The organism is Microbacterium sp. ACRRU, from assembly GCF_022346945.1.
Classification (GTDB): domain Bacteria; phylum Actinomycetota; class Actinomycetes; order Actinomycetales; family Microbacteriaceae; genus Microbacterium; species Microbacterium mcarthurae.
In genome coordinates this window covers 1-56907 of the sequence record NZ_JAKRNI010000015.1, presented here as the reverse complement: position 1 = coordinate 56907, position 56907 = coordinate 1, and the positions used below count along the sequence as shown (strand labels likewise).

Here is a 56907-nt window from a genome sequence, read left to right as displayed (position 1 = left end):
CGCGCCTGCGTCCGGCACAGACCACAGTCGACGAGACGTTGCGCATCGGCGACCTCGTCGTCGACGTCGCCGCGCACGAGGTTCGTCGCGGAGACACCCCGATCGCGCTGACGCCGCTGGAGTTCGAGCTGCTGGTCGCGCTCGCCGAGAAACCGCAGCAGGTCTTCTCGCGCGAGATGCTGCTCGAGCAGGTGTGGGGGTACCACTACAAGGCCGACACCCGTCTGGTGAACGTGCACGTGCAGCGCCTGCGGGCCAAGATCGAGGCGGACCCCGACAACCCGCGGATCGTGACCACCGTCCGCGGCGTGGGATATCGCGCCGGCGCAGTGGCGTGAGGCCCGCATGACCGGCGCGGTGAGAACGCCCCCGGTCCGACGGGTGCGGTCGACCGACTGGCGTCGCGTCCGCGACCGCGTCACCACGCTGTGGCGCCGTTCGTTGCGGTTCCGCACGATCGTGATCACGGTCGCGCTGACGGCCGCGACGATCCTCGTGACCTGCGTGGCGATGGCCCTGGTGATCCAGAACGAGCTCTTCACCTCGCGCAAAGACCAGGTGCTCCTGGAAGCGCAGCGGGCGACGTCCGCGGCCCAGGCGACGCTGGACGCAGCGGTGGACTCGACCGACCCTGCGGCGGCGCAGACGCTGATGAACGGCATCGCCACACGCCTGTCGCAGCAATCCTCGAGCGACCTCATCGCGCTGTACCGCATCGGCCCGCCGTCGCCGCTGGCACCGCAACCCTTCATCTCGCCCGCGTTCGATTCCGGCATCGTCACCGAGGCGCTGCGCACGCAGGTGCAGTCCAACGCCGAGCTGCAGTGGTGGCAGTCGGTGGCGCTCCCCTCCGAAGACGGCCGCGTGGTGCCCGGCATCCTGGTCGGTCATCAGTTGCGGTTCCCCGCCGAGGACGGGGTCGACTACTACGAGCTCTACATGGGCTACGACCTCGCGAGCGCGTCGCAGACGCTTGCGTTCGTGCAGGTGCTGCTGTGGGTCGTCGGCCTGGTCCTGGTGGTGCTGATCGGGGCGATCGCGTGGGTCGTCCTGCGTTCGGTGACGACGCCGATCGCGGATGCCGCCGAAACCAGCGCCAAACTCGCCTCCGGTGACCTGGGAGTGCGGCTGCCGGTGCGCGGCGAGGACGAGCTGGCGACACTGAACCGCTCCTTCAACGCCATGGCCGACAGCATCGAGTCCCAGATCAAGGAGCTCGCCGATCTGTCACTGGTGCAGCAGCGGTTCGTGTCGGACGTGTCGCACGAGCTGCGCACGCCCCTGACGACCATCCGGCTCGCCGCCGACATGATCAACGACCAGCGCGACGAGTTCGAGCCGACGACGGCCCGCGCCGCCGAGTTGCTGCATGCCCAGGTGGAGCGGTTCGAGGTGCTGCTGACCGACCTCCTGGAGATCAGCCGGTACGACGCCGGTTCGGTGCAGCTCGAGCTCGAGCCCACGAGCATGGCGCACCTCGCCGAGGACGTCATCGCCTCGATGGAACAGCTCGCGCTGCAGCACGGCAGCGACGTGCGACTGGTCGCGCCCGGCGGGTACACGCCCATCGACATGGATGCCCGGCGCGTGCGCCGCATCGTCCGGAACCTCCTCGGCAACGCCATCGAGCACGGCGAGGGCCGCCCGATCGTCGTGTCGGTGGACAGCGACCGGGATGCCGTGGCCCTCAGCGTGCGCGACTTCGGTCTGGGCATGCGGTCCGAGGACGTCGAGCGCGTCTTCGACCGGTTCTGGCGTGCTGACCCCTCACGGGTGCGCACGATCGGGGGGACGGGACTCGGGCTGTCGATCGCCCTGGGCGACGCGCGACTGCACGGGGGAACGCTGTCGGTCTGGTCCGAGCTCGGACGCGGCTCCAACTTCTTGCTCACGCTGCCGCGGGACGGCCGTCCCCTGCAGGGTTCGCCATTGCCCCTCGTCCCCGAGGACGAGCAGGGCGGCGCGCTCGAAGCTCTCGGGCTCACACAGCCCATCTCGCTCGGACGAACCGGGAGGACGACATCGTGAAGCGCGCTCTGGCCGCTGTGGGGCTGCTGCTCGTGCTCGTCCTCACCGCGTGCACGGGTCTGCCCACGACCGGGTACGTCAATCCCGGGCGGGGACCGCAGGGAGACGACGCGCAGGACTTCGCGTTCGTCCCGGACGGCCCGCAAGAAGGTGCCACACCGACCGAGATCGTCGAGGGGTTCCTTCGTGCCGGATCCGGGCCGGCCGACGATTGGGCCACCGCCAAGCTCTTCCTCGCGCCGGGCACCCCGTGGGATCCCCGAGCGCGGGTCACGATCGACCGTCTCGCGGACCGCCGCGCGACCCCCGTGCCGGACGGATCGGCGGTCAGCGTGCAGCTGTCCACCGTGGCGGGGGTGGATGCCGACGGCGCCTACTCTCCCGCGGTGACCGGAGCGACCGAGACGCTGTCCTTCGCCCTGGCCCGCGTCGACGACCAGTGGCGCATCACGTCCGCCCCCGACGGAGTCGTGCTGTACGAGGAGGTTTTCCCCACCGTCTACCAGACGGCATCCGTGGCGTACTTCGACCCCACCTGGAGCTTCATCGTGCCCGACGTCCGGTGGTTCCCGCGGCCGCTGGTGGCCAGCCGGGTGACCACGGCACTCGTCGACGGCGCCCCGAGCGCGTGGCTGGCGGATGCCGTGCGCAACGCGTTCCCCGATGAGCTGTCGCTCGTGGGGCGTTCGGTCACGCTGTCGTCGGGCGGTGTCGCGCAGGTCCAGCTTCCGCGTGCGGCGCTCAGCCTCGATCGCACGACCCTCGATCGCATGCAGACGCAGCTCGCGCGGAGTCTCGCCACGGCGGGCATCAGCGACGTGCAGATGACGGTCGACGGCACGCCCGTCGCCGCGAGCGAGCTCCCGGTCCGCATCACCCGCATCGACCCGTCGCCGGCCGTCCTCACGGCCGATGGACGCTTCGGGGTCCTCAGCGGTGAGGAGCTCGAGACGATCCCCTCCCTTTCGGACGCGGTCCAGTCGCTGGCCCCCACGCACATCGAGCTCGAGGCCGACCGAAGCCTCGCCGCCGTTCTGACCGAGCGGGGCGCCGTCGCCAGCGCGCTCGCCGACGGCGGCACCTTCCTCCTCGATGACCGCCCGGGACTCCTCCCGCCGTCGATCGACTCCGAGGGCGAGATCTGGAGCGTCCCGCGCAACGCGCCGTCGCAGGTGCGCGCATTCTCCGCGGAGGGGGTGCCCCGCGACGTCGGGAACGCCTGGCCGGATGCCTCGGAGGTGGTGTCCTTCCAGATCTCCCGCGACGGCACGCGCATCGCCGCGATCGTGACGGTCGCGGGAGTGCGGGAAGTGTGGCTGGCGGGCATCATTCGTGAGGGCGCGGCGGTCAATCTCGGACCGCCGCACGTGCTGTCGTTCGCGGAGACGGGGGCGTTCGACCTGGCCTGGCTCGACGACACCACGGTGGGCGTCCTCACCACCGTCGACGGTGCGACGAGCCTGGACGAGCTCGGCGTCGGCGGCCGGGGCACCGTGGGCTCGGTACCGGAGAACGCCCGGGCCATCGCGGGCGGCAGCGCGAGCGTGCGCATCCTCGACGACGACGGTCGCCTGTACAGCCGGCGGGGGAGCTCGTGGACGCTCGTCGCCACCGACATCCGCGTGCTGGCGGTGCAGCAGGGCACCACGTCCTGACCCGCTCTCCCCAGCGACGGGAGGCGCTCGCGTGTCCCCGGAACGCGGGGCCGAGGACACGCCGTCGACCGACGAAGCGGCATCCTGCCGTCATGCACGGCCTCATTCCGGAGCCCTTGTGGCCCGCGGCGCGCGCGGCCCTGGCCGAGGCTCTGACGTTCTGGTTCCCCGTCGCGTGCGCGGGCTGCGGAGCCCTCGACGTCGACGTATGCGACGCGTGTCGCGCCGCGGTCAGGCCGTCCCTGCACCACGGTCTCGTCGCCCCGGGTGTCGAGGTGGTCAGCGCCCTCCCGTTCGAGGGACCGGTGGCGCGCATCATCCGCTCGTTCAAGGGCGAGGGGCGCACGGGACTCGTCCGCGTGCTCGCCCCTGCCCTCGCTCACGCGCTCGCCGTGATTCCGCCGGGGGCCACGGTGACGACCGTGCCCGCCTCGCGGTCCGCGGATCGCCGGCGCGGCTATCGCCCCGTCGACCTCCTCGCCCGGCGTGCCGGCGCGCACCCGATCCCGCTGTTGCGCGTGCAGAGAACGGCCGCCGATCAGCGCGGGCTCGACCGGGCCCGCAGGCAGAGCAACATGACGGGGGTGTTCGCGGCGCGGAATCCGCCGAAAGGCCCCGTGGTCGTCGTGGACGACGTCCTCACGACCGGGGCCACGCTGCGCGCGGCGGCGAGCGCCCTTCACGACGCGGGCGCGGACCGGGTGATGGCGGTCACGCTCGCGCACACGCCGCGACACAGTGAACATCCACGTGAATCAGGGGGGATTGGCACGTGACAGGCGGGTGCCGTCCTACTAGCGTGGGGATGACTTAAGGCGACGGCTGTTCCGCCCTTAGACCGGGCGGAACCCGGAACAAGGAGGTCACGGATGGACACCAGCATCGTCGGCGTGGGAGTCGGTATCACCGATCGATTCCGCACGGTGGTCGAAGAGAAGGTCAGCCGGATCGAGCACCTCGCGCCCCGCGCGACCACGCTCGAGGTCAAGGTCACGCACCGCGCCTACCGCAACGGTCGGATGGAGGACGACACCGTCGAGCTCACCCTCGATGGGAAGGGGCCTGTCGTTCGCGCCGAGGCGACCGACACCGACAAGTTCGCCGCCCTCGATCTGGCCGTCGACAAGATCTCGGAGCAGATCCGTCGCGCGAAGCAGAAGCGCGTCGATGCGCGCAACCACCCGCGGGGAGCGAAGTTCGAGAAGGGCACGGGCGAACTCTCCGGCATCGACGTGCAGCCCGCCTCCGTCGACGTGCTGCGGGCGGTCGCCACCGGCGAGGTCCCCGTCGTCGCAGAAGCCGAGTCCGACGAGGACTACTCGCCCGTCGTCATCCGACAGAAGCAGTTCGATGCCGAGTGGATGACGGTCGAGGACGCGGTCGATCGGATGGAGCTGGTCGGCCACGACTTCTTCCTCTTCATCGACGCCCGTTCCGACCACCCGAGTGTGGTGTACCGCCGCAAAGGGTGGGACTACGGCGTCATCGCTCTGGGAACGCAGGCGCCGCCGGAGGCCCGCGTCGCCTCTTGACCGACCCTGACGACAGCGGGGCCCCGTCGAATCGACGGGGCCCCGCTGGTGTTCGTGCGACCGGTCAGCCGTCGAAGATGTCGCCGAGCAGCGAGCCGATGACCAGACCGCCCAGCATGCCGCCGACCATGTTGCCGCCGCCCATGCCGCCGCCGCGACCGTAGCCGCCGCGTCCATAGCCGTTGCCGCCCCAATCGTCGGGACGGGACTGCTCGATGTCTCGCTGAGCCAGCTGGAGGGACTCGGATGCCAGGGCTCCGGCGCGCCGCGCCGTGGCGAGCGTCGTCTCGCGCTGGTCTTCCGCCACGGGTCCGAGGGGGAGGCCCGCCCGGAGCCTCTCGGCTTCGACGAAACGCGTGCGCGCGTCCGCTCCGATCCACCCGCGATGGCCCGTGATGAGGCCGCGCGCGACCGCGAGCTGGCGGTCCGCATCGTCGATCGCGTGGTCGACCTGCTCTTGCGACGGAACCGGGCGTGCGGCGCGCTCGCGCGCGAGGTCGAGGTCGCCGTTGGCTTGACGGAGCGAGGAGAGAGCGCTGAACGGATCGCTTCGCGAGCCCGCGGCGGGAAGCGCGGCGAGTTCGCGTTCCAGTGCGGTCATGGCCTGAAGGACGGCGGGCGTCTGCGGTCCGCGCCGGGCCTCAGCGAGATCGTTGCGGGAGTCGTCGATCACCGCGGCGAGGGTCGACTCGGCGCGGAGGGCCTCGATCTCGAAGGTGTCGACGGCATCCAGGAGCGACTCCGCCCGCCGCACGGCCTCGGTGGATGCCTCGAGGGCGACCGACGCCTGCTCGCGCTGGCCCGCCTCGCGACGCCGCTCGGACACGCCCGCGGTGTGCACGGCGAAGTCGAGAAGCTGTTGGATCTCCTCGGGGTTGCCCGCAACCTGCTGGAGGGCCGACGGGCTGTAGCGCTGCGCGAGGCGCTCGACGACCTCCCGGGCATGCGGCACACGTTCGGCCAGCCGGTCGCGGTCGGCCCGCACGCGGGCGAGCGTCTCGGGGGCGCGTCGGACGGCGTCGATCTTGGGCTGGAGCACGAGAGTGCGCTCCTCGAGAAGGTCTTCGGCCCACTCCGACAGCTGGATGATGCGAGCGTTCCGCGTGCGCAGCTCCTCCTTGGTGTCGGGGATCTCGTCGTGGTTCAGCTGGTGGAGCTGGAACGCCTCCGCCAGATGCACCTTCACCGACGCCAGCGCAGCGGCCAGGTCTTCCGTGGCCTTGTCGCCGAGCTCCGCGCGGGCGAAATCGAGCTCGTCGGAGGTGAGGCGAACCCGTTCGTCGGCGGCGACGATGGCGAGCTCCGCGCGGCGCGCCAGATCGGCATCCGCGGCATCCTGCTCTTCGCGCTTCCTCTTTCCCCAGAAACCGGCCATGGCTCGATCCTAGGCCGGGCGCCCGTACGCGGGCCGGGTGTTCGCTTCAGGCGCGAGGGGTGAAGGCGAATGGCTGCGGACTCGCAGGTCACGAACGGGTAACACGGATAACATGGGCCTGTATGCCTGTGCGCAGGCCGGCGTCCAGGGGGGCGCCGCACCCGACAGATGGAGATGCTTCGTGGCCAATCCGCTCGAGAAACTGCTGCGCGCCGGAGAGGGGCGCATCCTCCGACGATTGCAGGGAGTCGTCAAGGCGACCGGTGCCCTCGAAGAGGACTACGAGCAGCTCACCGACGAAGAGCTGCGTAACGAGACCGTCGAACTGCGAGCCCGGTATGAAGCCGGCGAAACGCTCGACCAGCTCATGCCCGAGGCCTTCGCCGCGGTGCGCGAGGCCGCCAAGCGCACGCTCGGTCAGCGGCCTTACGACGTGCAGATCATGGGTGGCGCGGCTCTGCACCTCGGCAACATCGCCGAGATGAAGACCGGTGAGGGCAAGACGCTGACCGCGGCTCTGCCGGCCTACCTCAACGCGATCGCGGGCAAGGGCGTCCACGTCGTCACGGTCAACGACTTCCTCGCGAGCTACCAGTCCGAGCTCATGGGTCGCGTGTACCGCGCCCTCGGCATGACCACGGGAACCATCGTGTCCGGGCAGACGCCCGAAGTGCGCCGCGAGCAGTACGCCGCCGACATCAGCTACGGCACCAACAACGAGTTCGGCTTCGACTACCTGCGCGACAACATGGCGTGGCGCAAGGAAGACCTCGTGCAGCGCGGTCACTTCTTCGCCATCGTCGACGAGGTCGACTCGATCCTCATCGACGAGGCCCGTACTCCGCTGATCATCTCGGGTCCCGCCTCCGGCGAGGCCAACCGCTGGTTCACCGAGTTCGCGAAGCTCGCGCGCACGCTCGAGCCCGGTGTCGACTACGAGGTCGACGAGAAGAAGCGCACGATCGGTGTGCTCGAGCCCGGTATCGAGAAGGTCGAGGACTACCTCGGCATCGACAACCTGTACGAGTCGGCCAACACCCCGCTCATCTCGTTCCTCAACAACTCGATCAAGGCCATCGCGCTGTTCAAGCGCGACACCGACTACGTCGTGATGAACGACGAGGTCATGATCGTCGACGAGCACACCGGCCGCATCCTCGTGGGGCGCCGCTACAACGAAGGCATCCACCAGGCCATCGAGGCCAAAGAGGGTGTGCCGGTCAAGGCCGAGAACCAGACGCTCGCCACCGTCACCCTCCAGAACTACTTCCGCCTGTACGACAAGCTCTCGGGCATGACGGGTACCGCCGAGACCGAGGCGGCCGAGTTCATGTCGACGTACAAGCTCGGCGTGGTGCCCATCCCGACGAACAAGCCGATGATCCGCAAGGACCAGCCCGACCTCGTCTACAAGAACGAGACGGCCAAGTTCGCGCAGGTGGTGGAAGACATCGCCGAGCGGCACGAGAAGGGCCAGCCGGTCCTCGTCGGCACCACGAGCGTCGAGAAGAGCGAGTACCTCTCGCGGCTGCTGTCGAAGAAGGGCATCCGTCACGAGGTGCTCAACGCCAAGAACCACGCCCGCGAGGCCGAGATCGTCGCCCGTGCCGGGCGCCTGGGTGCCGTCACGGTCGCCACCAACATGGCCGGTCGCGGTACCGACATCATGCTCGGCGGCAACGCCGAGTTCCTGGCCGTGTCCGAGATGAAGGCGAAGGGCCTCGACCCCGTCGAGACGCCCGAAGCGTACGAGGCGGAGTGGGACTCCGTGTACCAGGCCATGCGCGACACCGTCGCCGAGGAGGCCGCGAAGGTCACCGAAGCCGGCGGTCTGTACGTGCTCGGCACCGAGCGTCACGAGTCGCGCCGCATCGACAACCAGCTGCGCGGACGCTCGGGCCGTCAGGGCGACCCCGGGGAGAGCCGCTTCTACCTGTCGCTCACCGACGACCTCATGCGCCTGTTCCAGTCGGGTGCCGCTGAGGCGATCCTCGCGCGCACCAACTTCCCCGACGACGTCGCGATCGAGTCCGGCCTCGTGTCCCGCGCCATCAAGAGCGCGCAGTCCCAGGTCGAAGCCCGCAACGCCGAGATGCGCAAGAACGTCCTGAAGTACGACGACGTCCTCAACCGGCAGCGCGAGGCCATCTACGCCGACCGTCGCCACATGCTCCAGGGCGACGACATCGCCGACCGGGTGCAGCACTTCATCGAGGATGCCATCACGGCGATCATCGACGACCACACCGGCAACGGGCACACCGAGTCGTGGGACTTCGACGCGCTGTGGACCGAGCTGAAGACCCTCTACCCCGTGAGCGTCACCATCGACGAGGTCGTGGCCGAGGCCGGCGGCAACAAGGGACGCATCACCCCCGAGGGGCTCAAGCGCGAGATCATCTCGGACGCGCGGATCGCGTATGAGAACCGCGAGCAGACGCTCGGCGCCCCGGCGTTGCGCGAGCTCGAGCGCCGCGTCGTCCTGCAGGTGCTCGACCGTCGCTGGCGCGAGCACCTGTACGAGATGGACTACCTCAAGGACGGCATCGGCCTGCGGGCCATGGCCCAGCGCGACCCGCTCATCGAGTACCAGCGCGAGGGGTACCAGATGTTCCAGTCGATGATGGGGCAGATCAAGGAAGAGTCGGCCGGCTTCTTGTACAACCTCGAGGTCGAGGTGCGCAAGGGCGAGGGCGAAGACGGTGCCCACGTCGAGGCGAAGGGTCTTGCGCCCGCCGCCGTGGAGTCGCAGCGTCTGGAGTACTCCGCCGCGAACGACGCCGGCGAGGTCGAGGTTCGCAACGAGCGCGGTCAGGTGCAGCAGGCGGCGACGAACCGTCTGCGTCAGGCCGGCGACGCCGCGGCGCCCGCCGCGCAGACGGCGCCGACCGGTCCGCGGGGCGCGTTCGGCCAGCGGACCGAGGTCGCCGAGCCCGTCGCGAACAACCGCGCCGATCGTCGCGCCGCAGGCAAGAAGAAGTAGCTTCGCCCCATGGATGCCGTGCTCCCGCCGCCGCGCGGGGCACGGCATCCGTGCGTCCGGTAAGGCCACGCGTGGTCGATTGGCCGGTTCGACGCGCAGATATCCTGAGGCGATGAGCCCGTTGCGCCCCCTCGATCAGTCGTCGAAGTTGAAGGACGTCCTCTACGAGATCCGCGGGGAGGCCCTCGTCGAGGCCGATCGGCTCGAGGCCGAGGGGCACTCGATCCTGAAGCTCAACACCGGCAACCCGGCGATCTTCGGGTTCGAGGCGCCGCACCAGATCGTGCGCGACATGATCGCGTCGGTGCCGCACGCACACGGCTACAGCGACAGCCGCGGCATCCTGTCGGCCCGGCGCGCGGTCGTCTCACGCTATGAACAGGAGCCGGGGTTCCCGCACGTCGACCCCGATCACGTCTACCTCGGAAACGGCGTCTCCGAGCTGATCACGATGACCATGCAGGCCCTGCTCGACGAGGGCGACGAGGTGCTGATCCCCGCACCCGACTATCCGTTGTGGACGGCCATGACGAGCCTGGGTGGTGGCACGCCCGTGCACTATCTGTGCGACGAGGCGCGCGAGTGGCAGCCCGACCTGGAGGACATCCGGTCCAAGATCACGCCCCGGACCAAGGCGATCGTCGTCATCAACCCCAACAACCCGACGGGGGCGGTGTACTCCCGCGAGGTGCTCGAGGGCATCGCGGCGATCGCACGGGAGCACTCGCTGCTCGTGCTCGCCGACGAGATCTACGACCGGATCGTGTTCGACGACGCGGTGCACATCCCCATGGCCACCGTGGCTCCCGACCTGCTCGTGCTGACCTTCAACGGCCTGTCGAAGACGTACCGTGTCGCGGGCTACCGGTCGGGATGGCTCGTGATCACCGGCCCGAAGGAACACGCCGAAGGGTTCTTGCAGGGCATCAACCTGTTGGCATCCACGCGTCTGTGCCCGAATGTCCCGGCCCAGTTCGCCGTTCAGGCGGCGCTGTCGGGGGTGCAGTCGATCGACGCGCTGATCGCGCCGACCGGCCGTCTGCACGAGCAGCGGGATGCCGCGTGGCAGGGGCTCGAGGCGATCCCGGGCGTCTCGTGCGTGCTGCCGCGGGGTGCCCTCTACGCGTTCCCGCGCTTCGACCCCGAGGTGTACGAGATCCCCGACGATGCCGCGTTCGTGCGCGACTTCCTCGTCGCCGAGCACGTGCTCCTCGTGCAGGGATCGGGGTTCAACTGGCCGGCCACCGACCACGTGCGCATCGTGACGCTCCCCGAGGCCCGGGTGATCTCGGACGCCATCGAGCGGCTGGGCAACTTCCTGGCGTCCTGGCGTCCGTAACGTCGTCACAGCAGCGCGAGCGCGGTCACCCGCCACCGCCCGTCGAGGCCCTCGATACGGAGCGCGATCGCCCGCGTCCGGGTGCGTGCCGAGGCGATCACCGTCGCCTCGATGACGCCGTCGACGGGCGAGAAGAGGTGTACGGACCGGATCTCGTGTACGTCGCGGGGCGCCGGCATCCGTCGCGCACTGCGTGCCCGGGCCGCCAGACCCGCGCGGACCACGACGGCGCGATAGACCTCCTCGGTGGTCCAGCGCGCCAGCTGTTCCGCCTCCCGCACGCCGGCGAACACTTCGAGGACGCCGCGGACCACGTTGCGCGTAAACACCTCGGCGGAGGGGAGCCGCTCCGACGGAGTGCGCTGCGGGGCGAAGAAGGCGTCGGATCGGGCGGCGGCGGAGGCGTGCTCCGACCTGCGGGAGAGGAAAGCGGACATGGGGGGACTTCCGTGTCTCGTGGTGCCGGTGGGACTGTGACACGACGGTAGGACGACGCGGGGCGCCGACGTGAGCACGCCCCGGGTGAGGGCAGTCGTCGCGCGGCGGGTGAAACCCGAGCGGGATCAGTCGGGATGACGGACGTTCCCGCGACCCCACAGCTCGGGGAAGCTCGCCGTCTGCGACTGCTGCCAGAGGGCGACACGTCGCTCGTTTTCCGCCTGATCGTCGAGGTAGTCCTCGACGCTGACGAGATCGACCCGCCACGCGTGATCGCTCGCGATCCGCACACCGCGGATGTGCCCCTCAGCGAGAAGTGCCCGCACGCCCGCACCGTCGATCCCCAGCATTCGGGCGACGGATTCGACGTCCGCGAACCGGTCGCGGGGTGACTGCGCGTCGAGCACGCGATCATTATGTCCCCCGAGTTGCCTATGCGACCGATTCACCCGCGATCTTCACCCGCTCGCGGCGACGGTCCCGAGAGGGCGTCGTGGGCGGCTTAGGGTGAGAGGGTGTCGACACTCAGCGAACTCGTCTACGCCCAGGGCCGCTCCAGCGCGGCCGACGTCGAGTGGCTGCACCGGCTCGCCGGCGACGGTCAGCTGCTGGCCGACCTGGCCTTCGCCGACATCGTGATCTGGGTGCCCACCCCCGACGACTCGTTCGTGGCCGTCGCCCACACCCGACCCGGGGGAGCGGCGACCCTGTTCTACCGCGACATCGTCGGCGACCGCGTGCGTCCCCAGTGGCGGACGCAGGTGCGTGAGGCCTTCCAGAGCGGACGCATCGTCGATTCGGCATCCCCCGACTGGTTCGAAGAGACACCCACGCGCGTCCGCGCGGTCCCGATCGTGCGCGAACTGTCGCGCGAGGGGCACCCCGTGACGACGGTCGGCGTGCTGACGCGCCACACCAATCTCGGGGAGACCCGCACGCCCTCGCGCCAGCAGATCACGTTCAACGACTGCGCCGACGACCTCTTCGGCATGATCGCCTCGGGCGAGTTCCCCGACCTTCAGGCGCCGACCTCGCCGCGACGAGGCGCTCCGCGCGCGTCCGACGGCCTCATCCGCCTCGACGTCGACGGCATCACGACGTTCGCAAGCCCCAACGCGCTCTCGGCGTTCAACCGCATGGGGTTCGACGACGAGCTCGAGGGCGAGTCCCTCGCCGAGGTCACCGAGCGCATCCTGCCCGCCAAGCGTCAGGACGTCGATGAGTCGCTACCCGTGGTCGTCACCGGTCGTGCGCCGTGGCGCGCCGACATCGAGGCGCGCGGGGTGCAGGTGTCGCTGCGGACGATTCCGCTGCGTGACCGGGGCACGCGCATCGGTGCGATCGTCCTGAGTCGCGACGTGACGGAGATCCGCCACCAGGAGCAGGAGCTCATCACCAAGGACGCGACGATCCGCGAGATCCACCACCGCGTCAAGAACAACCTCCAGACCGTGGCATCCCTTCTCCGGATCCAGGCGCGCCGCACGCACTCCGATGAGGCTCGGGATGCCTTGACCCAGGCGATGCGACGCGTGTCCGCGATCGCCGTGGTCCACGACACCCTGTCGGAGGGACTGGCGCAGAACGTGGACTTCGACGACGTGTTCGCGCGCGTGCTCAAGCTCGTCGCCGAGGTCGCCGCCGCGCCGAACACCCGCGCCCGCACACGCAGCACGGGGCGCTTCGGGACGCTTCCGAGCGAGTACGCGACGCCTCTGGCTCTCGCGTTGACCGAGCTGGTGACCAACGCCGTCGAGCACGGTCTGGTGGGGCAGGAGGGAGACGTCGAGATCTCGGCGGAACGCAGCGACGAGACCCTCGAGGTCCGCGTCCGCGATACCGGGGTGGGGCTGCCCGAGGGGCAGGTCGGCCGGGGGCTCGGCACGCAGATCGTGCGGACCCTCATCCAGGGGGAACTCGGCGGCACCATCGACTGGCACACGGTGATGGGCAATGGCACCGAGGTGACCATCGAGATTCCGCTGCGCTACATCGACCGCTCGAACGCCTGACGGCGACCGCAATGACGAAACCCACCCCGAGGGGTGGGTTCCGTGCGGGTGATTCCGCGGTCAGGAGGCGCGGCGGGCGCGCGCGGCGCGGCGCTTGAGAGCGCGGCGCTCGTCTTCCGACAGTCCACCCCAGACACCCGAGTCCTGACCGGACTCGAGGGCGTACTGCAGGCAGACCTCGGTGACCGTGCAGCGCGCGCAGACCGACTTCGCCTTCTCGATCTGGTCGACCGCCGGACCGGTGTTGCCGACGGGGAAGAACAGTTCGGGGTCGACGGTCAGGCAGGCTGCTTTGTCGCGCCAATCCATAGGGGTGCTCCTTGTTGCGGGGAAATTCATTCGTGGCGGGCACCGGGATTCGGGTCCGGTACCCTGGTGGGATACGCGAGCGATCGCTCGCCCCACGTCGCTGTGGGAGCACACGGCTTTTTCCATGCTCCCACAGCGCTTCCGGCCGATCAAGAGGTAACCGGCAGGTTTCCAGGTTGCAACGCCGGGGAAACATGTGTCGGGAAGGACGCGGGTATGCCGGTTCGGCTTCTTGCTGCGCTCGTGGTCGGCCTCGAGGCCGTCGGTGTGCTGGCGCTCGCGGGGTGGCAGGTCGTCGCGCTCGTCGGCGGCGACACGGATTCGGTCGTCAGCTCGATCGCGCTGATCGTCCTCACGGTCATCGGCGCCGTCGCCGTCGCCGCGTTCGCCGTCGCGACGGCCCGTGACGTGTCGGCCGGTCGCTCCGGCGCGATCGTGACGCAACTGCTGATCCTGTCCGTCGCCCTCGGTGCGGTGACGGGGGAGTGGGCGGCGCCCAGCACGGCGCTCCTCATCGCCGCGCCCGCGGTGGTGGGTCTGGTCCTGCTGGTCCTCGCCGTGCGGGCCTCGGCGCCGCGCCGCCGCGACGACGGCTGATCTTCGCGGGCGGGTCGGCGTGCCGGACCGCGCCAGCGTCAGGCCTCAGGCCGCGGTGAGACCCAGGGCCTTGCGCAGGCGCGCCACGTGGCCCGTGGCCTTGACGTTGTACTGCGCCTCGACGATGCGGCCCTCCTCGTCGAGGACGAACGTGGAGCGCAGGACACCGGTCACGGTCTTGCCGTAGTTCTGCTTCTCGCCCCATGCGCCGTAGGCCTCGTGCACCGCGTGGTCGGGGTCGCTCAGCAGGGGGAACGTCAGGCCGTCGCTCTCGCGGAACGCGCGCAGCTTCTCGGGGGTGTCGCGGGAGACACCGAGGACGGTGTACCCCGCGCCCTGCAGCGACGCGAGGCTGTCGCGGAAGTCGCACGCCTGCGTCGTGCAGCCGGGCGTCTGCGCCGCGGGGTAGAAGTACACGATCACGCGGCGACCACGGAAGTCGCTGAGCGAAACGGGGTGCTCGTCCTGGTCGAGCAGGGTGAAATCGGGGGCGGCCTGGCCGGCTTCGAGGATCGTCACCCCTCCAGCCTAGAACGCTGGATCGACTGGAACGTCGTGAGCAGACGCTGCAGGGAGTCCACGCGGGCGATGGCGCCCGGGCCGAGCCGACCGGATTCCACGGCCTCGATGATGGCGCAATCGGGGGCGTCGGGAAGGTGTGTGCATCCCCGCGGGCATTCCTCGGCGACCTCGGCGAGGTCCGTGAAGGCGGCGAGGACGTTCGCGGGGTCGACGTGCCCGAGTCCGAAGGACCGCACGCCGGGGGTGTCGATGACCCAGCCCGAACCGGCCGGACCGCGATAGCGGAGGGAGACCGCCGACGACGAGGTGTGGCGTCCTCGGCCGGTCACCTCGTTGACGTGTCCCGTCGCGCGCTCCGATCCGGTCAGGGCGTTCACCAGCGTCGACTTGCCGACACCCGAGTGCCCCACGAACACCGTCGAGTGACCCGCCAGAGCCTCGCCGATCCGGTCCAGGGGCATCTCGTCTCTGCCGCTGGTGAAGACGCGCAGGTCGACACCGTCGAAATGCGACAGGAACTCCGCGGGGTCTGCCAGGTCGGTCTTGGTCACGACGAGCAGCGGACGGATGCCGGCATCCAGGGCGGCGACGAGGTAACGGTCGACCAGCCTCTCGCGCGGCTCGGGATCGGCCGCGGCGACCACGATGAGCATCTGATCGGCGTTGGCCACGATGACCCGCTCGACCTGGTCGGTGTCATCGGCGCTGCGGCGGAGCAGCGATGTGCGCTCCTCGATGCCGACGATGCGCCCGAGCGTTCCCTCGGCGCCGGACAGATCTCCGACCACGCGCGCCCGATCACCGTTGACGATGGGCTGCTTGCGCAGTTCGCGCGCCCGCGTGGCGAGCACGCGGCGTTCGTCCGGCCCGTCCTCGTCGACGAGCACGGTGTAGCGTCCGCGGTCGACCCCCAGGACGCGGGCGATCCGCGCGTCGGCATGCGCGGGGCGGCGCTTGGTCCGCGGCCGGTTCGCTTTCGGGTTGGGGCGTACCCGGACGGACGACTCGTCGAACTCGAGGTCGTCGTCGTCGGCTGCGTCGTCGAGCCAGCTCACGCGTCAGTCCGCGGCATCCGAGCCCAGCATCCGCTCCCAGAGGGCGGCGAATTGCGGCAGGGTCTTGGCCGTCGTGCCGATGTCGTCGATGACGACGCCCGGGACACGCAGACCGATCAGAGCCCCGGTCGTGGCCATGCGGTGGTCGTGATGCGCCTTCCACCCGCCACCGCGCAGCGGTGCCGGGACGATGCGGATCCCGTCCTCGAGTTCGTGAGCCTCCCCGCCGATGCCCCGGAGGTTGCCTACCAGTGCCGCGATGCGGTCCGTCTCGTGCCCGCGGATGTGACCGATGCCGTGGAGGGTCGTCGGGCCGTCCGCGAACGCGGCGAGACCGAAGATCGTCGGCGCCAGCTCTCCCGCGGCGGACAGGTCGAGCTCCGCGCCCACGATCGCGTCGCCCGCGGCGACGGTGAGAGTGCCGTGGCGACGGTGCACGTGCGCACCCATCTCGGCCAGGATCTCGGGGAGGAGCGCCCCGGGCTGGGTGCTGTGCGCCGGCCAGCCGGTGACCGACACGGATCCGCCGGTCACCATGGCGGCGGCCAGGAACGGGGCGGCATTGGAGAGATCGGGCTCGATCGCCACGTCCTTCGCGCGCACGGGTCCGGCGGGGACGACCCATTCTCCGGGGGCGGGACGCTCGACGTGCACGCTCCGATGGGCCAGGGCCTCGACGGTCATGTCGATGTGAGGGATGCTCGGCAGACGGGCGCCCACGTGGCGCAAGTGCAGCCCGACGTCGAAACGGGCGGCGGCCAGCAGCAACCCCGAGACGAACTGGCTGGACTGGCTCGCATCGATCTCGACTTCGCCGCCGCGGACGTGCCCGTGTCCGCGCACGGTGAACGGCAGCGTCCAACTGCCGCCGTCGTCGATGTCGACCCCGACGTCGCGCAGGGCCGAGACCATCGCACCCATCGGGCGGTGCAGGGCGCTCTCGTGCGCGGTGACGAAGACATCGCCGCGCGCGAGACCCGCGACGGGGCTGACGAAGCGCATGACCGTACCGGCCTGGCCGCAGTCGACCGTCACGCCGCCCCCGAACGCCGCCGGCGGAGTCACCCGCAGGTCGGGGCCGAAGGGAGAGCCCTCGTCGATCTCGTCGATGCCGACGCCCAGAGCGCGCAGGGCGTCGATCATGCGCGCCGAGTCGTCCGAGTGAAGGGGAGCGTGCAGCACCCCCGGTCCGTCGGCGAGGGCCGCGAGCACGAGTTCGCGGTTGGTCAGCGACTTCGACCCCGGCACGGTGACCGTGGCATCCACGGGTTCGGTCGCGACGGGCGCGACCCATTCGCCGCGCGGCGCGGCGGTCGGGGAAAGGGGGGAATACCCGTGGGCGCTCATCGGTTCCTACCCTACTGAAAGGGGGACGACACGTGACCGCACTTCTCGAGCGCACGGTTCCGCGAGGGGCCGATCTCATGCCCGACGTAGACTTGCGCCTGATGGACGACACGGCAGATGCGACGGAGCCTCGCGCGCAGTTCGAAGAGCAGGCGCTGCCCTTCATGGACCAGCTCTACGCGGCGGCGATGCGCATGACGCGCAACCCCGCCGATGCGGCCGACCTCGTGCAGGAGACCTTCGTGAAGGCATTCGGCTCGTGGTCGACCTTCACGCAGGGGACCAAGCTCAAGGCGTGGCTGTACCGCATCCTGACCAACACGTACATCAACACGTACCGCAAGAAGCAGCGCGAGCCGTACCAGAGCGCCATCGACGATCTCGAGGACTGGCAACTCGGCGGGGCCGAGTCGACCACGGCCACGAGTGCCCGCTCGGCCGAGGCCGAAGCGATCGACCGCATGCCCGCATCCGTCGTCAAGGACGCGCTGCAGTCGATCCCCGAGGATTTCCGGATGGCGGTGTACCTCGCCGACGTCGAGGGCTTCGCCTACCAGGAGATCGCCGACATCATGAAGACCCCGATCGGCACGGTCATGAGCCGCCTGCACCGCGGCCGGCGGCTGCTGCGTGACCTGCTGACGGACTACGCGAAGGAGCGCGGCATCCAGGCCGCGACGGGAGTGAAGAAATGAGCGACTGCGGCTGCGACAAGGCGCGACGCGACCTCGAGGAGTACCTCCGCAACGAGGTGTGCAAGACCGAGGCGAGCGATATCCGCGAGCATCTCGAGAACTGCCCCGGATGCCAGGACGAAGCGCTCGTAGCGCGCACCCTCACCGAGGTCGTGGCGCGGGCGTGCAAGGAGACCGCGCCGGACGAACTGCGCGACCAGGTGCTCGCGCGTCTGCGTTCCATCCAGGCGACGCACTGACCCATCGGGGCGCCGGGTCGGGAGCCTCCGTAGGCTGAGGCCATGGGTACCTCTTCGACCTCGCACTTCCCGCTCGACCCCGCATCGGCGTCCGCTCTCGCGGCCACCGGCCTGGAGTACGCGCTCGTCGATCCCGACGGCGACGGATTCGACCCGTTCCTTCGGTCGGTCGCGCGAGGATTCCTCGATGAAGAGCCGTCAGCGGACCAGGTCGAGAGTGCACGCGAGTCCCTGCGCGCGCGTCGCCTGACGGGTGTCTTCGATCGCGCGGGCGTCGCCCCCGACGCGCCGGTGGCGACCGTGGACTCGTGGTCCAGCGAGCTCACGGTGTCGCCGGGCCGGTCGTTGCCCCTGTGGGCCATCAGCGCCGTCACCGTTGCTCCCACCCACCGACGCCGGGGCATCGCGACCGCGCTGCTGACGGGAGAGCTGCGCACGGCGGCGTCTGCCGGTTACGCGCTCGCGGGTCTCACGGTGACGGAGGCCACGATCTACGGCCGGTGGGGCTTCTCGCCCGCCGCGTGGGCGTCCGATGTCGTGGTCGACACGCGTCGCGCGCGCTGGACCGGGCCGCAGGCGCCGGGGCGCCTGGACTTCGTCTCTCCCGCGAGCCTTCCCGAACGGCTCTCGGAGGTGCACGAACGGATCCGTGTCCGCCGGCCCGGGGCCGTCCCCGGCTGGGAAGGGCGCTGGCGCGGCCTCGCCGGGCTCCTGCCCGATGCGAAGGACGGCAAGAAGGTCCGCGCCGTGGCCTATCGCGACACGAACGGCGTCGAACGCGGCATCCTCGTCTACACGCTGGAAGAGGGGGAGCAGTATGTCGCGCACGAGCTGCAGGTGCGCGCGCTCTTCGCCGACGGCGACGAGGCGCTCGCCGCGTTGTGGCGCTTCGCGCTTGAGCACGACCTCGTGGGGCGCGTGAAGGCGGAGCTGCAGCCGGCGGTGCCGCCCGTGCAGTGGATGGTCGCGGACCGGCGGGCGGTGGCCGCCACCCTCACCGACCACCATTGGCTGCGCGTGCTCGATGTGCCCGGCGCCTTGGCATCCCGCGAGTACTCGGCGCCGCTCGACGTGGTCATCGGCGTCGACGATCCCCTCGGATTCGCGGACGGCGTGTGGTCGCTCCGCATCGGTGAGGACCGAACGGCCGTCGTGGAGCGCACGGATGCCGAGCCCGAGGTGCGCATGAGCGTCAACGCGCTGGCGTCCCTGTTGCTCGGCGGGGTGCGCGCCACCGAACTCGCGGTGGCCGGTCTGATCGCGGGGGAGCCGGCGACGCTCGGCGCGATCGACGGTGCCTTCGCGCCGGCCGCCGCGCCGCTGCTGGACATCTGGTATTGAGTGCTGCCGCATAGGGTCGCCTCGTAGCATCCCGCCGTGTCCGATGTGTCCGCCGTCCTTGACTCTCCGCGGCACGCGAGGCGTGTGCGGGAACGGGCCCGGGTTCTCGCGCGGGCAACGCAGCAATTCGTGACGAGGCATCCGGTCACGGTGGCGTTCGTCGTGATGATCGTCTCGGCGGCTGCTTTGACCGGCAGCCTGTGGGGGGCGGATGCCTCGAGCTGGGGCGCGGGCCCGCTCGCGACGTTCGCGGCGGGTCGTTGGTGGACGGTGGTCTCGGCGCTGGTGATCCCCGACTCTCCGACCGACACCGTCATCTCGGTGGTGTTGGCGATGACGGTGCTGGCGTACGCGGAACGCCTCCTCGGCTCGCGTCGGGTCGCACTCCTGCTCGCGGCCGTGGGGATCGCGGGGCTCATGACAGGAATCGGTCTTCATGCTCTCGCGTGGACGGTGACCGATCTGCGGCCGGTGGTCGCCGCCGAGGTGCCGGTGCTCGACCCGACGACCGCGATCGCGGGGGTCGTCATGGCCGCATCCGCGTACGCCTCGACGCTGTGGCGGCGGCGCATGCGCCTGGTCGGGTTCGCCGCCCTGGGGTTGTTCGCGCTGTACGCCGGCGACGCCGACTCCTGGTACCGCGTGAGTGCCGCGGTCATCGGACTCGCCGTCGGCGAGCGACTGGCCCGTGGGCGCGAGCGCAGGACCTGGCATCGCAGCTCCACGCGGGAGACGCGCACCCTCCTGGCGTTGCTGGTGGCGGTGGTGGGGAGCGGACCGCTCGTCGCCCTCATCAGCGGGGGTGGGCGCGGCCCTTTGTCCCTCGTGGTCGACGCGTACACGCAGTACGACGACGAGCTGATCGAGCGCTGCAACCGGGTGTCGGCCGCCGTGTGCGACGAGCAGCTGGCGTTGCTGATGACGCGCGGACTCGGGCCCGCCCTGCTGGCGGTGACGCCGCTGATCCTCATGCTCGTGGCGGCGTGGGGTCTCCGGCTCGGACGCCGCGCGGCGCTGATCCTGGCCGTCCTCACCCTCGTGGCATCCGCCGTCATCCCCCTCCTCTCGCTCGTGGACGGACGTCTGCGCATCACGCCGTGGGTGGACGGCAGCGGCGCCGAGTACGTCCTGTGGGCGGTGGCGACCGTCGCGATCCCCGTGACGCTGGCCATGGTCCTGTTCGTCGCGCGGGGTCGGTTCCCCGTCCGGGCTACCCGGCGCGCCGCCGCGACGGTCACCGGGGTGGTCGGGGTCGCGTTCCTGACGTGCGCGTCGACCTTCTTCGCGATCGAGGCGCTCGGGCGTCGGTCCTTCGACCGAGACCCGTCGGTGCTCGACCTCGTCCTCCTCACGCTCCGGCGGTTCCTCCCGCCGTCATACACGAATCCCGTCGGTGCCGCGACCTTCCCACACCACGGTCCGGCGCTGTTCGCGTACCAGTGGGTGGGGGTGGTGTTCTGGGCCGTCGTGATCGCCGCGCTCCTGTGGCTCTTCCGCCGCGTGCAGCGTCCCGATGCCGGTGACGGTCGTCTGTACCGCGAGCTGCTGGAGCGGGGGAGCGACACCCTCGGATTCCTCGGCACGTGGGCGGGGAACCGGCACTGGTACTCCGACGACCGTGCATGCGCCGTCGCCTACCGACTCGTGGGCGATGTGGCCCTCGCCATCGCCGACCCGCTGGCCCCGAAGGATCGGCGTGGCGAGACGCTCCGGTCGTTCTCGGACTTCTGCGTCGAGCACGGCTGGATCCCCGCCTTCTACAGCGTGCACGACGACACCGTCGCCGACCTCTCGGCACTGGGGTGGCGGCACATCCCCGTCGGCGTGGAGACGGTGATGGATCTGCCGGGGCTGACCTTCGCGGGGAAAGCGTGGCAGAAGGTGCGCCAACCACTTGTTCGCGCCGAGCGTGAGGGCTACACGGCCGTGTGGACCCACTGGCACGAGCTCACCGTCACACAGGCATCGCAGGTCGTCGCCATCGACGAGGAGTGGGTCGCGGACCGCGCGCTCCCCGAGATGGGTTTCACCCTCGGGTCTCTCGCCGAACTGAACGACCGCGACGTGCGTCTGCTGTTGGCGGTCGGCCCGGACGGTCGGATCGAAGCCGTCACGAGTTGGATGCCGAGCTGGACGGCGGGCTCCCTCACCGGGTGGACGCTCGATTTCATGCGACGCCGCAGCGACGGCCCCAACGGGATGATGGAGTTCCTGATCGCCAAGGCCGCGTTGCAGCTGCAAGACGAGGGTGCGGCGGTGCTGAGCCTGTCCGGCGCTCCTCTCGCCGAAGCACCGGACACCCCGGCCGATGAGGACCCGGCGCCGCTGCGCGCGCTGCTGCGGTGGTTGGCGGACGTGCTGGAGCCGGCGTACGGCTTCGCCTCACTGTTCCGCTTCAAGGGCAAATTCCGTCCGCGCTACCGCGGACTCTCCCTCGCGTACCGTGACCCCCTGCACCTGCCGGCCATCGGTGCCGCCGTGGGACGGGCCTACCTCCCCGACGCCTCCCGGCGCGAGATCGTAGCCCTGGCCAGAACCGCGTGGGAGGGCCGACGGTGAACCGTTTCGTGCTGTCGTTCGAGCTCATCGACTCGCCACTGCTCGGTGTGTGCGTCGTCGTCGCGGTTCTCGGCGTCGTGGCGGTGCTCGTGTGGGCGCCGCGTCGGCCGGTTCGCACGCTCGTCGTCGGGGTGGCGGCCGGCGTGAGCCTGTACGTCGTCGCTGTGGTGCTCGAGCCTTTGGGCGTGTTCGAGGGGCCGCTGCCCTGGGGCGCTGCCCTCTGGGGTGCCGGCGGTGTCGCTGCGGCAACGGTAGGGGCCGTGGGCGTGTGCCGTCCTCCGTGGGGGCGCCGGCTCATCGGCGCGGCGACCGTGGTGGCCGCGCTGCTCGCCGGGGCGCTCGGGGTGAACGCGTCGTACGGGGTGACGCACACCCTCGCGGCCATCCTCGGGGTGCAAGCGCTCGATCCGGCCACGCTGCCCCCACAGGACGACGTGGCCGATTCGGATCCGGCTCTGCTGTATCAGCGGTGGCAGCCGCCGGCCGGGATGCCGAGCCGGGGGACGGTGAGCGCGCTCACCGGGGACACGCGCATCCCCACCGGCTCGTTCGCCGCGAGGGACGCTTCGCTGTACCTGCCGCCGGCGGCTCTCGTGCCGAATCCGCCGGCTCTGCCCCTCCTGGTGTTCATGATGGGGCAGCCGGGCTCGCCGGACCCCACCGCGCTGGCGAAGTCGCTCGACGCCTTTGCGGCCGCGAACCACGGGCTCGCCCCGATCGCGATCGTCGTCGATCAACTCTCCGCGCCGGAGAAGGACCCCGTGTGCGTCGATTCTGCGCTGTACGGGGCCGTCTCGACCTACGTCACGCAGTTGGTGCCGCAGTGGGCAGCGCACCACCTCAACGTGACGCAGGACCACCGGTTCTGGACGATCGGCGGGTTCTCCAACGGGGGCGCGTGCGCGGCTCTCTACGGTGCACAGCATCCGACCGTGTGGGGACAGATCCTGGACGTCTCGGGCAACGAGTTCCCCGGGTCGGAGCACGTCGATGAGACCGTGAAGGACGTCTACGGAGGGGATGCCACGGCTTTCGCCGCGGCCAAGCCCGCGTCGGTCATGGCCGCCGCCCCGCCGGGTACCTACGCGGGTCACACGGCGATCTTCACGTGGGGTGGGGAGGACACCACGTACGGTCCGGGTCAGCAGTCGAACGCGACGGCGGCGCAGGCCGCCGGATTCACGACGCTGACGCACGTCGTCGACGGAACCGGCCACACGGGTGAGGCGCTCGATGGAGGCCTGACGTTCGGGATCGCCGCCCTGGGCCCGGTTCTCGGCCTCGCGCCCCCGGCATCCTGAACCCAGGAACGACGAGGGGCCCGGTCGGTGACCGGGCCCCTCGTCTTCGTCGATCAGCCGGCGAGCGCCGCCTTCATGATCTCGGCGTGCTCGGTGGCGTGCACCTTGGGCGAACCCGTCGCCGTGGAAGCGGCGGCTGCGCGCGAGATGACCCGGATGCCGCGTCCGTCGAGCTTGTCCGCCAGCTCGAGGGCGACGAAAGGCCAGGCGCCCTGGTTCTCGGGCTCGTCCTGCACCCACACCAGCTCGGCGTTGGGGTACTGCGCGAGGACGGCGTTCAGCTCGTCGACCGGAGCCGGGTAGTACTGCTCCAGACGCACCAGGGCGATCTCGGGGTGGGGGTTCTTGTCGAGCTCCGCCCGAAGGTCCCAATGGATCTTTCCGGCGTGCAGGAGAACGCGCGTGACGGCGCCGCGGTCGATGCCGCGATCGTCGTCGAGCACGGGCTCGAAACGACCCTCGAGGAAGTCCTCGACGGGGCTGGTCGCACCGCGCAGACGCAGCATCGCCTTCGGGGTGAAGACGACGAGCGGGCGGCGCGGACGCTGGTAGGCCTGACGACGCAGCAGGTGGAAGTAGGACGCGGGTGTCGAGGGACGCGCCACGATCATGTTGTCCTGTGCGCACATCTGCAGGTAGCGCTCGATGCGTGCAGACGAGTGGTCGGGGCCCTGACCTTCGTAGCCGTGGGGGAGCAGCAGAACGACGCTCGACTGCTGCGCCCACTTCTGGTCGGCCGACGAGATGAACTCGTCCACGACGGACTGCGCGCCGTTGGCGAAGTCGCCGAACTGCGCCTCCCACAGGACGAGGGCGTCCGCCCGCTCGACCGAGTAGCCGTACTCGAACGCCATGGCGGCGTACTCGCTGAGCAGCGAGTCGTAGATCCAGAAGCGGCCCTGGTTCTCGCTGAGGTTGGCCAGCGGCAGCCATTCCTGCCCGTTGTTGCGGTCGTGGAGCACCGCGTGACGCTGCACGAACGTGCCGCGGCGCGAGTCCTGGCCGGCCAGACGCACGGGCGTGCCCTCCATCAGGACCGAACCGAAAGCGAGGAGTTCGCCGAAGGCCCAGTCGATGTTGCCGTTGCGGCTCATGTCGAGACGCTTATCGAGCAGCTGCTGGAGCTTGTTGTGCACCGTGAAGCCGTCGGGCTTGTTCACGAACGCGTCGCCGATGTGATGCACCACCTCGCGCGACACTCCCGTGGTCTCGGGTGCGCCCACGACGACGTCGTCGGCCGCGTCGGTGGAGACGACCGGCGTCGAGCCGGTCTCGGCGGCGTGCGTGTCGGCGAACGCGACCTCGAGGCGATTCTGGAAGTCCTGCTTCGCCTGCTCGTACTCGTCTTCGGTGATGTCTCCGCGGCCGACGAGCGACTCGGTGTACAGGCGCCGCACCGAGCGCTTCGCCTCGATGAGGTTGGTCATCAGCGGCTGCGTCATCGACGGGTCGTCGCCCTCGTTGTGACCGCGACGGCGGTAGCAGACGAGGTCGATCACGATGTCGCGGTGGAATTCCTCGCGGTAGAGGAATGCCAGATCCGCGGCGCGGACGACGGCTTCGGGGTCGTCGCCGTTGACGTGCAGGATCGGGGCCTGGATCGTCTTGGCGACGTCGGTGGCGTACACCGAGGTGCGCGCGTCGGTCGGGGTGGTGGTGAAACCGACCTGGTTGTTGACCACGACGTGGATCGTGCCGCCGGTCCGGTAGCCGCGCAGCTGCGACATCTGCAGCGTCTCGACGACCACGCCCTGACCGGCGAAGGCCGCGTCGCCGTGCACGAGAATCGGGAGCCACGAGAAGGTGCCGATGGGCTTGCGATCCTGCTTCGCACGGACGATGCCCTCGAGCACACCGTCGACGGTCTCCAGGTGCGACGGGTTCGCGGCGAGGTACACCGGCAGTTCGTCGCCCGAGTCGCCCACGAAGGTTCCCTCGGTGCCGAGGTGGTACTTCACGTCGCCCGAACCGCGCTTGCTTCCCACGGCGACAGCGCCTTCGAACTCGCGGAACACCTGGCCGTAGGTCTTCCCGGCGATGTTCGTCAGCACGTTGAGGCGCCCACGGTGGGCCATACCGATCGCGGCGCCGTCGAGTCCGGCGGAGGCGGCACCCTGGAGGATCTGGTCGAGCAGCGGGATGAGCGACTCGCCGCCCTCGAGGCTGAAGCGCTTCTGTCCGACGAACTTCGTCTGAAGGAAGGTCTCGAACGCCTCGGCCTGGTTGAGCTTCGACAGGATGCGCAGCTGCTCGTCGTGGCCGGGCTTGGTGTACTTGACCTCGACGTTGCGCTGGAACCACTGACGCTGCGCGGGGTCTTGGATGTGCATGTACTCGACGCCGAGCGTGCGGCAGTACGAGTCGCGCAGCACTCCGAGGATGTCGCGGAGCTTGGCGACGCGCTTGGCGCCCAGGCCGCCCGTGACGAACTCGCGGTCGAGGTCCCAGAAGGTCAGACCGTGGGACTCGATCTCGAGGTCGGGGTGGGTGCGCTGAACGTACTCGAGCGGGTCGATGTCGGCCATGAGGTGGCCGCGCACGCGGAACGAGTTGATGAGCTCCTGCACGCGGGCGCTCTTGTCGATGCGCTCCGAGACGTCGACGCTGATGTCGGCGGCCCAATGGATCGGGGCGTAGGGGATGCGAAGGGCGGCGAAGATGTCGTCGTAGAAGCCGCGCTGGCCGATGAGCAGCTCGTGCACCTTCTTGAGGAATTCACCCGACCCGGCGCCTTGGATGACGCGGTGGTCGTACGTGCTGGTGAGCGTGATCGTCTTGCCGATCGCGAGCTCGTTGAGCGTCTTCTCGCTCGCGCCCTGGAACTCCGCGGGGTACTCCAGTGCACCGGCGCCGATGATGGCACCCTGACCGCGCATGAGACGGGGGACCGAGTGGACGGTGCCGATGCCGCCGGGGTTGGTCAGCGAGATCGTGGTGCCCTGGAAGTCGCCGGGCGTGAGCTTGTTCGACCGTGCACGGCGGACGAGGTCTTCGTACGAGGCGAGGAACTCCCCGAACGTCAGAGTGTCGGCGCGCTTGATGCTGGGCACGAGGAGGGCGCGGGACCCGTCGGGCTTGGGCATGTCGATCGCGATGCCCAGGTTGACGTGTGCGGGGGCCACCACCGAGGGCTTGCCGTCGATCTCGGCGTAGTAGACGTTCTGGCTCGGGAACTCCTTCAGCGCCTGGATGAGCGCCCAGCCGATGAGGTGCGTGAAGCTGACCTTGCCGCCGCGCGTGCGGGACATGTGGTTGTTGATGACGATGCGGTTGTCGATCATGAGCTTGGCCGGGATCGTCCGCACGCTCGTCGCGGTAGGCACCGTCAGCGAGTCGTCCATGTTGCTCGCGAGCGCCTTCGGCATGCCCTTGAGGACGGTGACCCGGTCTTCTTCCGTGCTCTCGGCGCTGGCCGAGGGCACCGCGTTCGGGGCCTGCGCGGGGATCGGCTGCGGCGCGGCGGGCTTCGCTGTCGTGCGGGCGACCGGGGCCTGACCGACGACCGGGATCGGTGCGGTCACGGGCTTGGGCTCGGACGCCGTGGTCGCAGACGCGGACTGCGGCTCGGACGGCGGAGCCGCGGCGCCGGCGGATCCGTCGACGACCGGGTGGTACGCCTCCAGAATCGGCCACCAGGCCTTGTCTACGGAGTGCTTGTCGGCCTTGAACTGTTCGTAGAGCTCGTCTACGAGCCACTCGTTCGCGCCGAACTCGCCCTCGCTCGAAGTACCGACGCCCGTCACCTGGCTCGACACAGTCGATCGCCTGCTTTCCTCGATGAAGATTCGTGTGGATGCACGCAGACCGTCTTCGTTGCGCACTCTCTCCAGCCTAGCCGAGGATCCTGGGCACACTCCGGGGTCTTGCCATCCGGCGGATGTGGTGGAGTGGATGCCATGGAGTTCTCCGGTGCACAGCCCGATGTCGATCTGACCTACTCCGACGTCTTCCTGGTTCCGCGTCATTCCGATGTGGGGAGCCGCCTGAGCGTCGACCTCGCCCCCGGCGACGGAAGCGGGGCCACGCTGCCGCTGGTGTCGGCCAACATGAACTCCGTCACCGGCCCGCGCCTGGCCGCGACCCTGGCGCGCCGCGGGGGCCTCGGCGTCCTTCCGCAGGACATGCCGTTGCCGAACCTGGTGGAGGCGGTGCGGTGGGTCAAGTCGCAGCCGGTCGCGTGGGATGCGGCGTTGGTGTTTCCCCCGTCGGCGACCGTGGCCGATGCCCGGCTGGTCCTGCCCGCGGTGTCCGGGCGGGGGATCGTCGTCGCCGAGCAGCGCGAAGACGGCACGGTCGCTCTCGACGGATACCGCGGCATCGTGCCTGCGCCGCGCCTGGCCACCGCGCTCCCGGATGCCACCCTGGGCGACATCGCCCGCGCCGACGCTCCCCTGGTAGAGGTCGAGCGCATCGGTGACCCGCACGAGGTGTTCGAGCTCGTGGGGTCTGCCGACATCGTGGCGGTGGTCGACGGCGACCGCATCGTCGGCAGTCTGTCCGCCCGGAGCGCGCTGCGCGACTCGGTGTACCGGCCGGGTGTCGACGCGGACGGCCGACTCATCGTCGCCGCCGCCGTCGGCATCAACGGGGATGTCGCGGGGAAGGCGCGCGCGCTCGCCGCTGCCGGTGTCGACGTTCTCGTGGTCGACACCGCGCACGGCCACCAGGAGCAGATGCTGCGCGCCCTGCGTGAAGTGGCAGGGCTCGGTCTCGGCATCCCGATCGCCGCTGGCAACATCGTCACCGCTGAAGGCGCGCGCGATCTCACGGCGGCGGGTGCCTCGATCCTCAAGGTGGGGGTGGGCCCCGGTGCCATGTGCACCACGCGCATGATGACCGCGGTCGGGCGGCCGCAGTTCTCCGCCGTGCTCGAGACCGCCGAAGCAGCTCGCGCGGCGGGGGCCCACGTGTGGGCGGACGGTGGCGTGCGATACCCGCGCGACGTTGCGCTCGCGCTCGCCGCCGGCGCGGCATCCGTGATGGTCGGGTCGTGGTTCGCCGGAACGATCGAGTCGCCCGGGCTGCTGCGCGCCGACGACAGTGGTCGGATCTACAAGGAGTCGTGGGGGATGGCCTCGACCAAGGCGGTGCAGGGACGGTTCCAGGGGCTGGACGCGTTCGAGCGGGCCCGCAAGGAGCTCTTCGCCGAGGGCATTTCGTCCTCGCGCATCTACTTGGACCCGCAGCGTCCCGGCATCGAGGATCTGCTCGACATGATCACCTCGGGTGTCCGGTCCTCCTTCACCTACGCGGGGGCGGCGACCGTGGCGCAGTTCCACGAGCGCGCGCGCGTCGGCCTGCAGTCGGCCGCCGGATACGAGGAGGGGAAGGCGCTGCCGGTCAGCTGGTGAGGGCTCGTGTCGCCTCGACGTCGGCCTCGAGCGTGATCCACGCGCCCAGCTGCACCGACAGATCGAGGTCGTCCCCGTCGTCCCGCGCCGTGCGGCGGGGGTCCGCCGGGAAGCGCCCGCCGCGCGCGCCCGCCCACAGCGCGTCGGCGTTCTGACGGATCAGCTGCGCCGCGCGGGCGGCATCCTCGCGGGGAAGCAGGCGCGCCGCCACCGCGAGGTAGCGTGCCAGGATGCCGGCGAACAGCCCTCCGTCCCCGCCCCCTGCCGCGGGGAACAGGCCATCGTCGGCGGAGCACCAACGGTCGACGGCGCGAACGACGGCCGCCGCGCGGTCCCCGTCGCCGAGCGAGAGCGCGGCCCCGATCGCCACCCCCTGGTTGTAGGTCCACAGCTCGTGACGAACGGCACCCTCCTCGATCCCATCGCGGATGAGGCCGGTGGCGGGGTCGTCGAGCGTCGCGGCCATCCACCGGTTGAGCTGCTCCGCGCGGGGGCGATGGCGGCTGGGCGCCAGCACCATCGCGGCGGGACCGTTCGCCGGAGCGTTGAAGAGGGCGCTGCCGACGCGCCACGGCAGAGCTCCGACGCCCGGGTCGATCGCGCGTTCCAGGATCCGCGCGATCCGAGCGCGCGCCCGACCGCGGGGGCGCACCTCCGCGAGCGCGAGGGCCATCCACGCGATGTCGTCGTAGAACGGCGTGACCCAGCTTCCCGCGGTACGGACGGTGACTCCGCGCAGCACCTCTCCGATGAGTCGTCGTCGCCCGCGCTCGGGGCGATGATGCTCCGCCTCTCCGAGGGCGTGGATCAGATGCGCGTGCCACCAGTAGTGCCAGGTGCGAGCGCCCTCGCCGCCCGTGGCCGCGTGCGCCCACGCGACCGGACCGTAGCGGCGGAGGTAGCTCGTGCGCACCGCGGCCTCCGCGGCCGCCGCCCGCTGTTGCGCCGAGGCGATGGCATCCATCTCTCCATCCTGGGGGAGGGGGATCGGATGCCGACATGCCGGCGACGGTGTCGGCATCCTGCCCTAGAATCGGGGGCACGATGGACGACCCTCCCAGTTGTAGACCCAAGCCCCGACGCCCCTTTGCCGCCGTGAGCGGGGGTGACGCGTGATGGACTACGTCATGCTGGGCGTGGGGCTGCTTCTCACGGTGGGGACCGGATTGTTCGTCGCCAGCGAGTTCGCGCTGGTCAACCTCGACCGGGCCGACCTGGAATCCCGGCGGGCGGCCGGCGAATCGCGGCTGTCGCTGACCATTGACGCGCTGCGCATCACCTCGACGCACCTCTCCAGCGCGCAGCTGGGCATCACGCTGACGACGCTCCTCACCGGTTACACGATGGAGCCGGCGATCTCGAATCTCCTGCGCCCGGTGTTCCTGAGCTGGTCGCTGCCGGAGGCGATCGTCGCGCCCGTCGCGGCCGTCGTCGGTATCGGCGTCGCGACGGTGCTGTCGATGATCCTCGGTGAACTGGTCCCGAAGAACTTCGCCCTGGCGATCCCGCGCCAGACCGCCAAGCTCGTCATGCCCTTCCAGGTGGCGTTCACCGCGGTCTTCCGCCCCGCGGTCGCCGTTCTCAACGGCAGTGCGAACGGTGTCCTCCGGGCGATGGGCGTCGAGCCGAAGGAGGAGCTCTCCGGGGCGCGCACCGCGGAAGAGCTGTCGAGCCTTGTTCGGCGGTCGGCCAGCGCCGGCATGCTCGAGGAAGACACCGCCTCCCTCCTCGACCGCAGTCTCACGTTCGCCCGGCTGAGCGCCGCCGACGTCATGACCCCGCGCCCGAGCGTGCACGCGCTCGCCGCGGGCGAGTCCACCGACGCGGTCATTCAGCTCGCACGTCGCACCGGCCACAGCCGTTTCCCGGTCTACGACGACTCGATGGACGACATCGTCGGCGTCGTCCATTTGAAGGCGGCCGTCGCGGTCCCGCGCGACCGACGCGCCGACGTCCCGGTCGCGGCGCTGGCCACCGAGCCGCTGCGCGTTCCCGAGACGGTTCACCTGGACACCCTCGTCGCGGAGCTCCGCTCGCGCGGCTACCAGATGGCGATTGTCGTCGACGAGTACGGGGGCACCGCGGGCGTCGTGACGCTCGAGGACCTCGTGGAAGAGATCGTCGGCGAGGTGCTCGACGAACACGATCGCTCCCGGGCGGGCGTCGTGCGCACCGCGGCATCCCTGACCTTCCCGGGCGACCTTCGTCCCGATGAGCTCCTCGACCGCGCCGGGGTGCGTGTGCCCGAGGGCGAGGTCTACGACACCGTGGGAGGCTTCCTCATGGCGGCGCTGGAACGGATCCCCGCGGTGGGGGATGAGGTCGCCATCGAGGACGGCGTGCTCACCGTGCACCGCATGGACGGACGCCGGGTCGACCGGGTGCAGTTCACGCCCTCCCCGGTCGAGGAGGGGGTCGACGACCTCGTGCGGGCGGCCCGAGGGGGTGACCAGCGATGAGCGATTGGGCGGGAATCGCGTGGCTGGTCGTGCTGCTGGTCGCCAATGCCTTCTTCGTCGGGTCGGAGTTCGCCGTCATCTCGGCGCGACGCTCGCAGATCGAGCCCCTGGCCGAGCGCGGCTCGCGGGCGGCGAAGACGGCGCTGTACGCGATGGAGCACGCCACGCTCATGCTCGCGACGTGCCAGCTCGGCATCACGATCTGCTCGCTGCTGATCCTCAACGTCTCCGAGCCGGCGATCCATCACCTGATCGCCGAGCCGCTCGGACTCACCGGTCTGTCCGAGACGGTGGTCGACGTCGTCGGGTTCGCGGTGGCCCTGCTGCTGGTGTCGTACCTGCACGTGGTCTTCGGCGAGATGGTTCCCAAGAACCTCGCGTTCTCGCTGCCCGACCGCGCGGTGCTGATGCTCGCACCGCCGCTCGTGGCGGTGTCGAAGGCGTTCTACCCGATCATCGTCGCGCTGAACTGGATCGCCAACCACGTGGTGCGCCTGTTCCGTGTCGAGCCGAAGGACGAGGCCACCTCCACCTACACGCTCGACGAGGTGGCGACCATCGTCAACCAGTCCCGCCGCGAGGGCGTGCTCGACGACGTCGCCGGAACCGTGACGGCGGTGGTCGAGTTCACCGAGAAGAAGGCCGCCGACATCGCCGTGCCGGTGGCCGACCTCGTGACCCTCCCCGAGACGACGACGCCCGCCGAGATCGAGCGTGCCGTGGCGGTCCACGGCTACTCCCGGTACGTGATCGTCGACGGGCACGGACACCCGACCGGCTACGTCCACCTCAAGGATGTGCTCCGCGTCGCCGACGGACCCGACGACGCCGCCGACATGGCCCGCCCCATTCCGAGCAAGCGCATTCACCACATGGTGTCCGTGCGCGAATCGACCGACCTCGAGGACGCTCTCGCGCTCATGCGGCGCTCCGGCCGTCACCTCGCGCAGGTGCGCGACGACGCGGGAGAGGTGCGGGCGGTGCTGTTCCTGGAGGACGTCATCGAAGAGCTCGTGGGCGAAGTGCAGGATGCCACGGCGCGCCGCCGCTTCGCCTGACGGCCGCGCCGCCGAGGGTGCTCCCCTCGGCGGCGGCGTCCGTCAGTAGGCGCGCGCGTACTGCGGGGGAGCGGGGACGGTGACGCCGAGCTCGACCGCGGCGCGCAATGCGTAGTGCGGATCGCGAAGCCACTCCCGCGCGGCGAGCACCGCGTCGGCGCGGCCCTCGGCGACGACCGCCTCGGCGAGCCGAGCGTCGTCGATCATGCCGACGGCGGCGACGGGGATGCCGGTCTCGCGCCGGACCGTCTCGGCCAACGGAACCTGGTACCCCGGGCTCGCCGAGATCTTCTGGTGCGGCACGAGCCCGCCGCTGGAGACGTCGATCAGATCGGCGCCCGCCGCCGCCACGCGCCTCGCGGCGCGGACGGTGTCGTCGATGTCCCACCCGCCGTCGGCGGCGTCGGTGCCGGAGAAGCGGACGAACACCGCGGCATCCGGGGCGGCGTCCCGCACCGCCGCGGTGACGCGCTCGAGCAGACGCACGCGCCCGTCGAACGACCCGCCGTACTCGTCGTCGCGGTGGTTGCTGAGCGGCGAGAGGAACTGGTGCAGGAGGTACCCGTGGGCGGCGTGCACCTCGAGGACCGCGAAGCCGGCCGCGACGGCGCGGCGGGCGGCATCCGCGAAGTCGTCGACGACCTTCTCGATGCCCGCGGCGTCGAGTGCGCGCGGCTCCGCGAAGCCGGGGTAGGCCACGGCGGAGGGGGCGACGGTGGTCCAGCCGCCATCCGCGATCGCGACCGAGCCGCGGCCGCCCGTCAGGGGCGACGTGGTCGACGCTTTGCGGCCCGCGTGGCCGAGCTGCACGCCGGCTACGGCGCCGCGCGCGCGGATGGCCGCGACCACGGGTGCCCAGGCCTCGAGCTGCGCGTCGTTCCACAGGCCCACGTCGTCCGGCGAGATGCGCCCCTCCGGCGAGACCGCGGTCGCCTCGGCGATGACGAGTCCCGCACCGCCCGCGGCGAACTGCGCGAGGTGCACGTGATGCCAGTCGTTCGGGATGCCGTCGACCGCGCTGTACTGGCACATCGGCGAGACCCAGAGGCGATTCCGCATCTCGATACCGCGGATCGTCAGGGGAGTGAAGAGGGTGCTCACAGAGGGCTCCTGCGTTCTAGGGTGACGCCATGACGGCGAAGGACTGGACCGGGCGCGATGCGGCCCGCACACTGCGGGAGCCAACCGCCGACGACGACAAGTATTCCCGCGGCGTCGTGGGCATGCGGACGGGGTCGGCACGCTACCCGGGCGCGGCGGTCCTCGGGGTCGAGGCGGCCTGGCGGACAGGGACCGGGATGGTCCGCTACATCGGTCCGTCCCGCGCGCAGGATCTCGTGCTGCAGCGGCGGCCCGAGACGGTGACCGCCGACGGTCGCGTGCAGGCGTGGGTCATCGGGTCGGGAACGGATGCCACGGAACGCGATGCGGCCGAGACCGCGGCGCTCCGCGGCATCCTGTTAGGGGATGTTCCCGTCGTCTCGGATGCGGGCGCGCTCGACCTGGTTCCGGCGGCTTCCGCCTCCGTGATCGTCACGCCCCACGCGCGCGAGCTCGCGCGGCTCCGCGAGACGCTCGAGCTCGCCCCCGAAACGCCGGAGGACCATGACGCGCGCGAGCGCATCGCCCGCGAGACGGCGGACCGTCTGGGCGGTGTGGTGCTGTCGAAGGGGGCAGTGACGATCGTCGCGGCCCCCGAGGGGTGGGCGCGACGGGTCGACACCGGTACGCCGTGGCTCGCGACCGCGGGAACCGGCGACGTCCTCGGCGGTGTGCTCGGTGCCCTCGTCGCCGCCGCCGGCGCGGAGGGGCGGACGTCGCTTCACGACCTCGCGGCCTGTGCCGCGACGGCTGCGTGGGTGCACGGGGCGGCGGGATCCGCCGCGGCCGCCGCGCACGGCGGATCCGGCGGCCCGATCACCGCGCTCGATGTCGCCGACGCCGTACCCGACGTTGTCGCGACGCTGCTCCACGGCAGGTGAGCGACTCGATCGCAGAACGGGTGACACCCGGTGCCTCCGCAGGCCGCGGTCGCGCGGTCATCGGCATCCGCGGGGGTCGGGGAGCCCGAGAGTGCCCGCTTAGGATGATCCGGTGGTGAGGCGTGTCGTCGTTCTGTTGCTGGCGTTCGTCGCCGTTCACGTCACCGTGGGGATCCTGGGCTATCAGCAGCCCAACGAACCCATGGGCGACGTGTATCTGGTGTACGAGCCGTGGTCGCGGTGCGCCCTCTTCGGCGGGGTGGACGTGTCCTCGTGCACGCGCTCGGTCGGCTGGGAGTGGCCGGGCATCACCGAGAAGTGGATCTACCCGCAGCTGGCCTTCCTGCCGATGACGTTCGCGTGGCTCTTCGCCTGGGCCATCACGTACACCCCGGCCTGGGCCGTCACGGTGTCGCTGGCCAACCTGGTCGCCTTCGTCGTCCTGGTCGGATCGGGCCGCTCCCGCGGTCGCGTCCTCGCGGCCTGGTTCTGGCTCGCCGGGATCCTGCTCATCGGCCCGGTCGGCATCTACCGCATCGACGGGATCACGGTGCCGTTCGCGATCCTCGGTGCGATCTGGCTCGTCCGGCGGCCGTTCGTGGCATCCGTTCTGCTGTCGATCGCAGTGTGGATGAAGGTGTGGCCCGCGGCGATTCTCGCCGCCGGTTTCGTGGCGATCCGCCGGCGGCTCGCGCTGGTATGGGGAGCGGTGGCGGTGTCGCTCGCGACGATCATTCCGGTCGTCGCGCTGGGCGGGGCTCCCTACGTCTTCGGGTTCGTCGGCGACCAGACCTCGCGAGGCATCCAGATGGAGGCGCCCGTCGGCGGCCTCTACATGTTCCTGGCCGCGTTCTACGTGCCCGGCTCCGAGGTCTACTACGACGGCGACGTGCTGACCTTCCAGGTCACCGGACCGGGTGCGGACGCCGTCATCGCCGCGATGACGCCCCTCATGCTGCTGGTGATGGTGGGCGTCGCACTCGTCGGCGCACGCAAGATGTGGCTCGGCGCGACGTTCCTCAGCCTGTTCCCGCCGCTGTCGCTCGCGCTGGTGACCGCCTTCATCGCGCTCAACAAGGTCGGCTCCCCGCAGTACTACGTGTGGCTCTTCCCGCCCGTCGTGCTCGGCCTCATGCTCGATCGCCGCCGCTGGTACGGCTTCGCCGCGCTGACACTCGCGATCGCCGGAGTGACGCAGTGGGTGTACCCGCTCGTCTACGACGGACTGATGGCTACGCACCCCGCGCCGTTCCCGGTCGTTCTGCTCGAACTGCGCAACCTCCTCGCTGTCGTGCTCATGGTGTGGGCGATCGTGCGTGTCGTGCGGGTCTCCACGCACCGGGTGGCGCGGCCGAAGGACCTGCGCGAATGGGTGCTCGGGCGCCACTCGGTTCCCTCGCGGGTGACGGCGACCTAGGCTCGGATCATGCTCATCGCCTTCTCGGTCGCCCCCTCCGGAGTTGGAACCGCCTCGGCGGAGAACGCGGACGGGTCGGTGCACGACGCCGTCGCGGCCGCGGTCGCCGTCGTCCGGGCCTCGGCATTGCCCCACCGCACCACCTCGATGTTCACCGAGATCGAGGGGGAGTGGGACGAGGTGTTCGATGTGGTCAAACGCGCCACCGATGCCGTGCTGCCCTACGGGTCGCGCGTATCGCTCGTGCTCAAGGCCGATATCCGGCCGGGGCGCACGGGAGAGATCGACGGGAAGATCGAGCGTCTCGAGCGCGCGATCGACGACGCGTCCTGAGGGAGACGGCGGCGCCCGGCATCCGCGTCGCCGCCCCGGCATCCGCGCTGGGCGCCTGGCATCCGCGCTGGGCGGCCTGGCATCCGGGCTGGGCGCCCCGGCATCCGCGCTGGGCGGCCTGGCATCCGCGCTGGGCGGCCTGGCATCCCGCATAAACGCGATCCACTCGCATAAACGCGCTCTCCCGCCGTTTCTGTGCGCGGATCGCGTTTATGCGGCCGAGAGGAGCCTCGACACGCGGGCCGCCGAATCGATTCGACAGCGCGCGCTGCGGGCCGCTAGCATCGGCGAGTGATCTCTTCGACGACCTCGAAGGGTGCGGCGATGCGGGCGCTCCTTTCTCTCGCCATCGGCAGTTTCGGCATCGGCATGACGGAGTTCGTCGTCATGGGGCTGCTGCCCAACATCGCGCGCGATCTCGCTCCCGCCGCGTGGGCGGCGTCACCTGACGACGCGATCGCGCAGGCGGGCTGGCTGGTGTCGCTGTACGCCCTGGGCGTCGTCGTGGGAGCCCCGACCATCGCCGGTTCGGTCGCGCGGTTCCCGCGGCACCGCGTCATGATCGTCCTCGCCGCCGCGCTGACGTTCTTCACGCTGCTGACCGTCATCGCTCCCACGTTCGAGCTGGTCGCGGCATCCCGGTTCCTGGCGGGACTCCCGCACGGCGCGTACTTCGGCATCGGTGCTCTTGTCGCCGCCGACGCCCTCGGCCCCGGAAATCGCGCGAAGGGCGTCGCCTTCGTCCTGACGGGCCTCACGATCGCGAACGTCGTCGGTGTCCCGCTCGGAACACTGCTCGGGCAGCAGGTGGGCTGGCGCGCCGCGTTCGCCGTCGTCGCCGGGATCTTCCTGCTCGCGACCGTGAGCATCGCGTTCTTCGTCCCCGCCCACCCCGGGATGCCGGGACGCCGGCTGCGCGATGAGCTGCGCGTCTTCCGCCTGGGCCAGGTGTGGTTCGCGCTCGGCATCGGCGCGATCGGATTCGGCGGTTTCTTCGCGATGTACAGCTACATCGCCCCCATGATCACCGACGTCGCGGGTCAGCCCGAGTGGGTCGTGTCGCTCGTGCTCGTGCTCGTGGGCATCGGGATGACGGTCGGCAACGTGGTCGGCGGCACGTTGGCCGACAAAGACCTGCGCTTCTGGCTGCGGGTCGGGCTGATCGCCCTCGCTCTGGCATCCGTCGGTCTCGCCCTCGCCGCCGGCTGGATCGTCAGCCTCGCGTTCTTCGCGTTCCTCGTGGCGTTCTGCGGAGCGGCCCTGAGCCCGGCGATCCAAACGCGGCTCATGGATGTGGCCGAAGACAACCAGTCGATCGCCGCCGCCCTCAACCACTCCGCTCTGAACATCGGCAACAGCCTGGGGGCGTTCCTCGGTGGTCTCGTGATCGCTGCGGGTCTCGGGCTGGTCGCTCCCGCCTGGGTGGGCGCGGTGCTGGCGCTCGCGGGACTCGTCGTGGCGATCGTCTCCTACCGCGTCGAGGACCGCACCGGCCGCCACCCGGCCCACCGGATGCCGGCATCCGAGGCCGCGCGCACGGCGATCACGGGCTCGATCCCCACGCAGGGCTGAGTCCCGCCGCCGCTGCGGGAAGTGTCGTGCGGCGGTTCGGTGCGGTGCCGCGGGTTCGGTGTCGTGCCGCGGGTTCGGTGTCGTGTCCTGCCGCGTTCAGTGTCCAGGACACGCGGACGCCGGGGGCTCGTGTCGGCGTGTTGTGGACACTGAACGGCGGGGCGGGTGCGCGGGGTGTCGTGCCGCGTTCGGTGTCCAGGACACGCGGATGTCGGGGGCTCGTGTCCGCGTGTTGTGGACACTGAATGGCGGGGCGGGTGCGCGGGGTGTCGTGCCGGGTTCGGTGTCCAGGACACGCGGATGGCGTTGGCTCGTGTCCGCGTGTTGTGGACACTGAACGGTGGGGGCTGAAGCACCGCCCCGGGGCGGCGGCATCCGGTCAGGCCGCGAAGAGGCGCCGGAGGTGGTGAGCCACGGCGGCGGTCTCGATGAGGAAGCCGTCGTGACCGAAGTCGCTCGTCAGGACCACTGCCTCGTCGCCGTCGAGGGTGTTCCGGATGCCGCGGGCGATGCGATGCTGCCCGTCCACCGGGAACAGCCGGTCGGTGTCGACCCCGAGCACGAGGGTCGTGGCGGTGACGCGACCCAGGGCGTCCTCGACGCCGTCGCGGTCGCGGCCGACGTCGTGAGAGTTCATCGCCTCGACGAGCGTCAGGTAGCTGTTGGCGTCGAAACGTCGCGTGAACTTGTTGCCGTGGAAGTCGAGGTACGACTCCACCGCGAAGCGGCCGCCGTGTCCCAGGGGACTCACACCGGACTGCCACGACCGCTGGAAGCGCTGGTTCAGCTCTGTGGGGCTGCGGTAGTTCAGCAGCGCCATGCGACGCGCGAGAGCAAGACCGCGATGCGGGCCGTCTCCGTCGGCGGCGTCGTAGAAAGCTCCCGACGCGAACCGCGGATCCATGCGAATCGTGTCGGCCTGCACGGTGTTCAACGCGATCTGGTCGGCCGTCGTGATCGGAGGCGCCGACAGGATGGCCGCTCGCTCGACCCGGTCGGGGCGGCCCACCGCCCATTCCAGTGCGTGCATGCCCCCCATGGAACCGCCGATCACCGCGGCCCAGCGGTCCACGCCGAGCGCGTCCGCGAGGGCCGCCTGTGCGCCGACCTGGTCGCGGATCGTGAGGTACGGGAAGCGCGCGGCCCACTCGTACCCGTCGGGCGCGATACTCGCCGGTCCCGTCGAGCCCTGGCATCCGCCCAGCATGTTGGGCGCCACGACGAACCAGCGATCCGTGTCGATCGCGGCCCCCGGCCCCACGAGGTCGCCCCACCAACCGGCGGTGGGGTGGCCGGGTCCGGCAGCCCCGCGCACGTGGCTGTCGCCGGTGAGCGCGTGCAGCACGAGGACGGCGTTGTCGCGCGCGGGGGAGAGTTCGCCCCACGTCTCGTAGGCCAGGCGGAAGCCGGGAAGGTGCTCACCGTTCTCGGTGCGGAATTCGCCGAACGCGGCGAACAGGCGCTCCCCGACCGGGTCTCCGTCCCGCCAGGCTCCGGTCGCCGGCGGACGGCCGAGGAGGGACCGCGCGTCGGCCTCCGTGATCGGCGCAGAGGGCACCGTGTCTTCGGAGATCTGCCAGTCCATGGCATCCATTCTCCCGGGTCGCGTCGCGCCCGGAGCGACTGTTACGCGCTTGTCCAGCCCCCGATTGCGCGCCGCTGTCCTGAGCATGATCGGGGCATGGCGAACTATCTCCTCATCGCAGCCTCGAGCGACATCGGCGGGGCGACGGCACGGCTTCTGCGCGACGGCGGACACCACGTGATCACGACGGCGCGCGACGCTTCGGTGATCGACCCCGACGTGGTGCTGGATGCCACCGACTTCGACGCCGTCGACAGGGTCGTCGCCGAGGCGGGTGACCTCGACGGCATCGCGGTCTTCGCGGGCTCGATGCTGCTGAAGCCCGCGCACCTGATCTCGCGGGCGCAGTACGACGAGACGATCGCGGCGTCGCTCACGACGTCCTTCGCGGTGGTGCGGGCGGCGGGTAAGCACCTCCGCAACGGGGGCTCGGTCGTGCTGTCGTCGTCCGCGGCGGCCCTGGCGGGGCTTTCCAACCATGACGCGATCGCCGCGGCAAAGGCCGGGGTGATCGGGCTGGCGCTGTCCGCGGCGGCGAGCTACGCGAGCCACGGGCTCCGCGTGAACGCGGTGGCGCCGGGTCTCGTGCAGACGCGCTTGACCGAGGGGCTGACCTCGAGCGACATGTCGCGCAAGGTGTCGGAGGCGATGCACCCGCTGGGCCGCCTCGGCGAGCCGGAGGACATCGCGCGCGCCGTGGAGTTCCTCCTCGACCCGGCGAACGACTGGATCACGGGCCAGGTGCTCGGCGTCGACGGCGGCCTCGGCGCCCTCCGTCCTCGTCAGCGCGTCTAACGCCCCCGGCCCCCCGCCCCCCCGGGCGTGATTCGCCAGGATTTGTCGCCTCGGGCGCAGCCCGGGCGACAAATCCTGGCGACTCACGCAGCACCACGGGGGGCCACACGCGACGACGCCCCGACCCGGGGACCGGGGCGGGGCGTCGAGAGACCGCTTACGCGCGGGCGGCCTCGGACAGGCGCCGCGCGGCGGCGAGGGCCTGGTCGAGGTCGGCCTTGAGGTCGTCGATGTTCTCCAGACCCACCGACAGGCGCACGAGGCCCGGGGTGACGCCCGAGGTCAGCTGCTGCTCGGGGGTGAGCTGCGAGTGCGTCGTGGAGGCGGGGTGGATCACGAGCGAGCGGACGTCGCCGATGTTGGCGAGGTGGCTGAACAGAGTGAGCGAGTTGACGAACTCGCGCCCGGCCTCGACACCGCCCTTGAGCTCGAACGACAGCACGGCGCCGACACCCTTCGGGGCGTAGTTGTTGGCGGCGGCATACCAGGGCGACGTGGGGAGGCCGGAGTAGTTCACGCTCGCGACGTCGTCGTGCGCCTCGAGCCACTCGGCGATCTCCTGCGCGTTCTGCACGTGGCGCTCGATCCGCAGGGACAGGGTCTCCAGGCCCTGGATCAGCAGCCACGCGCTCTGCGGCGAGATGGCGGCACCCAGGTCGCGCAGCAGCTGCACGCGCGCCTTGATGATGTACGCCAGGCCGTCGCCGACGGCCGTCGTGTACGAAGCGCCGTGGTAGGACGGGTCGGGCTCGGTGAGGCCGGGGAATTTCTCGACGTTCTCCGACCAGGCGAACGTCCCGCCGTCGACAATCACGCCGCCGATGGTGGTGCCGTGGCCGCCGATGAACTTCGTCGCCGAGTGGATGACGATGTCGGCGCCGTGCTCGAACGGGCGGATGAGGTACGGCGTCGCGATGGTGTTGTCGACGATGAGCGGCACGCCGCTCTCGTGCGCGACGTCGGCGACCGTACGGATGTCGAGCACGTTGATCTTCGGGTTGCCGATGGTCTCGGCGAAGAACAGCTTCGTGTTCGGGCGGACCGCCGCGCGCCAGGCCTCGGGGTCGTCCTGGTTCTCGACGAACGTCGTCTCGATGCCGAGCTTGGCGAGGGTGTACTTGAACAGGTTGTACGTCCCGCCGTAGATCGAGCTCGACGAGACGATGTGGTCGCCCGCCTGCGCGATGTTCAGCACCGCGAACGTCTCGGCGGCCTGGCCACTGGCGACGAGGAGGGCGCCGGTGCCCCCCTCCAGTGCGGCGATGCGCTGCTCGACGACGTCCTGCGTGGGGTTCTGGATGCGGGTGTAGATGTTGCCGAACTCCGCGAGCGCGAAGAGGTTCGCGGCGTGGTCGGCGTTGTCGAACACGTACGACGTGGTCTGGTAGATGGGCGTCGCGCGCGCCTTGGTCACCGGGTCGGGCTGCGCGCCGGTGTGGATCTGCTTGGTCTCGAAACGCCAGTTCTCGGGTGCCGACACGGCTGCTCCTCACGTCTTCGGAGACCGCGACGGATGCCACGGCCTTCTGCGAGCGTAGGGACGTCCGGCCGCGTCGACAACAGGGCGGACACGCACCGTAATCTGCGCCGGGCGCTGCTGTCCGCGCGCCCGACGGTAGCGTGGGGGCCATGGCGAGACGTGCGGTGGTGACCGGGGCGAGTTCGGGAATCGGTGAGGCGGCCGCACGGGCGCTGCGCGCCCGCGGATGGGACGTCGTGGGGGTCGCCCGCCGCGCGGAGCGGCTCGCCGCGCTCGAGGCCGAGACGGGCGTCGTCGCCCACGCCGCCGACCTCACCGACGGTGACGCCGTCGCCGGTCTCGCCGCGTGGCTCGACGACACGGGCGGCGTCGATGCCCTCATCCACGTCGCCGGGGGTGCGCGCGGCGCCGACCGCGTCGAAGACGGCCATCCGGACGACTGGCGCTGGATGTTCGAGGCCAATGTGCTGTCGTCGCAGCGGCTCGTGGCATCCCTCCTTCCGCTCTTGCGTCGCGCCGCGGCGCGCGCGGGATACGCCGACCTGCTGTTCGTCACGTCGACCGCCGCGCAGGTGGCCTACCCCGGCGGTGCCGGGTACAACGCGGCCAAGGCGGGGGAGTCGATGCTCGTGCACGCGCTCCGGCAGGAACTGAACGGCGAACCGGTGCGGGTCATCGAGATCGCCCCCGGGATGGTGCGCACGGAGGAGTTCACGCTCAACCGCCTCGGCGGGGATCAGGCGGGTGTCGACAAGCTGTACGAGGGCGTCCAGGCGCCGCTCCTGGCCGAGGACGTCGCCGACGTGATCGTCTACGCCGTTGATGCCCCCGGGCACGTCAACCTCGACCTGGTCACGGTGCGCCCGGTGGCGCAGTCCGCTCAGCACCTGCTCGCGCGAGGGCCCCTCCGCGTGCGCGGCGCGGAGGACTGACCGCCGCGAGCCCGGGGCGCGCGTCAGACCACGTCGCCGCGCGCGGCGTGGGCGGAGGCCTCGGCCTCGGCGGTGTCGGCGAAGGCGACCTTCGGAACGAACAGCAACAGCACGGCCGCGACGAAGCCCCCGGCCGCGCAGATCGCCCACACCGTGATGTATCCCGCGAGCGGTGCGGCCGTGGCGGCCACCGCGGCACCCGCTCCGCCCGCGAGCACCACGCCGAACACCGCCGACGACATCGTGCCGCCGATCGTCTTGGTCGTGTTGGTGAGGGCGGATGCCACACCCGTCTGTCCGCGCGGGGCGGCGGCCGCCGCGGCCGCGGGCATCGCCGCCACCAGGGCGCCCGAGCCGAGCCCGGCGATCGCCAGGCACACGAGCACCTCCCACAGTTCGGTGTGGAGCGGAATCAGCAGGACATACCCCGTCCCGACGAGCGCCGCCGCGCCGATGAGGACGGCCCGCGGGCTCGCGCGCCGTGACGTGACGGCGAAGAGCACCGCGCCGACGATGAGCGACACCAGGTACACCCCGATCACGTTGGAGCGGTCGGTGGCATCGAGTCCGAGCCCGTAGCCGAGGGAACGATCGGTCCCCGCGTACGTGGCGAGCGGCCCCTGCGCGCCGAGCAGACTGATGCCCACGAGGAACGCCGTCACCTGGACCGGCCACATCTCGGGGCGTCGGAGCACACGGATATCGACGGCGGGGTCGGGGCGTCCGAGTTCGTATCGGGCGAACACCACCAGCAGGATCGCACCGAGCACGAGCAGGGAGACGATGACGGCGGGGCCGGGCCCGGCGGGCAGTCGCACGAACGACAGTGCGCCGGTCACGCACAGGAGCGCCGCGGCGAGCAGCACGAACCCGCCGATGTCGAGTCGCCGGGCGCCCGGCATCCGCTCGGATTCGGGGACACCGAACCAGATCACCACGCACACCAACGTCACGGCGATCGCGGGGACGGTCAGCGCGAGCCGTAGATCCCCGCCGACGGCGGCGAAGAGGCGACCCGCCGCCAACGCCCCCAGGATCGCGCCGGCCTGCAGCCCCACGACCAGGAGCCCCGCGGCGCGGCGGGTCTGCGAGACCCCGCGGCTCTGGCGGCGTCCGCGGTCGAAGATCAGGGCGATCTCCAGGGGCAGCCACACGACGTAGAAACCCTGGAGCGCCCACGCGATGAGGAAGGTCGGGAAGGTGTCGGCGAACACCAACCACCAGCTCGCGGCGGCCGTCGCGAGGGCGGAAGCGAGGAGGATGCGCTTGTGCCCGAACATGTCGCCGAGCTTGGCGAGAACGGGCAGCACGAGGGCCGAGAGCAGCAGCTGCGCCGCCTCGAACCAGTTGACGTCGGCGTCACGGATGCCGAGATGAACGACGATGTCGGGCAGCAGCGGCACGTAGTACCCCTGCAGGATGCCGCTGGCGAGCTCCACCAGCACGAACCACCCGATGAGTCCCGCGGTCACCCCGAGCGCGGACCCGCGCACCCGGCCGACCGCGCCCGAGACGCGCGACATGGCGTGAGGCTAGCACCGGGCCCGGCGGCATCCGGGAGACACCCTAGGGTGAGAGACACACGATGAGAGGCGATGGGCGTGGCGAAGACGACGGATGACCGCGAACGACTGACCTGGGACGACTTCGGCACCGCCACGCGGGACATCTCGCGGGCGATCGTCGCCGACGGGTTCATCCCCGAGGTGGTCGTCGCGATCGCGCGCGGAGGGCTGCTCCCGGGCGGTGCGATCGCGTACGGCCTCGGCGTGAAGAACTGCGGTGCCTTGAACGTGGAGTTCTATACCGGCGTCGGAACGGTGCTCGATGCGCCCGAAGTGCTGCCGCCCGCGCTCGACCTGTCGTACCTGGAGGGACGGCGCGTCCTGCTCGTCGACGACGTGGCCGACAGCGGTCGCACTCTCGACCTCGCGGTGAAGCTGCTCGACCGCCACGGTGCCGAGGCCCGTTCGGCGGTCATCTACACCAAGCCGACCACCGTGATCGTCCCGGACTATTCGTGGAAGGACACGTCGCTCTGGATCGACTTCCCCTGGTCGCACCAGGGGTCGGTGCGAGACGAAGACGCCGCGTGACCGGGAAGTCCCTTGCGCAGCTCGCCGACGCCGGACTCATCCACGCCTCCTGGGTCGAGCCGTTGGCTCCCGTCGCGGCCGATATCGCCGACATCGGGGAACGCTTGCGCGCCGAGGGCGCCCCATACCTTCCCAGTGGCGAGCTCGTGCTGCGGGCGTTCCGCACGCCGCTGGACGCGGTCCGCGTGCTCATCGTCGGTCAAGACCCCTATCCGACGCCGGGGCATCCGATCGGCCTGTCGTTCGCGGTGGATCCGCACGTCCGGCCTCTGCCGCGCAGCTTGACCAACATCTATCGCGAGATGTCGGACGACCTGGGCATCGCGCCGGCGGCCCACGGCGACCTCTCCGCCTGGGCCGACCAGGGTGTCATGCTCCTCAACCGCGTCCTGACCGTCGCCCCCGGGGCGCCGGGCTCGCACCGCGGCTGGGGGTGGGAGCGGGTCACCGAGCACGCCATCCGCAGCCTCGCCTCGCGCGAGCAGCCGCTCGTGGCTCTCCTGTGGGGCCGGGATGCCGCGAACCTCACCGGTCTGCTCGGTGACACCGCGATCGTGGCATCCGCGCACCCGTCGCCGCTGTCGGCCCGTCGCGGCTTCTTCGGTTCGCGACCGTTCTCGCGTGTCAACGCGCTCCTGGAGGAGCAGGGCGCTGCTCCCGTGGACTGGCGGCTCCCCGGCTGAGGACGGACAACGCCCGAGCGGGCGGGTCTTCGCCCTCGCCTCCCGTGGCCGCGGTCACACGGCCGAAACGGGCGGCGCCGTAAAGTGGGCTCGTGCTGGAAGAGGAGTACGAGAAGAGCCGACGCCGGCTGCCGCTGCACCTGCGACGTGCGCCCGAGCCGGAGCGGCCGTTCTCGTACGAGATCAGACCCGCCACGGAAGGCGACATCCCCGACATCCGTGAGATCTACAACTACTACGTGCGCAACTCGGTCGTGACTTTCGATGAGAAGGCGTGGTCGATCGCGAAATGGCGCGAGAAGTTCGACACGCTGCAGCGCCTGGGCCTGCCCTTCCTGGTCGCCGAGTCTCCCGGGGGGCAGATCCTCGGCTATGCACTCGTGCAGCCGTGGCAGTCGAAGTCGGCTTACCGCTATACCGTCGAGAACTCGATCTACCTCGGGCAGGCGGCATCGGGCAAGGGCCTCGGGCGCGCGCTCCTGGAGGCGCTCATCGAGGCGTGCTCCGAGAAGGGCATCCGCGAGATGGTCGCGGCCATCAGCGACAAGGGCGCAGATGCCTCGATCGCGCTGCACCACAAGCTCGGGTTCACCGAGGTAGGGCGCATGGGCCGGGTCGGCTTCAAGTTCGGCCGGTGGCTCGGCGTCGTGTACCTGCAGAAGAGCATCCCGTCGAAGAAGAAGCGGCGGAAGCTGTTCGGCTGAGCACCCCGCCCCGGCACCTCCCGACCGCCCCGGCCAGGGGAGATCAGGTCCGGTGCGCTCCGGCCGCACGGCGAACTTCGTCGATCAACGCGCGCCACGGGCCCTCGACCTGTGTGTCGGCGAGGCGCGCGTGATGCACGGCGGTCCCGCCCTCCTCGACATCGATGCGCCACTGGAAGCGGTCGGCCCCGCTCGACGGCGGGGGAGGCGCATCCCACGGGCAGCGGTCGATCAGTGAGCGCCAACGCGAAGCCCCCTCGGGGTCGGGTTCGGCACGCCACCGTCGCGACATGCCGGCGATCCCGCCCGAGCGCACGACGACGACGGCGAACGTCGGTCCGGGCGTGGCCTCAGGTCGTGGCATCCTTCTGCGCTTCGACGCCCACCTCGGCCCATGCGGCGCGGACGGCGTCGACCTCCTCCGACTCCTCACCGTACTCCGCCACCGCGGCGGCGCGGGTGGCGGCGGCGAACGCGGCGAAGTCGGCGGTCACCGACAGCGACCCCGATGTGAGGGTGTGGTACCAGATGAGACCCGCCCGCTCCCACGCGAAGCCGCCCAAGCGGGTGGCGACGAGGAAGAATGCCCGGTTGGGGATGCCGGAGTTGATGTGCACGCCGCCGTTGTCGTCCTCGGTGTCGACGTAGTCGCGCATGTGCCCGGGCTGCGGATCGACGCCGAGGACGTCGTCGTCGTACGCCGTTCCCGGCGCCGACATCGAGCGCAACGCGACGCCCTCGACGGCGTCGGTGAAGATGCCTTCGCCGATCAGCCACGACGCCTCGTCGGCACGCTGTCCGCGCGCGTGCTGCTCGGCGAGAGCGCCGAAGACGTCGGAGAAGGATTCGTTCAGCGCTCCCGACTGTCCCTGATACTCGAGGCCGCCGGACGCCTCGGTGACGCCGTGACCGAGTTCGTGCGCGATCACGCTGAGCGAGCGGGTGAAGCCGACGAACACCTCGCCGTCGCCGTCTCCGAAGACCATGCGCTCGCCGTTCCAGAACGCGTTGTCGTAGTCGACGCCGAAGTGCACCGTCGCCAGGAGCGACCCGCCCGCGGCGTCGATGCCGTCACGGGCGAAGGCATCCCAGAAGAAGTCGTAGCTCGCGCCGAGGCCGTCGTAGGCCTCGTCGACGGAGCGATCGCCGGTGGGGCCGTCGTCCTCCGTGCGCACGCGCCGACCAGGAAGCCGTTCGGTGTTGCCCGCGTCCGAGATGACGCGGTCGGGCGCGGGCGCGGCCTCGGCCACGAGCGTTCCGGCGTCGACCGACAGTCGCAGCCGCGTGCGCGCGGGGCGCTCGGGACGCGGGATGGCGAGGGTCTTCCGGGCCGCCGCGGCGGCGCGCGCCAGGCGCGGGTCATCGACGGACGCGAGCCGATCGAGCAGGAACGGGGGAACGATGCCGGGGGTCATGGGGCCGAGGCTAGCGCCGGTCACCGACATCGTGGCATCCGTTGCGCCCAGAACAGGAGGCGCCTTTCGAACAGGGCGATCCGGCCCGAATCGGCCTGTGCCGGACGCGGAGCCTGTTCTCGGCCGCGGTCGGGGGCGGAGGCGAACCGGTCAGGCCGGCAGAGTCGGGACCGACGCGAGCAGCTGCCGCGTGTAGGCGGCCTGAGGCTGCAGCAGGACCTTCTCGGTCGGGCCCTGTTCGACGACGCGGCCGTCCTTCATCACCACGACCTCGTCGCACACGTTCTGCACGACCCCGATGTCGTGCGAGACCAGCACGAGCGTCAGCTGCTCCTCGGTGCGCAGACGGGCGAGGAGGCGCAGGATCTGCGCGCGCATCGTCACGTCCAGCGCCGACAGGGGCTCGTCGCCGACGAGGATCCGGGGACGGTGGACGAGGGCGCGGGCCAGGGCGATGCGCTGCCGCTGCCCGCCCGAGAACTCGTGCGGGAATCTCTCCGCCGCCCCGGAGTCGAGGCCGACCTGCTCCAGCACCTCGCGGACGCGGGCCCGGCGATCTCCGTCGATCCCGAGCGCCCACAGGGGTTCCCCGACGATCCGGCCGACGCTCATGCGCGGGTCCAGCGACGCGTAAGGGTCTTGAAGCACGATCCCCGTGGCCCGACGGAGCCAGTGCAGTGACCGGGCCGAACCGCGCGCGTCGACGGTGCGCCCCTCCACCTCGACGCTCCCGGCGGAGGGGACGTCCAGCCCCAGCAGCAGGCGCACGAGCGTGGACTTGCCCGACCCCGACTCGCCGATGATGCCCACCGACCGGCCCGCGCGCACCGAGACGTCCACGTCCACCAGGCCCGCGGTGCGTTCGGTGCGGCGCCATCCCTTCGTGCGGGGCGCGACGTACGTGCGGGAGAGGCCGCGGGCGTGCAGGATCGTCTCACTCATGGCGCTGCCCGCCCTCCCGCTCGGTTCGGTGGCGATCGATCTCGGGATGCCACAGGGTCGCCGTCGCGTCCCGCAGCAGGGCCTGCGTCACCGGGGAGGCGGGCGCCCGCAGCAGGTCGGGCACCGCCGCCTGTTCGACGATCCGGCCGCGCTCGAGGACCACCGCGTGCGTGGCGACCTGCGCGAGCACGGCGAGGTCGTGCGTGATGAAGACCAGCGACATGTCGGCATCCTGAACCAGCGATCGCAGGAGCGACAGGATGCCGGCCTGAATCGTCACGTCCAGCGCGGTCGTCGGTTCATCGGCGATGAGCAGACGCGGTCGGCAGGCGAGCGCCATCGCGATGGCCGCGCGCTGACGTTGACCGCCGGAGAGCTGATGCGGATAGCGCGAGACGATGCGCTCCGGGTCGGGGAGCGCCACGCGCTCGGCCTCGGTGACCGCTCGGCGCAGCGCCTCGCGCCGCGAGACCCGCTCGTGGATGCGGACCGATTCGCCGATCTGGCGCCCGATCGTCCGGATCGGGTTCAGGGCCGTGCGCGGCTCCTGGAAGACCATCCCGATGTCGTCGCCCCGCAGCCGCGCGAGCTCGCGATCGGGGAGCCCGAGGATCTCGCGTCCGTTCCAGCGCACGCTGCCCGACGCGGTCGCGCCGTCGGGGAGCAGGCCGAGCACGGCCAGGGCGGTGAGGGACTTGCCGGAGCCCGACTCCCCGATGAGCCCCATCCGCGCCCCCTCGGCCACCGTGAAGCTCACTCCGTCCACCACGGTTCGGCCGCCGATGTCGATGCGCAGGTCCTCGACCTGGAGAGTCATGCGACCACCCCCGGGACGTGCGTCCGCGCTTGCGGGGTGCGCTCTGCGAGCGTGGGGTCCGCGGCATCCCGCAGCGCATCCCCGAGGAGGTTCAGTCCCAGGACCGTGACGGTGATCGCCAGTCCCGGCCAGACGACGGCGAGGGGATGCACCGCGATGTAGGCCTGGAGGTCGCTGAGGAGCACCCCCCACGACGGCTGGGTCAGCGGGGCGCCGAAGCCCAGGTACGACAGCCCCGCCTCCGCCAGCACCGCCACGGCCATTCCCCACGACAGCTGAACGATGAACACCGGTGCGACGTTCGGCAGGAGATGACGGAGGAGATTCTGGGCCGGGGTGAGTCCACTCGCGCGCCCCGCCAGCACGAAGTCGCTGTGCAGCACGCGCCTCAACTCGGGCCGTGTCACACGGGCGATGGTGACACCGAACCCGATGCCCACCGACCAGATGACGACGGCCAGCGACCCGCCCCACACCGCCGTGATCATCATCGCGATGATGAGGACCGGGAAGGCGACGAGGATGTCGACCAGCACGGCGATGCTCTCCCGCACCCACCGGGCCGTCAAGGCGCCCAGGGTGGCGAGGGCGATCCCGAGGAGCGAGGCGACCACGCCGGCTCCGACGGCCACCACGACGGTCGTCTGTGCCCCCGCCATCAGCAGGCTGAGGATGTCCCGGCCGTTGCCGTCCGTGCCGAGGAGGTGGGGCCACGACGGACCGAACCACCGGGAGCGGGCGTCCACACTCGCGGGGTCGAATGGCGTCCACACCAGCGAGACCAGCGCGGCGAGGGCGATGAGGCCGACCACGAGGATGCCGAACCGCCCCGTGCCGCTCCTCCACAGCCGGCGTAGCGTGCTCACGACGCCTCCCTCTGCCGCGGGTCGATCAGTCGGTGCACGAGATCGACGAGGAAGCCGACGATCAGGACGAAGCCGGTGAGCACGAGGAGTTCTCCCTGCACCTTGGGGAGGTCGCGGGCGGCGACGTCGGCGACGAGCATCCGGCCCACGCCCGGCAGGGTGAACAGCTGCTCGATGACGACAGAGCCGACGATGATGCCGGCGATCTGCAGTCCGAGGACGGTGATCACGGACAGGCCGACGTTGGGAAGACCGTGACTGAGCAACGCCCGCGTGCGCGTGAGGCCCTTCGCCGCGGCCGTGCGCACGTAGTCCTGCCCCTCCGCCTGGAGCGTCGCGCTGCGGACGAACCGCAACAACATCGCGCCTTCGACGACGCCGATCGTGATCGCGGGGAGGAGGAGGGCTCGGAAGGCCGCTGCCGGCTCGTTCCATCCCGCGCGCGGGAATCCCTGGGGAGGCAGCCACCCGAGCCACACGGCGAAGACGACAACGAGCATCATCCCCGCCCACACCACCGGCACCGCCGCGAGCGCCTGCGCGCCGACGCCGAGAGCCGTACCGTCCGGGCGTCCGCGGCGCAGGGCCGACAGCACCCCGAACGGCAGGCCCACGGCGAGCGCGACCGTGAGCGACATCGCCGCCAGCGGCACGGTCACCTGGGCCTTGTCGATCAGCTCGGCGGTGACCGGGGTGCCCGTGATCAGCGACGTGCCCAGGTCGCCGCGCGGGATCCCGCCGATCCAGTCGAGGTACTGCTGCCACAGCGGCTGCGTCAGTCCGAGACTCTCCCGCAGGGCTCCGACCTGCTCGGGCGTGGCTTGCGTTCCGGCGATGAGGAGGGCGACGTCGCCGGGCAGCACGCGCAGGGAGAGGAAGATCAGCGCGCTCGACACGGCCAGGCCCAGGACGAGCAGGCCCAACCGTGTCAGCGCATACCGGATCACTCCGACGAGACCGTCACACCCGCCAGCGGCAGGCGCACGTTGAGGGAGTTCTGCGGGAAGTCCGCGACGTTCGTGGCGACCGCGGTGAGCGGCGTCGACAGGAAGAGCCAATCGGCGGCGTCCTCCTCGGCGACGATACGGGCGGCCTCGGCCAGCAGGTCCGAGGACTGCTGTTCATCGGTCGTCGCGAGGGCTCGCGTGTACAGGCTCTGCACCTCGGGGTTGTCGTACCCGAAGTAGTACGACGGGTTCGCCCAGTTGCCGAAGTCGCGCGCCTCGACGTGACGGACGAAGCTCAGGTCGTAGTCCCGGTTGGTGTACACGTTCTGCAACCACGTCGGGAAGTCCACCGACTCCACCTTCAGCGTCACGCCGACGTCGGCGAACGAGGACACGAGGAACGTCGGGATCGAGGTCGGGTAGACGCTCGGAATCGTCAGGGTGAGGGTGAGGTCCTCGGCGCCGGCCTCGGCCAGCAGCTCGCGCGCGCGGTCGGGGTCGTACGCGATGTCGCCGGACAGGTCCTCGTAGCCGGGGTCGAGCGGGGGGATGGGGCCGGAGAGGGTTTGACCGGCCCCGAGCGTGTCGATGAGCGCCTGGTGGTCGATCGACAGGCGCAACGCCTCGCGCACACGCTGGTCGTCCAAGGGTGCGCGCGTGTTGTTGAAGGCGAGAGTGCCCTTGTCGGTCGTCAGCCCCGACTCGATCCGGAAGTCCCCGGTGCCGTCGAGCTGCCCCTGCAGTTCGGGGTCGATCTCGAGGGCGACATCCACGTCGCCGCTGAGGGCGGCGTTGATCGCGGCGCTCTGATCGGGGATGTAATCGAGCACGACCTCAGCGACGCCCGCCGGGTCGCCCCAGTAGGCGTCGTTGCGCGAGAGGACCAGGCTCTGGCCCGTGTTCCACGACGAGACCGTGAACGGCCCGGTGCCGTTGGTCGAGGTCTGGAAGTTCGTCGCGTCGTTGTTCTTGAAGATGAGGCCCGCTCGACCGGTCAGAGCGAACAGGAAATCGATGTTCGGCTGCGCGAGCGTGATGACGACGGTGGTCGGGTCGGGCGACGTGACCGAGGACACACCGGCGAGGTCGGCGCTGTTCTGGATCGTGGCGTCGTCCTTGGCGGTCTGCAGCGAGGACACGACGTCATCCGCGGTGAGGGCGCTGCCGTCGTGGAAGGTCACCCCCTGGCGGAGGGTGAAGGTGTACGTGAGCCCGTCCGACGAAACCGTCCAGTCGGTGGCGAGGGCGGGGACGATGGTGTTGTCGTCGTCGCCGTCGCGCGTGACCAGGCCCTGATAGACGTTGTCGACGAGCGCCTGCTCGAGCGCGGCTCCGCTCGTGCGACGGATGTCGAGGTTCGACGGCTCGAGCGAGAGGCGCACCGTGAGGGTGGCGTTCGGGTCCGGCTCGCCCGTCGCGGTCGGCGTCGTCGACGTGGCGGTGCACGAGGTGAACAGGAGAGCTCCGATCAGGAGCGCGCTCGTGGCGAGGGCGGTACGGCGCAGCATTGCGGGGAGTGTCCTTTCGCAGGCCGACGGCATCCGAGTGCTGTGGTGCCGAGGAGTGGGGTGAAGACAGCCTACTTTCACCCGCCGCGCCGCTGTCCCCGTGTGACACCGCGCGACACGGCCCGGCCGCTGCCGTCACCCCGCGTCGATGCGGTGCCGGATCAGCGTGGCGAGTCCGGCGGGATCCTCCTCCTGCACGTTGTGTCCGGTCGGGACGACGACGACCTCGGCTTCCGGAGCGCGACGCCGCAGCTCATCGGCGTCGGCGGCGGTCACGAACCCGCGACCTGCGCGCACCAGGGTCAGCGCCGCGGTCACCGCGCCGACATCGTCCCATCCCGTCGAGGCCAGCACCGCGCGCACGGCATCCGGCGTTGCGGTGTCGGAGCCGGCGGCAGCGGCCGCGGCGGCGAGATGGGCGAAGTGATGCTTCCATTCCACACGGCCGTCGGGGCGGACGCGCGTGTTGAGGAACACCCCGCGCGTGGCTGCCTCTCGGGATCCGCCTAGGCCGAACGACAGGGCCTTCTCGACCAGCTCGTCTCGCGTCGCCCAGTCGGTGGGCCCGGCGAAGAACTCCCGCAGCTGCGCCGGTCCGCCGCTCGGGTCGATCCCCGGAGTGATGTCGACGAGCACGACCCGCGCGACGAGGTCCGGACGGGATGCCGCGACCGCGGCCGCGGTGAGCCCACCCAGGGAGTGTCCGACGAGCACCTGTGGCCGGTCGGTCCAGGTCTCGAGCGCGCGCACGACGTCCGGGGCCAGGACCCGGGCGACGTAGGCCGCGTCGTCGCGCCAGGACGAGTCACCGTGACCGGCGAGGTCGATGGCCAGGGCCGGTGCGTCCAGATGCAGCAGCGTGGTGTCCCACGTGTGCGCGTTCAAACCCGCTCCGTGCAGGAACGTCACACGCGGAGCCTCCTCGCCCCACCGCAGACCGCTGATCACCCGCCCGTCGGGGAGCGTGAGGCGCACGCGCGCGACCGGTGGCACATCGACACCCGCGCCAGCCGCCTGCGCGGGCAGGAAGGAGAACTCGTCGGTCTCGGGCATGGAGCCAGCCTGGCAGCGCGCGCAGACGGCCGCCAGTCGGTGATGACACCGCCGTAGGCTGTCGGCATGGTCGAGGAACGACGCGTGCATCTGTCGAAGAAGGCTCCCGAGGCATACGCGGCGCTGAGGTCGTTCTCCAAGACCGTCGGGGGTCTCGCCGCGTCAGCGGGGATCGACGCCCGGCTGCGCGAGATCGTCCAGATCCACGCCTCGCAACTGAACGGGTGCGCCTACTGCGTCCGTGTCCACGTCGATGCCGCCGTCGCGGCGGGTCTCGACGCCGACACCATCGCCCAGATCGCGACCTGGCGGGAGTCCGGCGTCTTCGATGAGCGGGAACGGGCGGCCCTCGAACTGACGGAGTCGTTCACGTTCATCCACGACGACGGCATCCCCGACGAGGTCTACGACCGGGCGGGCGGCATCCTGAGCGAGCAGGAGTACGTGGCGCTCAGCTGGGTTCTCGTCGCCATCAACGCCTTCAACCGCGTGGCCATCGCGGGCCGGTACCCGGTGCCTCCGCGCCCCACCGCCGCGGCGACTCTCACCGACGGGGCGCTCCCGCCGGCCACCACCGCACCCCGCGCGCCGCACGACCACGGGGGTGCCGCGTGAGCTCCCTCGTCTCGGGGGCGACGAACTTCCGCGACGTCGGCGGTCTGCCCGCCGGCTCCACGCGCACACGCGACGGCGTGCTCTTCCGGTCGGGCAATCTCGTGCACGTCGATGACGCGGGCCTGCAGACCCTGGCCGCGCTGGGGCTGCGTCGCATCGTCGACCTCCGCGACGACGACGAGGTGCGCTACGCCCCGAGCCGGCTCGAGGGTCTGCCGGTCGAGGTCGAGCGGATCCCGTTGTTCCTCGGATCGGTCGAGTCCTTCTTCGAGCGCGACGTCAGCCTCGGTGAGCTGTACGACGAGCTCGTCGAAGGCTCCGCCGACCGCATCGTCGCGGCCGTCCGCGCGATCGGCGGTGCGGCGCCCGTGCTGGTCCACTGCACCGTGGGGAAGGATCGCACGGGAGTGACCGTCGCAATCGCGCTCGCCGCCGCCGGCGTCGATCGTAATGCGGTCGTCGACGATTACGCCCTCACCGAGCACCTCTTGCCCGCCGAGCGCAATCGCCGGGTCATCGCCGGGATCCGTGCCCTGCATCCCGGGAACCGCCACGCGGAAGAGCTCGCCACGCGCTCTCCGGCCGGCGTGATGCGCGCGTTCCTCGAGCGTCTGGACGCTCGCTACGGGTCGCCCGCCGACTTCCTGCGGGCCCACGGCATGGGCGACGAGGAGCTCGCCGGCCTGCGCTCGACCCTCCTTCACGAGGCGGTTCTTCGGTAAGGATGGGGCAGCAACACAGGTTAGGCAACCCTTCATTGCGGGTATAGTGGATGCCATCATGTCCATCTCCGCCGAGCACAACGACGCCGCCTGCCGATCGTCGCGCCACACCCGCGTGCAGCACCTCATCACGGCCGATGAGACCTCGCTCGCCGAGATGGACGCGCTTCTGTCGACGCTGCCGATCTGCTCGACCGGCCGGATCTTCGTCGAGGTGCCCGACGCGTCGTGGATCACCGCGATCGCGGCACCCGCGCGTATGACGGTGACGTGGCTCGACCGCTCTCGTCGGGGCGGTGCTCCCGGCACGGGTCGCGCGTGCGCCCCCGGCCAGGCGCTCGTCCGCGCGGTGACGGGCTGGGCCGGCGAGATGCTCTGCTGCGATGACGACGCCACCCGCATCTTCCTGCTCGGCGGCTACTTGGGCACCGCAGAGATCGTCGAAGAGCTGACGAACCGCCACGGGGTCGAGGCCGCAGCCATCCACACGCCCGCGCGTTTCGGTCTCGAAACCGCACGCTGAGGTCGGCCGGCGCGGGGCTCAGGCGCCGCGGGGAACGTAGTTCCCCTCGACCAAGCCCGCCTCGATCTCGAAACGGTTGCGCAGCGGATCGCGTCCCGCGAAGAAGTACAGCACCGGCATGAGGAACCCGTAGCGGCGCCACTGGGCGGCATGGACGGCTTCGTGTCCCAGCACCGTGTCGCTCGGGTCGACGTCTCCGGTGAGGAAGCAGTCGCCGACGCAGACCCCTCCGCGCGGAAACGCCCAGGCGGGGAGCCCCCGGAAGACCCACAGGCCGTTTCGCCGTTCGATGCGCCCCGTGCTCCAGAGCGAGCCCCACACCCACCCGACGGTGCGGCCGTAGAGGAAGCCCCAATGGCTGACGCGGGAGTCGAGCAGCACGCGCGGAAGGACGCGGTCGATCCGGCGCCCCCGCGCGACCGCGCGGTCGGCACGCTCGCGCCATCCGGCCGGAGGGCGGGGGATCGGGCTCACGCGAGGGCTCCCACCAGGCGCAGGATGGTGCCCAGGTCGTCGACCGCGGCCGCGGGGGATGCCGGCGAGAATTCCGTGATCGTCGCCCCCGCGAGGGGGACCCGCTCCCGCACGCGTCGAATGGCCGCGGCGACGTCCGCCGCGCGGGCTCCGAATGGCTCCGCGAACGCGACGCCGCTGATCTCGGCGGGGTCCAGCACATCGAGGTCGAGGTGGATGTACACGCGTGTCGCACCCGTGGCGGCGACGGCCTCGGCGAGGATCTCCGGGTCGGACAGCTCATCCGCGGAGATCGAGCGGATGCCGTGTTCGTCGATGAAGCGTTGCTCCTCGGCATCCCGAGCGCGTGTTCCCGCCAGGACCACGCGGGCCGGAGCAATGCCGGGGGACAGACGCAACGGCTCGATGCCCTCACCCAGGATGGCGCGGAGCACCATGCCGTGGAAGGCGCCGCTCGGCGACGACGCGGGCGTGTTCAGGTCGGCATGCGCGTCGATCCAGACGATCGCGAGATCCTCGTCGGCGACGGCCGAGACGGCACCGAGGGCGACACCGCAGTCCCCGCCGATGGTGACGCTGTGATCGTCTGCGCCCGCGGAGACGGCGTCGCGGATGCGCTCGCGCATACGCACGAGGGCGCTGGCCCGCAGGACCGGTGTGCCCTGCGCGTCACCGGCCTCCGGCAGCGGCTCGAGCGCGGTCGTCGCGGCGCGCGGCAGATCTCCGGCGATCGCCTCGGCGCCGTCGATGAGCTGCATCGCGCGGGAGGACGAAGATCCCTGCCACTGCGGGGCGATGACGAAACGCGTCATGACACACCTGTCGGAAGAGGGGAGCGCACCGCCGCGAGAACGGTGCGCTCCCGGGCGATCACAGGTCGGGGCTCGGTGCGTCGATCGCCGCCCGCTGAGGGCCGCCCGTCTTCAGGGCGGCCAGGCGCGCCTCGACCTCGGTGAGCTCGCCGACGTCTTCGAGGGCGTTGAACTGCGCGTCGATGCTCGACGCTGCCAGCTCCTGCTTGCCCGCGGCGAGAGCCTCTTCGCGGCGGATCTTGTCTTCGAAGCGGCCGAGCTCGCTCGTGGGGTCGAGGACGTCGATCGACTTGACGGCGTCGTGCACCTTGTTCTGCGCTTCGGCGACCTTCGCCCGCGCGAGCAGTTCGCTGCGCTTGGACTTCAGCTGCTCGAGCTTCGTCTTCATGCCGTTGAGGCCGTCCTTGAGCTTGTCGACGACCTCGGTCTGCGAGGCGAT

Annotated in this window: 53 protein-coding genes (1 of these 53 only partly in view); 29 read left to right on the top strand and 24 right to left on the bottom strand. The window is 70.7% G+C overall.

Annotation, left to right across the window (positions count from 1 at the left end; translation table 11 throughout):
- From mtrA to hpf, 5 genes are all read left to right on the top strand, one after another.
- Positions 1-338, top strand: partial view of an MtrAB system response regulator MtrA gene (gene mtrA, locus MHY30_RS09140; protein ID WP_239276574.1) — the final stretch only. It extends 343 nt beyond the left edge of the window; only the last 338 of its 681 coding nucleotides appear in the window; its start codon lies beyond the left edge, outside the window; its stop codon occupies positions 336-338.
- 7 nt (positions 339-345) lie between these two features.
- Positions 346-2028, top strand: coding sequence for an MtrAB system histidine kinase MtrB (mtrB, locus tag MHY30_RS09135; RefSeq protein WP_239276573.1), 1683 nt, complete (start codon positions 346-348; stop codon positions 2026-2028).
- Complete coding sequence (locus MHY30_RS09130; RefSeq protein WP_239276572.1) at positions 2025-3683, top strand: LpqB family beta-propeller domain-containing protein; 1659 nt, start codon at positions 2025-2027, stop codon at positions 3681-3683. Before mtrB ends, MHY30_RS09130 begins: the two co-directional genes overlap by 4 nt.
- A 92-nt stretch (positions 3684-3775) precedes the next feature.
- Positions 3776-4459, top strand: a complete 684-nt coding sequence (locus MHY30_RS09125) for a ComF family protein (protein WP_239276571.1) — start codon at positions 3776-3778, stop codon at positions 4457-4459.
- 93 nt (positions 4460-4552) lie between these two features.
- Positions 4553-5215 carry a ribosome hibernation-promoting factor, HPF/YfiA family gene (gene hpf / locus MHY30_RS09120; RefSeq protein WP_239276570.1) on the top strand — a complete coding sequence of 221 codons (663 nt, stop codon included), beginning with the start codon at positions 4553-4555 and terminating at the stop codon, positions 5213-5215.
- Between the two features lie 64 nt (positions 5216-5279).
- Here the strand turns inward: hpf and MHY30_RS09115 are convergent, their stop codons facing one another.
- Positions 5280-6590 (bottom strand): hypothetical protein, encoded by a 1311-nt coding sequence (locus MHY30_RS09115; protein ID WP_239276569.1) that lies wholly within the window; start codon positions 6588-6590, stop codon positions 5280-5282.
- 181 nt (positions 6591-6771) lie between these two features.
- Here MHY30_RS09115 and secA point away from each other — a divergent pair, with 181 nt between their 5' ends.
- Positions 6772-9573, top strand: coding sequence for a preprotein translocase subunit SecA (gene secA / locus MHY30_RS09110; RefSeq protein ID WP_239276568.1), 2802 nt, complete (start codon positions 6772-6774; stop codon positions 9571-9573).
- Between the two features lie 112 nt (positions 9574-9685).
- Positions 9686-10912: a pyridoxal phosphate-dependent aminotransferase gene (locus MHY30_RS09105; RefSeq protein WP_275438260.1), complete on the top strand. Its 1227-nt coding sequence runs from the start codon at positions 9686-9688 to the stop codon at positions 10910-10912.
- Positions 10913-10917: 5 nt separating this feature from the next.
- Here MHY30_RS09105 and MHY30_RS09100 read toward each other — a convergent pair whose 3' ends face one another.
- A complete protein-coding gene (locus tag MHY30_RS09100; protein WP_239276567.1) occupies positions 10918-11349 on the bottom strand; it encodes an Rv3235 family protein in 432 nt (143 codons plus the stop codon).
- Positions 11350-11475: 126 nt separating this feature from the next.
- The gene (locus MHY30_RS09095) at positions 11476-11757 is read right to left on the bottom strand and encodes a helix-turn-helix domain-containing protein (RefSeq protein WP_239276566.1); all 282 of its coding nucleotides are present in this window, start codon (positions 11755-11757) and stop codon (positions 11476-11478) included.
- A 108-nt stretch (positions 11758-11865) separates the two neighbouring features.
- Here MHY30_RS09095 and MHY30_RS09090 point away from each other — a divergent pair, with 108 nt between their 5' ends.
- On the top strand, positions 11866-13362 hold the full coding sequence (locus MHY30_RS09090) for a sensor histidine kinase (RefSeq protein WP_239276565.1): 1497 nt from the start codon (positions 11866-11868) through the stop codon (positions 13360-13362).
- A gap of 60 nt (positions 13363-13422) precedes the next feature.
- Here the strand turns inward: MHY30_RS09090 and MHY30_RS09085 are convergent, their stop codons facing one another.
- Complete coding sequence (locus tag MHY30_RS09085) at positions 13423-13671, bottom strand: WhiB family transcriptional regulator (RefSeq protein ID WP_013583608.1); 249 nt, start codon at positions 13669-13671, stop codon at positions 13423-13425.
- A gap of 216 nt (positions 13672-13887) precedes the next feature.
- Between MHY30_RS09085 and MHY30_RS09080 the strand changes: the two genes are divergently transcribed.
- Positions 13888-14268, top strand: coding sequence for a histidine kinase (locus MHY30_RS09080; RefSeq protein WP_239276564.1), 381 nt, complete (start codon positions 13888-13890; stop codon positions 14266-14268).
- A 45-nt stretch (positions 14269-14313) separates the two neighbouring features.
- Here the strand turns inward: MHY30_RS09080 and bcp are convergent, their stop codons facing one another.
- The 3 genes from bcp to aroA are packed head-to-tail and all read right to left on the bottom strand — an operon-like array spanning position 14314 to position 17192.
- Positions 14314-14787: a thioredoxin-dependent thiol peroxidase gene (bcp, locus tag MHY30_RS09075; protein WP_239276563.1), complete on the bottom strand. Its 474-nt coding sequence runs from the start codon at positions 14785-14787 to the stop codon at positions 14314-14316.
- On the bottom strand, positions 14784-15845 hold the full coding sequence (gene rsgA / locus MHY30_RS09070) for a ribosome small subunit-dependent GTPase A (RefSeq protein ID WP_239276562.1): 1062 nt from the start codon (positions 15843-15845) through the stop codon (positions 14784-14786). Before rsgA ends, bcp begins: the two co-directional genes overlap by 4 nt.
- Before the next feature lie 3 nt (positions 15846-15848).
- Positions 15849-17192, bottom strand: coding sequence for a 3-phosphoshikimate 1-carboxyvinyltransferase (gene aroA, locus MHY30_RS09065; RefSeq protein WP_239276561.1), 1344 nt, complete (start codon positions 17190-17192; stop codon positions 15849-15851).
- A gap of 77 nt (positions 17193-17269) precedes the next feature.
- Between aroA and MHY30_RS09060 the strand changes: the two genes are divergently transcribed.
- The 5 genes from MHY30_RS09060 (at position 17270) to MHY30_RS09040 (ending at position 23327) form a co-directional block, all read left to right on the top strand.
- Positions 17270-17887, top strand: coding sequence for a sigma-70 family RNA polymerase sigma factor (locus MHY30_RS09060; RefSeq protein ID WP_239276560.1), 618 nt, complete (start codon positions 17270-17272; stop codon positions 17885-17887).
- Complete coding sequence (locus tag MHY30_RS09055; protein ID WP_228163216.1) at positions 17884-18126, top strand: zf-HC2 domain-containing protein; 243 nt, start codon at positions 17884-17886, stop codon at positions 18124-18126. The genes MHY30_RS09060 and MHY30_RS09055 overlap by 4 nt, the downstream gene beginning before the upstream one ends.
- 42 nt (positions 18127-18168) lie before the next feature.
- The gene (locus MHY30_RS09050) at positions 18169-19467 is read left to right on the top strand and encodes a GNAT family N-acetyltransferase (RefSeq protein ID WP_239276559.1); all 1299 of its coding nucleotides are present in this window, start codon (positions 18169-18171) and stop codon (positions 19465-19467) included.
- A 129-nt stretch (positions 19468-19596) separates the two neighbouring features.
- Positions 19597-22026: a bifunctional lysylphosphatidylglycerol flippase/synthetase MprF gene (locus MHY30_RS15350; RefSeq protein ID WP_239276558.1), complete on the top strand. Its 2430-nt coding sequence runs from the start codon at positions 19597-19599 to the stop codon at positions 22024-22026.
- Entirely contained in the window at positions 22023-23327 is a 1305-nt protein-coding gene (locus tag MHY30_RS09040) for an esterase family protein (protein ID WP_239276557.1), read from the top strand. The genes MHY30_RS15350 and MHY30_RS09040 overlap by 4 nt, the downstream gene beginning before the upstream one ends.
- A gap of 53 nt (positions 23328-23380) precedes the next feature.
- Here MHY30_RS09040 and MHY30_RS09035 read toward each other — a convergent pair whose 3' ends face one another.
- Positions 23381-27082, bottom strand: a complete 3702-nt coding sequence (locus tag MHY30_RS09035; RefSeq protein WP_239276583.1) for a multifunctional oxoglutarate decarboxylase/oxoglutarate dehydrogenase thiamine pyrophosphate-binding subunit/dihydrolipoyllysine-residue succinyltransferase subunit — start codon at positions 27080-27082, stop codon at positions 23381-23383.
- A 141-nt stretch (positions 27083-27223) separates the two neighbouring features.
- On the opposite strand from MHY30_RS09035, the gene MHY30_RS09030 reads away from it, so the two are divergent.
- Complete coding sequence (locus MHY30_RS09030; RefSeq protein WP_239276582.1) at positions 27224-28678, top strand: GuaB1 family IMP dehydrogenase-related protein; 1455 nt, start codon at positions 27224-27226, stop codon at positions 28676-28678.
- On the opposite strand, the gene MHY30_RS09025 is transcribed toward MHY30_RS09030, so the two are convergent.
- Entirely contained in the window at positions 28668-29642 is a 975-nt protein-coding gene (locus MHY30_RS09025; RefSeq protein ID WP_239276556.1) for a glycoside hydrolase family 76 protein, read from the bottom strand. The two genes, MHY30_RS09030 and MHY30_RS09025, sit on opposite strands and share 11 nt — an antisense overlap.
- A gap of 151 nt (positions 29643-29793) precedes the next feature.
- Here MHY30_RS09025 and MHY30_RS09020 point away from each other — a divergent pair, with 151 nt between their 5' ends.
- Positions 29794-31137, top strand: coding sequence for a hemolysin family protein (locus MHY30_RS09020; RefSeq protein WP_239276581.1), 1344 nt, complete (start codon positions 29794-29796; stop codon positions 31135-31137).
- Entirely contained in the window at positions 31134-32195 is a 1062-nt protein-coding gene (locus tag MHY30_RS09015) for a hemolysin family protein (protein WP_239276555.1), read from the top strand. Before MHY30_RS09020 ends, MHY30_RS09015 begins: the two co-directional genes overlap by 4 nt.
- A 42-nt stretch (positions 32196-32237) precedes the next feature.
- Here MHY30_RS09015 and MHY30_RS09010 read toward each other — a convergent pair whose 3' ends face one another.
- Positions 32238-33296 carry an NADH:flavin oxidoreductase/NADH oxidase gene (locus MHY30_RS09010; RefSeq protein WP_239276554.1) on the bottom strand — a complete coding sequence of 353 codons (1059 nt, stop codon included), beginning with the start codon at positions 33294-33296 and terminating at the stop codon, positions 32238-32240.
- 29 nt (positions 33297-33325) lie between these two features.
- Between MHY30_RS09010 and MHY30_RS09005 the strand changes: the two genes are divergently transcribed.
- From MHY30_RS09005 to MHY30_RS08990, 4 genes are all read left to right on the top strand, one after another.
- Positions 33326-34177 (top strand): ADP/ATP-dependent (S)-NAD(P)H-hydrate dehydratase, encoded by an 852-nt coding sequence (locus MHY30_RS09005; RefSeq protein WP_239276553.1) that lies wholly within the window; start codon positions 33326-33328, stop codon positions 34175-34177.
- A gap of 112 nt (positions 34178-34289) precedes the next feature.
- Positions 34290-35594 (top strand): glycosyltransferase family 87 protein, encoded by a 1305-nt coding sequence (locus MHY30_RS09000; protein ID WP_239276552.1) that lies wholly within the window; start codon positions 34290-34292, stop codon positions 35592-35594.
- A 9-nt stretch (positions 35595-35603) separates the two neighbouring features.
- Positions 35604-35927: a thiamine-binding protein gene (locus MHY30_RS08995; RefSeq protein WP_239276551.1), complete on the top strand. Its 324-nt coding sequence runs from the start codon at positions 35604-35606 to the stop codon at positions 35925-35927.
- A gap of 324 nt (positions 35928-36251) precedes the next feature.
- Entirely contained in the window at positions 36252-37499 is a 1248-nt protein-coding gene (locus tag MHY30_RS08990; protein ID WP_275438266.1) for an MFS transporter, read from the top strand.
- Positions 37500-37878: 379 nt separating this feature from the next.
- Here the strand turns inward: MHY30_RS08990 and MHY30_RS08985 are convergent, their stop codons facing one another.
- Positions 37879-39084, bottom strand: a complete 1206-nt coding sequence (locus MHY30_RS08985) for a homoserine O-acetyltransferase (protein WP_239276549.1) — start codon at positions 39082-39084, stop codon at positions 37879-37881.
- Between the two features lie 96 nt (positions 39085-39180).
- Here MHY30_RS08985 and MHY30_RS08980 point away from each other — a divergent pair, with 96 nt between their 5' ends.
- On the top strand, positions 39181-39879 hold the full coding sequence (locus MHY30_RS08980; RefSeq protein ID WP_239276548.1) for an SDR family NAD(P)-dependent oxidoreductase: 699 nt from the start codon (positions 39181-39183) through the stop codon (positions 39877-39879).
- A gap of 157 nt (positions 39880-40036) precedes the next feature.
- Here the strand turns inward: MHY30_RS08980 and MHY30_RS08975 are convergent, their stop codons facing one another.
- Positions 40037-41359 (bottom strand): bifunctional o-acetylhomoserine/o-acetylserine sulfhydrylase, encoded by a 1323-nt coding sequence (locus tag MHY30_RS08975; protein WP_239276547.1) that lies wholly within the window; start codon positions 41357-41359, stop codon positions 40037-40039.
- Positions 41360-41508: 149 nt separating this feature from the next.
- Between MHY30_RS08975 and MHY30_RS08970 the strand changes: the two genes are divergently transcribed.
- Positions 41509-42291, top strand: coding sequence for an SDR family oxidoreductase (locus tag MHY30_RS08970; RefSeq protein ID WP_239276546.1), 783 nt, complete (start codon positions 41509-41511; stop codon positions 42289-42291).
- 23 nt (positions 42292-42314) lie between these two features.
- Here the strand turns inward: MHY30_RS08970 and MHY30_RS08965 are convergent, their stop codons facing one another.
- The gene (locus MHY30_RS08965) at positions 42315-43814 is read right to left on the bottom strand and encodes an MFS transporter (protein ID WP_239276545.1); all 1500 of its coding nucleotides are present in this window, start codon (positions 43812-43814) and stop codon (positions 42315-42317) included.
- A gap of 78 nt (positions 43815-43892) precedes the next feature.
- On the opposite strand from MHY30_RS08965, the gene MHY30_RS08960 reads away from it, so the two are divergent.
- The 3 genes from MHY30_RS08960 (at position 43893) to MHY30_RS08950 (ending at position 45774) form a co-directional block, all read left to right on the top strand.
- The gene (locus MHY30_RS08960; RefSeq protein WP_239276544.1) at positions 43893-44387 is read left to right on the top strand and encodes a phosphoribosyltransferase; all 495 of its coding nucleotides are present in this window, start codon (positions 43893-43895) and stop codon (positions 44385-44387) included.
- The gene (locus tag MHY30_RS08955; RefSeq protein ID WP_239276543.1) at positions 44384-45070 is read left to right on the top strand and encodes a uracil-DNA glycosylase; all 687 of its coding nucleotides are present in this window, start codon (positions 44384-44386) and stop codon (positions 45068-45070) included. The genes MHY30_RS08960 and MHY30_RS08955 overlap by 4 nt, the downstream gene beginning before the upstream one ends.
- A gap of 92 nt (positions 45071-45162) precedes the next feature.
- Positions 45163-45774 carry a GNAT family N-acetyltransferase gene (locus tag MHY30_RS08950; RefSeq protein WP_239276542.1) on the top strand — a complete coding sequence of 204 codons (612 nt, stop codon included), beginning with the start codon at positions 45163-45165 and terminating at the stop codon, positions 45772-45774.
- A 43-nt stretch (positions 45775-45817) separates the two neighbouring features.
- On the opposite strand, the gene MHY30_RS08945 is transcribed toward MHY30_RS08950, so the two are convergent.
- The 8 genes from MHY30_RS08945 to MHY30_RS08910 all read right to left on the bottom strand — a co-directional run bounded on the left by MHY30_RS08945 (position 45818) and on the right by MHY30_RS08910 (position 53322).
- Complete coding sequence (locus tag MHY30_RS08945; protein ID WP_239276541.1) at positions 45818-46138, bottom strand: protealysin inhibitor emfourin; 321 nt, start codon at positions 46136-46138, stop codon at positions 45818-45820.
- Positions 46125-47189, bottom strand: a complete 1065-nt coding sequence (locus MHY30_RS08940) for a M4 family metallopeptidase (protein WP_239276540.1) — start codon at positions 47187-47189, stop codon at positions 46125-46127. Before MHY30_RS08940 ends, MHY30_RS08945 begins: the two co-directional genes overlap by 14 nt.
- A gap of 150 nt (positions 47190-47339) precedes the next feature.
- Positions 47340-48131: an ABC transporter ATP-binding protein gene (locus tag MHY30_RS08935; RefSeq protein WP_239276539.1), complete on the bottom strand. Its 792-nt coding sequence runs from the start codon at positions 48129-48131 to the stop codon at positions 47340-47342.
- Complete coding sequence (locus tag MHY30_RS08930; protein ID WP_239276538.1) at positions 48124-48948, bottom strand: ABC transporter ATP-binding protein; 825 nt, start codon at positions 48946-48948, stop codon at positions 48124-48126. The genes MHY30_RS08935 and MHY30_RS08930 overlap by 8 nt, the downstream gene beginning before the upstream one ends.
- On the bottom strand, positions 48945-49814 hold the full coding sequence (locus MHY30_RS08925; protein WP_239276537.1) for an ABC transporter permease: 870 nt from the start codon (positions 49812-49814) through the stop codon (positions 48945-48947). The genes MHY30_RS08930 and MHY30_RS08925 overlap by 4 nt, the downstream gene beginning before the upstream one ends.
- The gene (locus MHY30_RS08920) at positions 49811-50761 is read right to left on the bottom strand and encodes an ABC transporter permease (RefSeq protein ID WP_239276536.1); all 951 of its coding nucleotides are present in this window, start codon (positions 50759-50761) and stop codon (positions 49811-49813) included. The genes MHY30_RS08925 and MHY30_RS08920 overlap by 4 nt, the downstream gene beginning before the upstream one ends.
- Positions 50758-52269 carry an ABC transporter substrate-binding protein gene (locus MHY30_RS08915; protein WP_239276535.1) on the bottom strand — a complete coding sequence of 504 codons (1512 nt, stop codon included), beginning with the start codon at positions 52267-52269 and terminating at the stop codon, positions 50758-50760. The genes MHY30_RS08920 and MHY30_RS08915 overlap by 4 nt, the downstream gene beginning before the upstream one ends.
- A gap of 135 nt (positions 52270-52404) precedes the next feature.
- Positions 52405-53322 (bottom strand): alpha/beta fold hydrolase, encoded by a 918-nt coding sequence (locus MHY30_RS08910; RefSeq protein ID WP_239276534.1) that lies wholly within the window; start codon positions 53320-53322, stop codon positions 52405-52407.
- Positions 53323-53388: 66 nt separating this feature from the next.
- Between MHY30_RS08910 and MHY30_RS08905 the strand changes: the two genes are divergently transcribed.
- Genes MHY30_RS08905 through MHY30_RS08895 form a run of 3 tightly spaced genes read left to right on the top strand, consistent with a single transcriptional unit; the run spans position 53389 to position 55182 of the window.
- Complete coding sequence (locus tag MHY30_RS08905) at positions 53389-53937, top strand: carboxymuconolactone decarboxylase family protein (protein ID WP_239276533.1); 549 nt, start codon at positions 53389-53391, stop codon at positions 53935-53937.
- Positions 53934-54659 carry a tyrosine-protein phosphatase gene (locus tag MHY30_RS08900; RefSeq protein ID WP_239276532.1) on the top strand — a complete coding sequence of 242 codons (726 nt, stop codon included), beginning with the start codon at positions 53934-53936 and terminating at the stop codon, positions 54657-54659. Before MHY30_RS08905 ends, MHY30_RS08900 begins: the two co-directional genes overlap by 4 nt.
- Before the next feature lie 58 nt (positions 54660-54717).
- Entirely contained in the window at positions 54718-55182 is a 465-nt protein-coding gene (locus MHY30_RS08895) for an SIP domain-containing protein (RefSeq protein ID WP_239276531.1), read from the top strand.
- Between the two features lie 18 nt (positions 55183-55200).
- Here MHY30_RS08895 and MHY30_RS08890 read toward each other — a convergent pair whose 3' ends face one another.
- The 3 genes from MHY30_RS08890 to MHY30_RS08880 form a co-directional block, all read right to left on the bottom strand.
- On the bottom strand, positions 55201-55656 hold the full coding sequence (locus tag MHY30_RS08890) for a Fe-S oxidoreductase (protein WP_239276530.1): 456 nt from the start codon (positions 55654-55656) through the stop codon (positions 55201-55203).
- Positions 55653-56468 carry an arginase family protein gene (locus tag MHY30_RS08885; RefSeq protein ID WP_239276529.1) on the bottom strand — a complete coding sequence of 272 codons (816 nt, stop codon included), beginning with the start codon at positions 56466-56468 and terminating at the stop codon, positions 55653-55655. Before MHY30_RS08885 ends, MHY30_RS08890 begins: the two co-directional genes overlap by 4 nt.
- Positions 56469-56526: 58 nt before the next feature.
- Positions 56527-56907 (bottom strand): PspA/IM30 family protein (locus MHY30_RS08880; protein ID WP_239276528.1); only part of this gene is annotated, 381 nt, incomplete at its 5' end.

What these genes read in the sequence shown, in the direction of transcription:
- mtrB (WP_239276573.1), top strand. Translation starts at nt 346, where the DNA reads ATGACCGGCGCGGTGAGAACGCCCCCGGTCCGACGGGTGCGGTCGACC.
- MHY30_RS09125 (WP_239276571.1), top strand. Translation starts at nt 3,776, where the DNA reads ATGCACGGCCTCATTCCGGAGCCCTTGTGGCCCGCGGCGCGCGCGGCC.
- hpf (WP_239276570.1), top strand. Translation starts at nt 4,553, where the DNA reads ATGGACACCAGCATCGTCGGCGTGGGAGTCGGTATCACCGATCGATTC.
- MHY30_RS09115 (WP_239276569.1), bottom strand. Translation starts at nt 6,590, where the DNA reads ATGGCCGGTTTCTGGGGAAAGAGGAAGCGCGAAGAGCAGGATGCCGCG.
- MHY30_RS09105 (WP_275438260.1), top strand. Translation starts at nt 9,686, where the DNA reads ATGAGCCCGTTGCGCCCCCTCGATCAGTCGTCGAAGTTGAAGGACGTC.
- MHY30_RS09100 (WP_239276567.1), bottom strand. Translation starts at nt 11,349, where the DNA reads ATGTCCGCTTTCCTCTCCCGCAGGTCGGAGCACGCCTCCGCCGCCGCC.
- MHY30_RS09085 (WP_013583608.1), bottom strand. Translation starts at nt 13,671, where the DNA reads ATGGATTGGCGCGACAAAGCAGCCTGCCTGACCGTCGACCCCGAACTG.
- MHY30_RS09080 (WP_239276564.1), top strand. Translation starts at nt 13,888, where the DNA reads ATGCCGGTTCGGCTTCTTGCTGCGCTCGTGGTCGGCCTCGAGGCCGTC.
- aroA (WP_239276561.1), bottom strand. Translation starts at nt 17,192, where the DNA reads ATGAGCGCCCACGGGTATTCCCCCCTTTCCCCGACCGCCGCGCCGCGC.
- MHY30_RS09060 (WP_239276560.1), top strand. Translation starts at nt 17,270, where the DNA reads ATGCCCGACGTAGACTTGCGCCTGATGGACGACACGGCAGATGCGACG.
- MHY30_RS09055 (WP_228163216.1), top strand. Translation starts at nt 17,884, where the DNA reads ATGAGCGACTGCGGCTGCGACAAGGCGCGACGCGACCTCGAGGAGTAC.
- MHY30_RS09050 (WP_239276559.1), top strand. Translation starts at nt 18,169, where the DNA reads ATGGGTACCTCTTCGACCTCGCACTTCCCGCTCGACCCCGCATCGGCG.
- MHY30_RS09030 (WP_239276582.1), top strand. Translation starts at nt 27,224, where the DNA reads ATGGAGTTCTCCGGTGCACAGCCCGATGTCGATCTGACCTACTCCGAC.
- MHY30_RS09025 (WP_239276556.1), bottom strand. Translation starts at nt 29,642, where the DNA reads ATGGATGCCATCGCCTCGGCGCAACAGCGGGCGGCGGCCGCGGAGGCC.
- MHY30_RS09020 (WP_239276581.1), top strand. Translation starts at nt 29,794, where the DNA reads ATGGACTACGTCATGCTGGGCGTGGGGCTGCTTCTCACGGTGGGGACC.
- MHY30_RS09015 (WP_239276555.1), top strand. Translation starts at nt 31,134, where the DNA reads ATGAGCGATTGGGCGGGAATCGCGTGGCTGGTCGTGCTGCTGGTCGCC.
- MHY30_RS09005 (WP_239276553.1), top strand. Translation starts at nt 33,326, where the DNA reads ATGACGGCGAAGGACTGGACCGGGCGCGATGCGGCCCGCACACTGCGG.
- MHY30_RS08995 (WP_239276551.1), top strand. Translation starts at nt 35,604, where the DNA reads ATGCTCATCGCCTTCTCGGTCGCCCCCTCCGGAGTTGGAACCGCCTCG.
- MHY30_RS08990 (WP_275438266.1), top strand. Translation starts at nt 36,252, where the DNA reads ATGCGGGCGCTCCTTTCTCTCGCCATCGGCAGTTTCGGCATCGGCATG.
- MHY30_RS08985 (WP_239276549.1), bottom strand. Translation starts at nt 39,084, where the DNA reads ATGGACTGGCAGATCTCCGAAGACACGGTGCCCTCTGCGCCGATCACG.
- MHY30_RS08980 (WP_239276548.1), top strand. Translation starts at nt 39,181, where the DNA reads ATGGCGAACTATCTCCTCATCGCAGCCTCGAGCGACATCGGCGGGGCG.
- MHY30_RS08970 (WP_239276546.1), top strand. Translation starts at nt 41,509, where the DNA reads ATGGCGAGACGTGCGGTGGTGACCGGGGCGAGTTCGGGAATCGGTGAG.
- MHY30_RS08965 (WP_239276545.1), bottom strand. Translation starts at nt 43,814, where the DNA reads ATGTCGCGCGTCTCGGGCGCGGTCGGCCGGGTGCGCGGGTCCGCGCTC.
- MHY30_RS08945 (WP_239276541.1), bottom strand. Translation starts at nt 46,138, where the DNA reads ATGCCACGACCTGAGGCCACGCCCGGACCGACGTTCGCCGTCGTCGTC.
- MHY30_RS08940 (WP_239276540.1), bottom strand. Translation starts at nt 47,189, where the DNA reads ATGACCCCCGGCATCGTTCCCCCGTTCCTGCTCGATCGGCTCGCGTCC.
- MHY30_RS08935 (WP_239276539.1), bottom strand. Translation starts at nt 48,131, where the DNA reads ATGAGTGAGACGATCCTGCACGCCCGCGGCCTCTCCCGCACGTACGTC.
- MHY30_RS08930 (WP_239276538.1), bottom strand. Translation starts at nt 48,948, where the DNA reads ATGACTCTCCAGGTCGAGGACCTGCGCATCGACATCGGCGGCCGAACC.
- MHY30_RS08915 (WP_239276535.1), bottom strand. Translation starts at nt 52,269, where the DNA reads ATGCTGCGCCGTACCGCCCTCGCCACGAGCGCGCTCCTGATCGGAGCT.
- MHY30_RS08910 (WP_239276534.1), bottom strand. Translation starts at nt 53,322, where the DNA reads ATGCCCGAGACCGACGAGTTCTCCTTCCTGCCCGCGCAGGCGGCTGGC.
- MHY30_RS08905 (WP_239276533.1), top strand. Translation starts at nt 53,389, where the DNA reads ATGGTCGAGGAACGACGCGTGCATCTGTCGAAGAAGGCTCCCGAGGCA.
- MHY30_RS08895 (WP_239276531.1), top strand. Translation starts at nt 54,718, where the DNA reads ATGTCCATCTCCGCCGAGCACAACGACGCCGCCTGCCGATCGTCGCGC.
- MHY30_RS08885 (WP_239276529.1), bottom strand. Translation starts at nt 56,468, where the DNA reads ATGACGCGTTTCGTCATCGCCCCGCAGTGGCAGGGATCTTCGTCCTCC.